Below are 57,671 nucleotides of genomic sequence, written 5' to 3'. Positions count from 1 at the left end.
TTTTGTGGCTGCCGGCATCGTAAAGGGCAACTATTTCAATCAACTCGGCAAGGAAGTTGTTACCGGATTTTGGTGGGAAAAGATGTTTATTATCACAAAAGATTATGGGGCAATTGCCGAACCGGAACACCTGATGTTTATCGAAGATACTATTCTGCTATCGCTTTCGGCCACCTCGATCGATGTATTAACTGCCAGATATAGCCAGGCAAGCCGTTTATCAAACAAACTTAACGCGATGGAGCGAAGAAGATTAAGACAGCGTGCAGAAATCCTGTTACTTCCTGCCGCGGAAGCTTACAAAGCATTTCAGCAGTCGTATCCCTCGACCAGGATAAAATTACAGGACATTGCCCATTTCCTGGGAATAAGGCCTTTCACGCTCAGCCGGATCAGGGCTTCCCGCTAACAGGCATGGAAAGCGGTTCTCTGATTACCAATTTACCCGCGGACCATTATGACGATGGCAGGGCAGTGTTTTCCAGGCCCCACAGAACCTGATTGAGACTGGCTACAACCTGCTGGACTTCCATGCCGCGATCTTTGGCAATTAACCTAATGAATTGACTTTGCTCCTCAGAAACAATTTCGCCAGACAATATTTTGACAAGCCGCTCATGTAGGGCCCGGTTGTCCTGAGCAATCAGCGCCATTTCCCGCCCCAGGACAATCGCGCCAATATCGGTTAACTCCCACTGCTGATTTGAATCTATCTGATCATGATCAGCAAACAGGTCCAGATGGTTCTCATAAATCATTTCGGTATGCATATCAAAATAATGCAAGAGGATATTTCCGATGTCTTTTGCATCCTTTTGCCTTGCTTCCGGACGATCGTCGTATGCGATCAGTTTCAGTAATGCAATGCCGGCAATCGTGGCAGCTTTGAAAGTGTTGCCGGTTTGAAACTCGACCCTTTCTGTTCCGCGTTCATAAACCTCCTGCATTCCCGCGACGCTTATTTTTATCATACCCTGCCCTTCCAATAATATGCTGCCCGATGAAGCAATTTCTCCGAACGGTAGTAAATCGATCTGGTATTTTTCCGGCGAGATCAAAACGTAAGCGTTTCCCCGGAGCGGAACGTAATTTTTGTTTTCTATTAAGTGGTTTTTTACCGCCTCATACTCCTGCTCACTTCCCACCAGGACTGCAAAATCCACATCCCTGGTTGCTCTTGAGTTGATTTGCGAGCGCTGGTACCAAATGTCCCTGGCCAGCGCGCCAATCAGGTAATAGTCTACGCCTAGCGTACCCATTGCCTGCTCAATGGTATCCAAAACCGGTTTTAGTGCGCTGTAGTCCATCAGACATCAAAGGTGTTGCTTAGCTTCTGCTGATAAATTAGGGTTGCTGTTTCTATACACCTTTGATCACCTGTTAGCAATAGGTCCGCATAGGTGATCAGATCAGGGGTTGTGATGTGCTGCGTATTACTTGCTGCATCCGTCCAGAATTTTTTAAACAGTCTTAGATTGCCCCCCTGCTTCGGGATCAAATGCAAAGCCTTTGCGACCTCGCTTTTACCAACACCGACATAAATAGTCCATTGCTCGGGGGACAAATGGCCCGTTACCAGATCTCCCGCAGGTTCACCGCCCCACAGGGCTCCCTGGGGAAGGCTCGCGCGTTTCCAGTTGATTGTATCCCGCATTTGGTAGTCACCCACCAGCAGAGTTGGTTTAAGCACGTTGCCATATCCGACCAGCCAATGCTCCAGAAGCTGCTTTTTATTATCGAGCATCAAACGGTTTTTATTCACCCGTAGCAGATAGCCTGCCTCTTTGAGCGCAGTCATGGCTTCATTGATAGTCCCCAAGGCAACACCGGCAAGCGAAGCTAAGTCCCGGTAAGAATAGTTAATAGCATCCGGGTTTTGAAGTAACGCAAAGACTACCTTCAAACCTGCTTTTGTGAACGCGCGGTTTGTCCTGACTGCCCCTATCCCATTGTAGACGCCTTTCTGCCCCTCTATCCATAGCAAGATGTCTCCATGGCTGAGGTAGGTGTTACCGGCTGCGTCCAGATAGGATATTCGATGCTCACGTAGTCCCGCCTTCTGAGCGGGGTACAACTTGTCAGCTATCAGCAAGAGAGGGCTATAACGAGCGGCCTGCTCCACCAAGCTATTCATCTGGTATTCACGGAATTCGCGCTTGATCTCTACTTTGAATCTTAGCTGGTTACCATTGAGGTGAAGCAGAACTTCCCCGTCAATACCCGTGTCAAATTGAAAGTCCTCTTTAAGCCACTTACCTTCAATGCCGGTATGCGCCTTCAAATTCGCCAGGGCCTGTTCTGCAATTTCTTGTTCACGCAGCATGATGTTCATTTTTTATTGCTGTTCACGATCAGTGAACAATCAAAAATAATGAACAAAAATTAAATTTACAAATGTACCGGCACCTGATTCATTCTGGCTAGGCAGACATAGCTTCATTCTCTACAACACTGCTCAATTTATCCAGTTACTCAGTTTGGACTCTTTTCCATACCCCAAGTCATCTTTTCCTAAGACAAGCCCCCATTGTCATTTAAAGCACTATCGCTCCCGCGACGATCCAACCGGCAAGTGCGATTTCAACTACCTCAACCAGCCCTTTCAACCTAACAACTGCAAACTTGCCATCCACCGGTCAAATCAATACGCGGTTCGGGAACTATGTAAAAGCCTACCTACCCTGTAACAAAGCACTTGCATCTTCTCAAAGCCTCTCGCCAAAACAGAACACCTATCCTCAGATGATTATTCTGCTCCCCAGTCCAATCACTTCTTGCCTTTTGTGCAGTAATCTCAGAGCCAGCCAATCCTAATTTAGCCAAGTAACTCACTGACAACGATATTCAATTTGGCCAAATGAATCAGGAGAAAGCCGAACCCTGCAAAAAGTAGGCACATCATTTCATACTTAATTCTTATACCAATGAAAATGAAGCGCATTTTTTTGTCGATCGTCGCCGCTGTCGCGATTTTTGGAGCATCTTTTGCTATCAATTCACCCAAGCCTGTATTGGCCGACTTCACTGTGACTGGTGAAGCGGGTGCTTCTAATGAGTATTACACTGTTTCGACCACACCGGATCCGGATTGTCAGGAAACCGGTGCTCAGGTATGTAAAATCAGCACTTCGGCCACTCCTGACGCCCAGGGACGCATCCTGAAATCGCAGGCAACGGTGACTGGGCGCAAACCTTAATGCCTAAAATACGGGAGTAAGCGTGCAACGGCGCATGATCCCGACAGACAATGAAGGAGAGGGATTCCATACGGAACCCCTCTTTTCCTTATTAACGGGTGCTCACTTTATTCAAAATACTGATCAGGTTGGCACTGTCTAAGAGGTGCAAATCCTGCGAATCAAAATCTGCTATTCTACCGTCTTTGTCGACGATAATCAACGTGGGAAAAACAGCAATTCCATACAAGCTTGAAATTTCATGCTTGAACCCCGCCCCGGCTGTGTACAAATTTGTGGCCAGTTCAGAGGTGTACTGATTGCTTCTGATACTCTTCATCCATCGCTCCCGACCGCGATCCATCGATATTGCGATGAACTCGATGCCCTTTCCATGCAACTGCTTTTCAACTTTGGAAAGTACCTTGCTGTAATACTGCTCGCAGCCTCCGCATCCAGTGTACCATAAATCGATGAGGACGGTTTTGCCTTTGAAGTCCGAAAGTTTGACAAGCTTACCGGTTGTATCCGGCAATTCAAAATCAAACATTGGTTTTCCCTTCGCCCTGACATCCATTGAATGTACGACCTGCCGGCAATCTTTATCACGAATCTTGCTTAACACCTGCGGCAGATAATAGGCATGGTTTTTAACCCTACCCAGCACTAATGTATAGGTTATTCTCCGGTCATTGAGAAGGCTGGATGGTGCTGACAGCAATGTATCGAGCAACGCGTCAGCGTCGAACTTTTTGCCAACAGGCGGCACGCTCATTTTTTGCCGTTCAAACCAGTAGTAAATGTATGACCAGCTATTGGCAAGAATATCCTGATCAAATCCCCAGTCGAAATAATTGTCTATTTTCCGGAGCGCATCATTCTTTTTTTCGGGCGTCATCTCAGCCATTTTTTCCTTCAAACCACGAAACTTCGTTGTCGGGTGCTGGTAAATAATCTCGGCCTTCAACTGTTGATACTCCGGATCTGTCAATACACTCTTTTGCGAATCAAGGACGGCAATCCCGGCTTGTATGCTTTGGCATTGTGGCTCAAGGTAGTTTGCCCTTTCCGCATCGGTTGAGCCGGTAAGGGTAAAGGCCGAATCTGACAATGCCTTTGCCCTGTGCTGAGCAGCCCTGTAACCTTGAAAATTGTAAGAAAAATCAAATGTTGGCTGGTTGTTCTGCGGAGCACTTCCAGGTCTTTTTGAAATATGAATCGTTAGTTGCCCGTCTCCGTGCCAGTAATATTGATACAGCATCGTGTCGAAGCTAAACGAGACGCCTTTCAGATAGGGATTGATGCTTTGGTCGAGTCGCTTGAGAATACTAAACCGCACCGGACCGTCGACCTGTACATCGAAATTGTAAGCCCCCTGCTCACTACGGGCTGCTGAAACCACTTTTGGCTTTACGGAGCTTGGAAAAAATGTAGTGTAGTATTCCAAAAACAAGGAATCGCCCGGCTTCGCTAAATCATAGGTCACGCTTATTTGCATTCTCGAAGCAAATACGCTCCCGTTCAGCCCAAGGAATAGGACTGATAAAAAAAGATATTTCATAATCATTGGTTTGGTTACTATCGCAGGTTTTGCTCGACGGAGCTCAGGTGTATTTCCTGATCCGGAAATGGGAATACCCAACGGGGATCGCCGGATTTTAATTCGTAGCGGACACCTTGATAAAGGCGCGTCAAGGGCCGATCAAGTGGAAGACGTCTTAAATCCTCCCAGCGTAACTGTCCGGTAAAGGCGAGTTCTTTACGCCGTTCGGTCATAATAAAATCAAGGGAAGACTGTTCGCTCTGATGAATGTAGGGCTTAAAGCTGCCCGACTTAAACCTGTTTGACAGAAGTCTATTAGTTAGCTCTACACCTTCCGATGCACTGCCTGTTCTGGCCAGCGCTTCGGCTTGAATAAGTAGTATCTCGTTTGTTGCGATACCTCCGAAATTGTAATAAGTGCCGCTGTAAGATCCTGTGAAGGTTGGCTTGCCCGTCGGATCGAGACGAAAAAATAGTGTTTTCCTCAAATCGCCCTCCGAATACGAGTCATACAGTGTACTGTCAACATTGGCAACCCCGTACACCGGCCATACTGATGCCCAGGACTGGGAGGTTGCATAAAAAATAATCTCAGGATTGGAATGTGGATTCGAATAGGCCGGAAAAACGAAGGACTCTGTGGGCTTGATCAACTTACTATTAAAATCGAGCAGCTCGATTTTTCCCGTGAGCGCATCCTTTGCGTACTGTTTTGCATTTGCATAATCACCCATGGCCAGATAAACTTTCGCCAACATCCCGCGGCACGCACGTTTGCCAGGCCTGCTTGGATAGGCCGGGTTTTCAGGGAGTAACACCAGAGCCTGTTTCAGATCAGTGAGAATAAATTCGTAGGTCTGAGCAACGGTTGACCGCTTAACGACGATATTAGGGTCTGGCAAAGTCCTCAATTGAAGTCCCGGATCTTTTGGGGCAGTTTGCCGGTGAAAGGGTTTACAAAATAACTGAGCGAGCGAATAGTAAGCATAAGCCCGGTAAAAACGCGCCTGCCCCTGGATTTGATCCGCTACCGTTTGCTTATCATCGGTAACAGTCAATTTACCAAGACCTTCAAGGACTATGTTGACGGCCGAAATCTTGTTATAGGGAGAAGAGAAATCGCTGGAAGGCGCCGTCTGAAATAGGTCTATGGCCCACAAATACGCATTCCGTTCGATTTGCCGTGCGGCAGACAAGTTCTTGTCTGAGAAATACAGATTGTCCGTCCCTAAGAGCCCAAGCATCGGGTAATTGGCATTGAACGAGTTGGCATTGTCCAGGATTGCCTGCATGTCTGCCAATGAGCTGGGAGCGACATCCGATAGGCTACGTTTGACATCCAACCATTCATTCTGCTTCTGGCAGGAAACTGAAAATGCTGCCGTACAGGCAATGACTATCACAGATAAGGTATTTTTCATTTGCAGAAATGATTAGAAACTTGTCCGAAAACCGATTGATATTGAGGAAGGAGCAACCAATGCATGCCTTGTTGTCACGCTGACATAATCTGGGTCGAGACCTTGATGGTTTGCACGCCATAAGATGCCCAGATTATTGGCATACAAATAGACCTGGGCGTATGATAAGCGTTTGGAAACTGATGCGATATCGAAGGACAAGCGTATGTCCTGAAAACGAAAATGGTCTCCTTTCTCGACTAACGCTGATGCGTATTGGTAGAAAGTGTTTCGCGTGTCATTGGAAGGGTAAACCAGTGCCGGAACGTTTGTGATCTTCTCGTCACCCGGAGATTTCCAGCGGTCGTTATAATCCTTGTGCGCTTTACCCGCGAGAACATCGGCGTAGTTTAGACTGGTCGAAGTCCGCCGGAAAGAGTAGCCCATCTTATAGGTGATGTTAACAGAAAGCGACCAGGGGCCGAGACTAAAATCGTTGCGCACCGAGCCAAACCAGGTAGGTACTACTGAGCCATGAAATACAAGGCTATCGGGTTGGAAATTAGAAATAATCCTAGAATACTCCCTACTGGATTCCCCGCCATATCTGCCAAGTGGTTCTCCGTTGATATCTATCCCGTTCCAGGCATAGCTGTAGAGGGAATAAAGTGGCTTTCCTTTGACTGCGATTCTCGTGTCGCCTTGCGATTGAATACTATTCGTCGTCAATGTTGCATCATACCGGTCAACGCGGTCGGCAAGGTGGCTTAACAGCCAGACCGTTTGCCAGCGGAGCCTACCGCGCATGTTATCACTACGAAGAGTCAGATCAAATCCCTTCGTTGTCGTTGCCGCTGAATTGCCGTACATCGAGCTGAAGCCGGCCGATGGTGCCAGCGTCAGCCTTTGGATCATATCAGTGCCTTTTTTGACATAGAATTCAAAACTTCCGGATATCCTTTCGGACCTGGTCCCAAATTCGATCGCGATATTGGTTGTTTTGACAGTTTCCCATCGAAGGTTGGGGTTGGGCGCCAGCAGTTCCGTTATTCCCGGCAGGCCTGTCAGGCTATTCGTAAAATATGTACCCGTAGCATAAACCGACCCTTGATAGACATTTCCGGCAGAACCGTAAGAGCCTCTCAATTTCAGATACGGCAGCCACGGCACGTCGTAGAACCGCTCATTGGAAACAGACCACGCCCCTCCTACCGACCATAGTGGCGTGACTTTATCATTCGTCTTTGCGCCAAAGATATTAGCCCCGTCCCTGCGTGCACTGGCGGAAATGACATATCGCTTCGCATAAGCGTAAGAGCCGTTCGCGTAATAGGAGATGAACCGGTTCAGATATCCCTGCATGCTGCCTTCCGGCGCTGCGATGAGCGACATCCCCGAAGGCTGGGTAGCCAATGCTTTTGAAAAATCAAGATTGTTCGCACTCACGCCTGTTTCGGGATTGTACCCGTAGGAAACCCTGTCAAATCCGGTGGTTCGAAGCTGACGGACTTCTGCTCCGGCCAGGACGTTGATACTGTGGTCCCCGTAGGTCTTGTCAGCATTCAGTTGTAGACGTGCGTTATGAGCGTAGTATTCGGCCTGGTTCAATTGCAAAACCCCGCCGGTTGGCACCTGGCGCGTGAGAGTGCTATCTGGATTGATCAGAGTAAACCTGTTGATAAGGTCGCGGCTATAGTAGCTGTCAGCCGTGTTCAGGATTTGCGCTGCGATCGACTGTCTTTCAAAAGCGTATTGTGCCTGGGCACGAAGCCAACTTGCGAACGAATACGAAATTGCAGATTTTACCAGCAAATCGGTTGTTTTGCTCTTCTTGCTTCCCAGCGCGGCCTCCTGAAGCGGGCGGTACTCCCAGTCTAAAAAGCCTGCTTCCGTTGCTGATGCTTTGTAAGCCTGATCAAAATCCTTCGCGATTGGTAGCGGGTTACCATTTTCGTCGGCTAACTGCGCATAGGGATAAAGATCGCCATACTTGCCCCCTGGTGTGATTGACCCGTACTGATTGCGATGGTTCCGCTCACTATTCAGAAAAGAGCTGTAATGAAGGCCAAAGCTTACGTCCAGGCCCTTGATAGGTGTCAGCGTGTTTTCCGAAGTCAGGGTCAACCTGTTGTCAAGGTTCCCGACGATCGTATGCCGGTTATAGTCGTAGCCACCAGAGATACGGTAAGTAGATTTGGATGCTCCTCCACTAAGCGCAATGGCGTATTGCTGGCGAGCTGCACTCTGATATACGTAGCGGTCAAAATCTCGTCTCACGTCAAGTGTGGCAAGCCTATCTAACCGCTCTTGCGCCTGCTCGGGCGATAGCGTTCCACTTCGCTGCGCCGCCAATATGGCTACGGCCGGGGAAATAATCGGCTTATTCCCACCACCAGAGATATCAGAATTGAAATAGCCACGGTTGAAAAGCTCTGTTTCAACTTGAATATATCCTGGTGCTTTCAGGTAGTTGGGATCTTTATAAACGTCGGGCTTTGACACAAAACTGAGGTTGGCGGAAAGTTCGGTCTTCAGGGGCTGGATTCTATTTCCTTTTTTCGTAACAATCACTATGACTCCGTTACCAGCACGCGCGCCCCAGATCGATGCTGCCGCAGCATCTCTCAAAATTGTCATCGATTCGACATCATTGGGATTGATATTGGCAAGACTGCCTTCAAAAGGGAAGTTATCAACCACGATCAGCGGATCCCTGCTCACAAACGTCGAACTGGCTAGCGTGCTTTCACCGCGAATGCGGATTCCCAGGCTCCGTGAAAGCGGATTTGCCCCGGTAGGATTGACGCCCTGTCCCTGCACGGCCAGGCCCGAGACATTTCCGACCAGCCGTTCCAGCAAGTTCGTAGACACGGACCGGTTGATCAAAGCGTTGTCAACGTGTACAAACGATCCGGTAGCGCGTTCTTTGGGGATTGTCTGGTAGCCCGTAACAGCAACCTCATTGAGCATGGCGGCGTCGGCAATCATGTCGATAACAAGAGCTGATCGTTGAGGCAGATAGATCAGCGTATCAACCGAACGATATCCTATATACGAAACAACAATTCTGGCGGTATCTGTCAGAACCTGCAATTTAAACCTGCCCTGCTCGTCCGTAGTTGTTCCAATGGCGGCTGCCTTAATTTGAACATTGGCACCAGGAAGCGGCGCCCCGGAAGCGGTAAGCTGCCCGGAAATCGTATGGGTCTGCTGCGCGAGCAGGCAAGCAGTTGAATAATAGATACAAAAAGGTGTCAGAAGAAGGACGTAGCAAAAGCGTAGTCCTCCCCTTCGGCAATAAAGATGTTTCATTGCTTAGTCGATAAGGAGTGATGGTAAATCCAGAAACGTTAGGCGGCACTTAGGCCCGTAAACCTACTGAGGCTTGCGAATAATAAGTTGGAAAATCAGGGAGCAGAACATAGGCAAGAAATTGGTTTTGCCGCGCTATGGCGGAATGGAACAAACTACTATGTCACTCGATTAGTTTGATTCCTAACCCATTTCCGGAAAAGGGCGTGGAGTCAAACCTAAAAGTAATCGTGGCCCTAGGAAAGCCTTTGCACAGATAAGTTTGCCCACGCCCGGGTCGTGAGCTAATCTACTTATCATCCCGTGCATATCAAAATTTCCTAGGTTTCGATTACGAGACTCAAAGCGATGCCTTCGGATAATTTGAAGTGTCGCAAGCTGCATACCGGTTAACGACAACCGGTTACAAAAAACAAATATAACAAATTTTCAATTTGATATATAATCATACGTCAATTTTTTCTTGAAACAAAATGACTTTCCGGCCATGGAAAGTAAGGAGACAATTTTAGCTAAGCTGGGAGAGGCTGTTTTGATGGAGGCAAAGCACAAAAAATTAAGTGTCAGAAAACTAGCTGATGCTTCTGGACTTGAATATTCGCAAGTTCAGCGAATATGTAAGGGGAAAGTCAATTTGGCCCTAACTACGCTTCTAGCTCTTTCAGAAGGCCTTGACTTAAAGCCATCTGAGTTACTAAAAAGAATTGAATAGCAAGAATCAGTTATTTAGTTCGTGTTATCACAGGCAGGAGCATTGTTAAATCAACGCAACTATTGTTTTTCGATAGTTTCCTCCTAAAATGCGGAACAATCTAGTCCCCATCGACAAACTAGTTCCACGGCTGTTTTTTTGAGTGCCAGCGAAATGGGGGGTAATGCTGTTATCCCTTCTACATCGACAGCTCCTATTGCTTTTCTGTGCAAAACAAGGGAGATCTCCATTTTAGGGCGAAAATTGCGGTAGAACTCCGCGAATGAGATGCCGATTTTTCCTACCTCAAGTTTATTTATTAGTGCAGAATCTTGAAAGTGGATGCTCTCGTTGTAGCAAGCTACTGATTCATCCAAATACCCCAGGCGCAGGAGAACTGTACCAAGAGTAAGGAAAGATCCAGCAAATACTGACTCGTATTTTTCCACCTTATTCAAGGAGGTCACTAATAATGCGCACGAGCTCTACCAGCTCATTTTGCGCATTTTCCAATCTACCGGCGAGACTACGCACCTATATTCCCTACAGAGAACTGTTGTTGTAAATAAAATTAATATTCCTAGTTGGAAGTGAACAGCACACAGCCTACGACATTAACCGCTAGCACGTGAAAATATCACTGTTATTTGATCGGGTCAAGAACATCCTTTTGATCGCGCAATTCCCTATGCATGGTCCCGACACTTCTATTGATCGTGGTCGATCGTCATTGCTATCCAAGTATAAAGCAGAAAGGTTGCAAAAGGGTTGCAATAAAAGTTGTACTTTTTTGCAACCCCAAATCGCCGGTTACTTTGTAGCACAACATCGGCAGAACGGCGTGGGCAAAGCTTCCGATGGCAAGTATCATCATCACAAAAAACTGTCGTCATGATCATTGAGCATCCCTGGAAATCCTATGCGACTGTCGCCGGGTTATCAACGGCCATCTATTACGCCGTTATCGGCTGGCAATACTACCTGCCTGAAATTAAATCCTGGTTGGGGCAGAGACACAAGCCTGTCCAGCTTCCAGAAATCAACAGTCCATCGAGCGACACTGTGGCAGAATCATTCCCGCTAGAGACCGACGAAAGTGAACTGGTGGATGATCTGAGCGAAGCTCCGGCGTGGCAAAGCGAGGAAATGTTCGAAACTGCCGAAAAACTGTCCACTCACCTGGTCTCGGAAATTGAAGAGGCGCACAGGAAGGAATACAGCAAACCTGATCTGATCCTGATGATGCAGATGATTCTCAAAAATTATTCAGTGCTCAAAGGCACACCATTCCAGAAGGTGATCAACAACCGGATCGAAGCGGAATGCGCAAAATACGGCTCCATACACCTCAGCGAGGGTGAAATGATTGAGGTTTGGAGGATGGTGGTGTGATGGAAGCCCGCCCCTGAATTTGGCCCTTCCGCGTCTGCGGAAGGTGCCGTCCAGGGGGTCTTGAGTGGAATGTTCAACTAAAACGGATAGAGGGGTATGAAAAAGTGGAGAAAGAATCCAGGGCCGAGGTATGCCCTGGCGTTGACAGTATTCGGTATGGCTGCTTCCATCAAGGCATTTGCACAGGACGGTGCTGCCGGGATCCAGGAAGCAGATTCACAGGTTAGGTCCTACTTTGAGCCGGGCACAAATCTGATGTACGCGATCGGTGCAGTACTTGGTCTGGTGGGTGCAGTCAAGGTATTTCAAAAATGGAACGCCGGGGATCAAGACACTGGGAAAGTTGCGGCAGCCTGGTTTGGAAGCTGCATTTTCCTGGTCGTTGTAGCAACAGTTTTACAATCGTTTTTCGGCCTGTAACGCTTCACGTATAGCAGGTCACGTTACAAAAATTTGATTGATTATGTCCAGAACAAGCTATCCCATCAACAAGGGAATAAATCGCAGCATCGTGTTTAAGGGCCTGAAAGGACAATACATCTGGTACATGGGCGGTGCGATGTTCGCAGTAATGGTTTTATACGCGGTCATGTACATCTTTGGAGTAAATACCTATCTAAGCCTTTTAATTGCTTTGGCGGCGGCAGGTGCAGCAATCACAACGGTATACCACCTGAGTGAAACCTATGGTGAGCACGGCCTAACCAAGGCCTTAGCCACACGTCGCCTGCCGATTGCGATTAAATCCAGAACCAGAATACGCTTCATTAAACCGCGAAATGCACATGGAAAGATTGTTGGATGAGATATTGCCTGTTCTGGACATTGAACATGATTTAATACTTTCGAAAGAAGGGGATGTGACGATTGTTTTTAATGTCGAACTACCTGAAATATTCACGCTTTCGGACGCTCAGTATGAAGCCTTCCACCAGACTTGGGTGAAAGCGATCAAGGTGTTACCATTTAAAACGGTGCTGCAAAAGCAAGACTGGTTTTTATCTAAGACCACCCGGTTTGCCGCCAAAGAAGACAACAGCTTTCTAAGTCAAAGCAGCGACATTTTCTTTTCCGGAAGGCCTTACCTTGCCCATCAATGTTTTCTGATGTTGACCAAGTCAGCAGACGAACGCAGACTCTCAAGCTCGCTGGTTTCAAACTTGGTCAAGCCGACGATCGTGCCTAAACAAACCATTTCAAAAATTGCTATTGAGGAGTTTCTTGACAGCTGCGGCCAGTTTAGCCGGATCCTCGAAGACAGCGGATTTGCCAGGCTAAGGCAGCTCACTGACTTGGAACTGCTCAGCCAGAGGCGAAAAGTCGGACTGGTAGAACAGTACGCATACCTGGTTACCGAGCCTGGACATCGGGTTCTTCGCGATTACCTTTTCAAGAACAGCGTCCAGGTTGGAGACCGGCATTGTAGCCTGTACACGTTGGCCGACGCTGCTGATCTCCCCTCTCAATGTGCTTCGCAGACCATTTTTGAAAAATACTCCACAGACCGGACCAAGTTCAGTATCGGCTTTGCGAGCCTGTTGGGTGAATTACTGCACTGCAATCATATTTACAATCAATACGTGTTCATTGGCGACACTGAGAAAACACTCAAAAGGCTCGAAAGCAAACGCCTCAGGTTACAGTCCTTGTCTTTGTACGCCCGAGAGAACAGCCTGGCGCTGGGGGCCACCAACGAATTTTTAAACGAAGCGATCCGAGAGCAGCGCCTGCCGGTTAAGGCCCATTTCAATGTGCTTGCCTGGACGGAGGACATCGCTGCCGTAAAAGAATTGAAGAGCATGGTCTCATCGGCACTTGCCCAACTGGATACATCAGCAAAACTGGAGACCGCCGGAGCCCCCCAGATATTCTGGGCGGGCATACCGGGAAATGCCGCGGATTTTCCCATGAACGATACCTTCGATACGTTCGCAGAGCAGGCAGCATGCTTTTTCAACATGGAAGCTCCTTACCGGTCGTCTAAGGGCACATTCGGTATCCGCCTGGGAGACCGGCTTACCGGAAAACCGGTCTTGGTCGATATTTCGGACGAGCCGATTCAAAAGGGGATCTGTACGAACCGAAATAAGTTTATTCTCGGCCCTTCCGGCAGTGGAAAAAGCTTTTTCACCAATCACATGGTCAGAAGCTATTACGAGTCAGGTGCACATATCGTACTGGTTGACGTCGGGCATAGCTACAAAGGCTTATGCGACATGGTCTCGGGTTACTATTTCACCTACGACGAAAAAAATCCTATCAGGTTCAACCCCTTTTACATCTCAGGCAGTGATGTCCTTGATACCGAAAAAAAGGAAAGCATTAAAACGCTTCTATTAGCATTATGGAAAAAGGATGATGAAACCTTCAAAAGGTCAGAGTATGTCGCGCTATCTAATGCTTTGACGCTGTATTATCAGAAGCTATCAACCACGGGCGTTTTCCCTTGCTTTGACACTTTCTATGAATTTTTAGTGAGCGACTTCAGGCTGGTCCTCAAAACTGAGCAGGTTAAAGAACAGGATTTCGACATCGGAAATTTTCTTTATGTGCTCAGGCCCTATTATCGGGGCGGCGAGTTTGACTACCTTTTGAATGCGCGGGAAAACCTGGATCTTCTCGCTGAACGCTTCATCGTATTTGAGCTCGACAATATCAAAGAGCACCCAATCCTTTTTCCAATCGTGACGATCATTATTATGGAGGTGTTCATTTCCAAAATGCGAAAGTTAAGCGGGGTCCGGAAAGTAATCCTGATCGAAGAGGCCTGGAAAGCAATCGCGAAAGAAGGAATGGCTGAATACATCAAATACCTTTTTAAAACGGTACGTAAATTTTTTGGAGAAGCGATCGTGGTCACTCAAGAGGTTGAGGATATCATTTCCTCCCCGATCGTCAAACAGGCGATCATCAATAATTCAGACTGCAAGATCCTGCTTGATCAATCAAAATACCAGAACAAATTCGATCAGATACAGGAGCTGCTCGGGCTAACCGAGAAAGAGAAATCCCTCGTGTTGTCGGTCAACAAAGCGAACGATCCGCTGCGAAGATACAAAGAGGTGTTCATAAGCCTTGGCGGGACGCTATCAAAGGTGTACCGTACCGAGGTGAGCCTGGAAGAGTACCTGACCTATACCACCGAACAGACCGAAAAGATTAAGGTCGCAGAATATTCCGCGCGTCTTGGAAGTATTCAGGCGGGTATCCAGCAGCTGGCAAATGAAATGCGATCAAAATCATAACCAGACCCAAAGAAGCTATGGCAAAAAAAATCATGTTTGTCCTGCTATTGGTATTTGCAAGCGCAACACCGGTCAAACAGGCGGAAGCTGCAATTCCATGGGCCGAGATCATCAAGCAAGCCATCAAACGGGTCGTGCGAGCGATGGACCTGTTAGTGCAACGGCGCCAGAACCGTCAAATCCGGCTCCAGAACGCGCAGAAGGCGCTGGAAAACACGATGGCAAAATTGAAGCTTGATGAAATCGAGGACTGGGTTAAAAAACAGCGGGACCTTTACAAGGAATATTATCAGGAGCTCAAAAAAGTCAAAGCTGTCATTTCCTACTACTTCCGAATCAAAGCGATTGCCGACAAACAGACCGCTATCTTAAAGCAGTATCAGACCGCCTGGTCGCTGTTTCGAAATGACAAACATTTTACTGCACAGGAACTTGGGCACATGCGGAACATCTACGACGGAATCCTGGCTGAAACCGGGCGCTGCGTTGAACTATTAGAGCTTGTTGTCAGATCGTTTACGCTGCAAATGACTGATGTGAAGCGACTTGAAATCATCGAGCGCTCGGCAGACGCCACCGATCAAATTCTTGACGAGCTTAATAGTTTCAATCAGGAAAACAAACTGCTTAGCCTTTCCAGGGCTAAGAATGAATTCGATGCAAAAGTTGTCAAATCACTTTATGGCCTGCAATAACATCAAGCATACCAAAACGTTAGTCACCGCGCTGGCCTTGTTGCTTTTGTGCCGTGAATCGTCCGGCCAACTTTTCAAAGAATGGTTTCGTCAGAACAGCACACAGCGCGAGTACCTGAAAGAGCAGATCGCACAGCTTAAGATTTACCTGGAGCTGACAAAAAAGGGTTATAAGATCGCCAAAGAAGGTTTGGGCGCAATCCATCAGATCAAAAGCGATGAGTTTAAACTTCATAAAAACAGGTTTGACAGCCTGTTGATTGTGAAACCGGAGATTACATCCCTGACCCGTTTGCAGCACATTTCGGACCTGCATGGGGCGATCAACGAAACCTGCGAAAAGCTCCCCGAAGAGATCCGCGCATGTCATGGTCTGGGCCAGCCACAGAAAAAACAATTTGAAGCCGCGCTCGAACATCTCTACGATGATAGTCAGGTACTGGTTTATGGCTTTTTCGCGGTGATCCGTGACAAGCAGCTTACAATGACTGATGACCAGCGTGTCAACAGGATTGAATTCTATTTCTCGGAATTTGAGAAGAACTACCTGTTTGCAACTGATCTGCGGCGACAAATCGGTTTAGTCTGCCGGCAGGTAAAAAATGAATTAGACGATATTGAAAACCGCCGCGCGTTGCACGGAACCAACTGAAAACAAATGAAACAGATCTTGATAATGCTGCTGTTGCTTGTTACAGCACCGTCGGTTTCGCATGCCCAAACACAGGAAGTCACCCAGCTCATATTGAATCTGGAGAAACTCAGGGAGCTGCGAAAAATCCTGCAAGAACTAAAAAAGGGATATGATATCCTTTTTGAAGGCTATACCAAAATCCGGGACATCGCGCGTGGCAACTTTAAACTTCATGACGCGTTTCTGGATGCGCTGCTTCAAGTCAGCCCGGGCGTCAAAAGCTACGGACGTATAAAGGATATCGTTCAGACCCAGCTTGCGATTCTGAAAGAAAGTAAGCAAGCGCTAGACATGCTGTCCTCCTCGGGCCAATTCAGTGCTCAGGAGCTTAGCTACCTTGGAAAAGTGTATGAGCAGCTACTGTCGGGAAGTATTAAAAACCTGGACGCACTTACAGATGTGGTAACGGCGAAAAAACTGCGCGCTTCTGACGACGAGAGGCTTTCTATGATTGATAACATTCATCATCAAATGCTTGAGAAGCTGATTTTTTTAAGGCACTTCAACAGCAACAACAGCCTGCTGGTAGCACAGCGTAAAGACGAGTCGGCATCCAATAAAACTGTGCAGGAAGTTTACGGTATTACCCCATAAGAAAACTGTCATGCGAGCGAAAATAGGGTTTTTGATTCTGGCACTAGTTACGGTGTTACTGGGCAACGATGCCCAAGCGCAAGGTTATGAGGCACAAATTAGAGGTCTTAACGGGGTGCTCGATGAGCTTTATACCGAGATGCTTCCGCTTTGCGAAAAGCTCATCAGTGTTGGGCGGGGAATTGCGGCGTTTGCCGCGATCTTTTACATCGGTCACAGGGTTTGGCGCCACATTTCCAACGCAGAACCAATCGATTTCTATCCACTACTCCGGCCTTTCGCCCTAGGTTTTGCCATTCTCATGTTCCCGACTGTGGTCAGCCTGATAAATGGCGTGTTGTCCCCTGCGGTGAGGGGCACATCAGGTATGGTGAAAGATTCCGATGCAGCGATCAGTTTATTGCTCAAGAAGAAGGAAGATGCTATCAAAAGCTCCCAGTTCTGGGAAATGTATGTCGGCGATGACAGCAAGGGAAGCCGTGAAAAGTGGCTCAAGTACATGTATGGCGACAGCTATTCGGAGGGCTTCACCGACGGGATTGCCAATGATATCAAGTTTTATATGGCCAAACAATCGTATAACTTCCGGAACTCGATCAAAGCAGCACTGAGCGAAATATTGCGCGTTATATTTGAATCCGCTGCCCTGTGCATCAATACGATCCGCACATTTCATTTGATCGTGCTGGCTATTGTAGGACCTCTCGCCTTCGGAATTGCTGTCTTCGACGGCCTGCAGCATACACTGACTGCATGGATTGCCAGGTACATTAATATTTACCTCTGGCTCCCTGTTGCCAATATTTTCGGAGCGATCATTGGGAAAATCCAGGAAAAAATGATCGCGATGGATATTCGTCAGATCGAGGGCTCGGGGGATACTTTTTTTAACGCCCATGATATGGCCTATCTGATTTTTCTGATCATCGGGATCGTGGGCTATTTCGCAGTGCCATCCGTGGCAGGTTATATCATCCATGCAGGTGGGCCCAACGGACTGCTTCATAAGACGACCAGCATTTTTGGAAGCGTTGCCAGCTCGATTGGAAATATGGCTACTCCCTCCTACCCCGTTTTCGGAAACCGTCAAAGTCATCGATCAAAATCCTAGCAACTATGTTTAGCAAAACAAAAGACATCGACCGGTCTTTCCGGCACATCCGGCTGTTCTCTTTCACAATGGTATTGGCTTGCGCTGTGATCTCGACAGCCGCCATTTATCTGGGCCTTGACGCAGCTTCCCGCTCCGGTCAGAAAGTATATTTGTTGGCTTCGGGCAAAGTGCTTGAAGCTTACGCATCGGATCGGAAGGATAACATACCCGTTGAGGCCAAGGATCACGTTGCGACCTTTCACCGGCTATTCTTCACGCTCGCCCCGGATGACAAGGTCATAACAGCCAATATATCAAAGGCCTTGTACCTGGCCGATGGGTCGGCAAAAAAGCAGTACGAGGACTTGCGCGAGTCGGGCTTTTTTACAGGGGTAATTTCAGGTAACATCTCGCAAGATATCCAGATTGACAGCATCCATATCGACATCACTGCCCATCCGTACCAGTTTCAGTGCAGGGCCGTGCAGCGCATTGTCCGCCCGACCAGCGTGGTTTCCCGCAGCCTGGTGACCGAAGGCTATTTACGCTCCGTCACCCGGAGTGATAACAACCCTCACGGGTTTCTGATCGAAAGATGGCATACCACCGAAAACAAAGACATCCAAATTCAAACCAGATAACTGCTATGTTCTATCCATTTAAACCAAGCAAATTCGCCGCACGGGCAGGGGAACAACCGGTCAACAAAACCGGCCGGTTTCGAAACATTGGCTCACGGCTCCGACGTACTTTTCGAGGGGCGATTAACCGGCATCCCAACTTACCCCATTTGCTATTCATTGTACTTCTAGGACTGGTTGGTTCACTGATCGCAGGTACATTGTTCTACCAGGGACTATCTTCAAGGGGCCCCACAGTGTTCAAATTTAACCTGGGCGAACGGCTTTTCTCAGACCGGATCCTCATTCCTGAAGGACTTTCTAAACAACAAATATTGGACGAGTATTTGGATAGCCTAGACAAGGCTATTACCGCAGACAGCATCAACAATTTACAACTACCAAAACTAAACGACTATGCAAACGATGAATTATAGCGAGCAATATTCAAAACGCAGAAAATTCTACCTGTTTCTTCCTTTGCTCGCCTTACCGTTTTTGACTTTTATCTATTGGGTTCTCGTCGTCAAAAACTTGGATAGTTCCCAAATCCCATCGGAAAGCGGCGGTCTGCAATTGGCTCTGCCTGGGGCATCAATCAAAGACGAAAGCAGGATGGACAAGTGGCAGTACTACCGCAAAGCCGACCAGGATTCGGCGTTACGTCTACAGCAGATCAAACGGGATCCTTACCGAAGCGATGGTTCATATGCGGCCACAGATACCATTGCATCACGATTACTTGGCCTTGAAGGGCCAAATGCGAAAAATACGGGCCGCAACAGTAGCGTATTGGAAGACGTAACATCCAGGCGTCTGAACACCGAATCCCAGGTGCAAATGAAGTTGCAAAACCTGGAAATGGTGTTAGCAGCTGCTCAATCGCCATCATTTGACGAAAAGAAGCGCTATGCTATTAAAGACGTGGACGAAGAAACGGCGGAAGCCAACAAGCAGGCGATGCTCAATTCGCCGGATTCGCCCGAAAATCGGCATGAAGTTGACCCCGAGCTCGCCCAGCTCGACGGTATGCTTGACAAAATTCTTGAAATACAAAAGCCTGCGACGTTTGGGACGGATCAGCAGGCAAACCAAATCCCAGAAAATGCAGGGGCGCTGCAAGTGAGCGCAGCTTCCAGCGGTGACTTTATTTCGAGCTTTACCGGAATGCAATCCAACGATTCGGTCAAATCTGCCACATTCATCTCCACAACAGGATTTTATGGACTTGACGAGCCGGAACCTACTACTGCGCCATCCGGATTGACAGCAGTCATCGAAGGAAACCAGCAGGTACTGTCGGGTTCTACGGTCCAATTACGACTAGCACAAACAATAACAATCAAGGGACTGATCGTGCCAACCAACGCCTTGGTTTATGGTCTTGCGTCGCTTTCCGGCGAACGTCTAAAAATCAAAATCAGCTCCATCCGTTCAGGTGAGCATATCCTGCCCGTTAATCTTCAAGTTTTCGATCTGGATGGTGTGGAAGGTATTTACATAGCAGGCTCAATTTCCCGTAACGTGACAAAACAGGCCCTGGGGAGCCAGGTTCAAGGCTTAGACATGGATTTAGGGGGAATTTCACTTGGGGCTCAGGCAGCCAATGCAGGTATGCAGATCGGCAGAACAATTTTCGGCCGGAAGACCCGGCTCACCCAGGTAACCTTGCAGACCGGGTACAAAGTCATACTGCGCGACACCAGCAATTCAAACCAAAAAAATGACCAAGATTATGAGCAATAGCATCTTTCAAGGCCTGACGCGGCTTTTACTGCTGGCTTGGATTCTGCTGCCGTCGCTCTCTACGGCACAAAATGGCGAGCTGTTCGCCAATGAAACGCTTCCGATTGAGATTAGTGCGGAGCGCACCGTGTCGATAGCGTTTCCATCGACGATCAAAAGCGTTGACCGCGGTAGCTCCGACCTGTTGGTTCAGAAAGCTCGGGGGACCGAGAACGTCCTGCTGGTAAAATGGGCTCGAAAAGGTGCACAACCCACCAGTTTGATCGTTGTCACAGGCGACGGCGCGGTGCATAGTTTCGAAACTATTTACCAGGATTCTCCCGGCTCAATCAGCTTACGAATGGTAAGGCCATCTGGCCAATTAATGCCCAACTACATTGCGCAGATTGACGCAACGCTGGATGAAAGGATGGTTGAAGAAACCATGCATCTGGCTGAAATGGCCCAGCCTAATTTGGACAAGCGCGACTCAAATGGCGATTTTTTGCTGGACCTGCAAGGCCTATTTGTTCAGGGCCCGGCTATGCTCATTAAGTTAAGCCTTTCAAATCAGTCGCCGATCGACTATGATATCGAAAGTCTCAGGCTATTTATTTCGGACAAGAAGCAAGTAAAACGTACCGCTTCGCAGCGTGAGGAGATTGTTCTGATTAGGGCAGCGCCTGCTATTTCGAAGGTAAGTGCCTCAGAAGAGAAAACATTGATTGTTGCATTTCCAAAACTGACATTGCCCAACTCAAAGCGCCTCCATGTTGAGCTCACCGAGAAGGGCGGGGCCAGGCATGTACAAATCCGGCTCAAATCACGCCACCTGTACAAGGTTCATTCACTTTAATTCATTAGCAATAAACAGAAAACGTCATGAACGAGAAAAACCACGATTATCTAAAAGACCAGATCAAATATACCGGCTTTGGTGAAGAAGCTCAGGCTCAACTGCGCGAACAGCTCATGAAAGCCCAAAATGAGTTCAGCATTAAACAGGTCACTTCATACGGCAAGGACGAGCTGGCCGTGTCGCTGAATTTCAAAAAATCAACCAATTCAGATATGTATTTTTTTAACAGCTACCGAGCCGAACTTCAAAAGCCCGGCTCGGAGACTAGCGTCGGCCAGACGTTTTACATTAACAATGAAGGAAGGAACATCACTCAAAAGGAGGCGTATAACCTGCTGGATGGCAGATCTGTCAATAAAGACCTAGCAAATAAAGACGGGCAGCTGCACAACGCATGGCTAAAGCTCGACTTTAAGGAAACAACCTCCAACGGCAATTTCAAAGTTCGCCAATTCAGCCCCCAGTATGGATTTGAACTTGAAAAAGCGATAGAAAAACACCCGATTAAGGAGCTTGCAGATCCACAGGAAAGGGTCAGGCTGTTGGAATCCTTGGAACGCGGGAATCGCCAGGCTGTAACTTTCGTCGGCGACGGTGACCAAAAACGGTTCATCGAAGCAAATCCCCAGTTCAAATCCATTACCGTCTACGACGAGAATCAAAAAAGAATCCGTCAGTCAGGTGCTGACGAGACGCACAAAAGTATAGGGCAGACTGAGAAAAAGAACCATCAGCAGGGCAATAAGGAATTGCCGGGTGAGGAAGAGAAAAGTGAAGGTAACAGCAAGAAACGCAGCGTGAAGGTATGATCAATTCCGATTCACAAAATTCTGCACTCGAATTCCTAACTTCTTTCTTTAGGCGGATACAAAAAGACCCTAAAATCGGCCCGTCGCACATCGCGCTTTACCTGACGATATGGAAGGAAGCGATTTCATCGAAAACCCCCGGTCACCTTGCGATTTATAGCCGGCCACTGATGAAAGGAGCAAAAATTAACAGTAGCTCGACATATTCCAGGATTCTCAGGGACCTGTGTAACGGCGGCTACATTCGTTTTGAACCTTCGTACTTTCACAACCAACCTAGTAAGTACCGATTAGTCCCGCCATAACAGGGTCGAATTTGATCTGACAAACATGGCGTGCAAATGTTCGTTTGGGAGAGCTCTCGACTATTTTATATAGTCACCTCGAGAAGATTTTTCCATTTATTTCATCAAGGCTCAATGCTCAAAAAAACCGCCAGTCATAGGATACACTAAGGTATTTCAGGGCAATACCGATTATTGTATAACTTTTCTTATGGACTGTATTAAAAGTCAAGGATAAGCGCGAAAAACTGGTTTGTAGTTTGGGTCAAAATTCTGATCAAATTTGACTACCGCAAATGCCTGCCTGAGCAGCTTGTTGACGACAGCAATCAAGGCAACTTTCGATGCTTTACCAGCCGCTTTTAATCGATGGTAGAGTTCTCGACAAGATTTATTGTGTTGAATTGCGGACCATGAAGCGACATTCAACATGCTCCTTAACTGGGCATCACCGGTCTTACAAATGCCTTTAACAGAATTCAGCTTTCCAGATTGATAAATGATTGGCGCTACCCCAATAAACTTTGACAAGGCCTTCGCAGAATGGAAGTGCCGGAAGCCACCACTCACTTCGATCAGCGCAGTTGCAATAGCTGTCGAAATACCCACGACAGAATTCAAACGTACGAATTCCTGATTGAAATCAGCCTTGGTCAATTCCTCTATTTCTACCATCAAATTCTTGATGGCAGCTTCCAGTTCATTCAAAATATGTCTTAGGCTAGTCTGGGCTGATTTATCCTTTACTGGCAATGAAGAAAATGAGTGTTCCACATTTCGCATTGCCTGATACTGCTTTTTGTATTGCCTGAGCAACGTACGCTTTTGCCGAAGTCTAAGTAATGCGTCGCTAACTATATGATAGATGGCAGGTTGAGTCATTTGGCCATATCTAGCCAGGAGGACGGCATCGCTCTCATCAGTCTTGGTCACAGACAACCGCATTTTGGCAAAGTGGTGGCTTTGTTTTGGATTAATAACAGAAAGAGTGATCTCGGCCTGAGACAGCATGTATGCCACCAACATCGAATAAGACCCCGTTGCCTCCACCACGCAATGGGCCTCTGAGGGCAGAAAGCTGATGAGCGATCGAATTCCTACCGGCGAATTCGGAAAGCTTGCTGCCTTCCATGAACTGTCCGATTTTGGAAACGCTACGGCAAGCGAATCCTTTGCAACATCGATACCGACATATGTTTTCATGAACAAAAGGGAAGTGAGGTTTTAAACTGCGATGGAATAGCCTTCAACTTTGCCACTCAGCATAGTATACGCGGGGTTTGCCAATTGAACTGTCCAAGGTTACAAAATTGATCGGTGTGGATCGTACCATAAGATTCGGGATTAAACCCAGACTTGTTCACACCGAAGGCCTTCGTCTACATCAAATTACTCAACATTGAATTCCGATTCAAACGTACTATGTTAAATATAAGCTGTTGGGTGAGGATTGAATTTCTAATCTTACAGGCCTGCACGGATGAATTATCTATCCGCTACGCCCATAATAGAGATCGTTATAAGCAATATTGTTAGCTTCCTGATCAGCTTACTAACTTCACGTTTTCTGAGATTTCGTCAAAGGCGGCTTACCTTCACATGAAATGGGATCTGTGGTTGATGTTTAGGAACGACGTTAAGGATTGCCTGCACGGCACCGAGCGGGGTTGTAAATCTGACTACGACAGAAGTTGTCTTACAGAACATGAAAATAACCTCTCGGCATCGCCAGAAAGCTATTTGTGATACGCAACGTTAATAATGCAAAGGTACGATGTCCCGGCGCGTTGACTTATAAAAGTTGAGCCAAAAGTTTGTAGATATGTATCGATTATCCGCGATAACCAATAAGAATAGTTTGAAGCCCTCGTGATTTACAAAACCAATATTTATAGAATAATTTCTACATTTGGTACCGTATCTACAAAGCACCCTTCATACAGTAATGAAATTATTACTTCTTTTTATTGTCCTTTTTACCTTTTCACGAGTATCCTTGGGCCGGCAGGTGGAAAGTGTTCAAGTAGACAACTTTCGAATCGAGCATTTTACAGATGAAAATGGTCTTCCACAAAACAGCGTGTACACAATTGTTAAGGATGAGCTTGGCTTCGTTTGGCTTTCAACAGAAGGTGGCTTGGTGCGCTTTGACGGGCAGGAATTTACAATATTTCGGAATTTTGGAAGTACACATTTGTCTGTTAGCATCGGCAACATCGGCATTGATCCGCGGCCAAAGAAGCGGGGCTTGTACGCAATCAATAACGAAAATGAGTTTATCCGTATAGACAAAGGGGTTGCTTCTGTGGATAAGAGATTCCAGAATCGAAGCGGCCAGTCACCGTTCCCATTTGTTCAACGTGGCAAAGGGCATTTATATGAACGGCTGCCAACGTTAAGTCACGACAGGCCTGCGCTGACCCCCTTTGTGATCCCGGCCAGTGAAAATCGCTTTTTTGTATACGATCGGAAAGATCTTTCTTGTTATGTAAACAACAGACTGGTAGGAAAGACGCATTTCGGTAATAAGTATCCGTGGGCTTTTTTCCGCCTAGGCAATAGTCTTTACTATCTACAAAAGGGAATATTCACACGCTATAATTGCGTTGAAGGCAAACTCAAAGCTCAGTCGGCAAAGTTATATGGTGATCTGCGGCTAAACAAGCTTTCTGTTCATCCCGATGCGATCGAACTGTTTTGGAACAATGCTAGCGAACAGGCATTGGTACGCTTGGACAAGGCATTGTACATATTGCTTAAAGACAAAAATGGCGACTTAAATTCAAAACTTATCCTGGAAGGATTTGATTTTGCAACGGACATCGTCAAGTCGGCGTACTATGATCAGAAGACTGACAAGATATTTTTAGGAAGTCAGTTAAATGGGCTTTTTGTCCTTACAAAAAAGAAATTCCAAGTCCAAACCAGTGATTTTCCAGGAACTGACCAGGTTTACTACGGTCAGGCCGCATTCGGTGATCGTCAAGTACTTTCTGCTCAAGGCATCCTTTTTCAAGCCGACCCTTCCATAGAAAAACCAGTAGCCAGGCAGCTCCCTTTGGTAACAGAAAGTGTAACCTGGGATAAGACGAGTATTGCTGTTGATGCTTACGGGGATATTTGGTGTAAAAAACAGAACAGATTAATGGTAATAAGTGCCGATGGCTCTACGATGAAGGCGTCTTGGGAGCTGGCATCGGAAATTTCCCAGCTCTACCAGGCTCCTGATTCGACAATTTGGATCGGTACTCAGACATCGGGCATTTACTACGTTAAACCGTCGTGGAAATTAGGAACTTGGCCTAGGCATTTCTTGAATTTGCCCACTGAGGTTTCTTTCATCACTCAATCGTCGCGTTTCCTCTGGGTTGGCACCGCGCACGGTCTATTCCGTATTAACAAAACCAATCGGCAAATGGTTAGGATCAACGGGCTTGACGGCATGTATATCAGAAGCATTCATCTGACTGATGACGGACGCCAAGTCTGGATCACCAGCTCGCAACATGGCTTTTTCCTGTTGCGGGACAAGAGATTAACCCGTTTTCCTCTCGATCGGAAGGGTTATCTGGCCAACTCTCATTGCATTCTCGAAGACCGAAACGGCTATTTCTGGATTACAACAAACCATGGGCTATTTCAAGTGCTCAAATCAGACCTGCTTGAGTACGCAAGGCATGGCGGCATGATCTATTACCATATCTATTCAAAGTCCGACGGATTTAACACCAATGAGTTCAATGGCAGATGTGAGCCTTGTGCACTGCGGCTGTCGTCAGGGCTGGTATCGCTACCTTCCATGAAAGGCTTGGTATGGTTCACGCCAGAGCGCATAACGCCTGAACAGCCAGACAAAGCAATCATCATCCATAGTCTGGAAATTGATCGGAAAACTCTGCCGGTTTCATTCGAAAATCAACAGGTGAACTTCTCTCAACAAGCAAAGGAACTCCGGATCGAAATGTTAACGCCATTTTTTGGCAATCCCCAAAACCTGAGGTTCTACTACTCTCTCCAGCCTAAGGGCTTACACCCGGCAGAATCAGATTGGCTGCCCATTGACGCCATTTTTGGTAATAGGGCGCTAATCACTATTTCTACACTAAGCAAGGGCGACTACACGCTATTCGTACGAAAGATGGATGGTTTTCTTCAAAAGAACATCTCCTACAAAACGGTTCAGATCACCGTTCCCCCATTCTGGTACCAGACCTGGTGGTTTTACTCACTTGCCGCCGCCCTACTGATCTTGGCCGGCGCGTGGTACATCAGATACAGGATCAACAGAGTTAAACGAGCCAGTATGGCGCTTGAACAGCAGGTAAATGCACGAACCGCGCAGCTTCGTGGTGCTCTAAAGGATTTGGAAAAGTCCCAGCAGGACACAATCTATCAAATGCAACTGCAATCCCGTCTGATGGCCTCCATCGCCCACGATGTACGTTCACCGCTTGGTGCAGCGATTACCGTTTCGGAAGAAATGCAAAAAATGATTGCCAGGGGACAGTATGAGATGGCAACGATGGTAGGAAAGAACATCGAGGACTCTATGCGACAGGTAAAAGCCTCATTGGAAGAAATGCTTTCCTACGTGAAAATTCGCATTTACAAAAAACAGGCGACGACCGAATTAGTCGATTTAAGCGCATTGATTGAAGAAAATATGCAGCTGTATGGTAAAAACACACGGATCAATGCCAACACCTTTCTCAATGAAATACCATTAAATACGTGTATCGAAACGAATGCACCGCTTCTAAAGATAATCGTCCACAATCTGATCGATAATGCCAATAAATTTACAAAAAATGGTGTCGTCCGCGCCTATGTTTCTGTGGAAGAAAAGCAGCTGCGCCTGTTTATCGAAGATTCGGGTCGTGGAATCCCAAGCGAGCTGCGCGATTGGTTCCAAGCAAACGGCAAAAATCAAAGCGAACCGGCACACACCGGTATCGGACTTGTCATGGTTAAAGAGTTGGCTCCTAGCGTGGCCGAACGCATTGTTTTAGAAGAACTGTCACCAGGGACACGAATAATAATTACTTTTAAACGGCAGATATTTAATCATCCGTCAGTGCTCACCAGTGATGTTATCGCGCCTTAATTTTCTCTGCCAATTCAATGATATTATCGACGCCAAGTTTCTCAAAAATCCGCGCTTTGTAGGTACTAACGGTGTTAGACTGGATATCCAGCAAGGATGCGATTTCTTTTACCCATTTACCGGTAATCAACAGCTCGGCAATCTCTCTTTCCCTTACGGAAAGACTTTTAATTCCAGTCGGACGTTTTCGCGCCTGTTTTTGGAATACTACCGCGTTTAGAAGCCGCTCTTGGACTGCTTCGCTCACATACCGGTTCTTTCTCATGACCGTTTGGATAGCCCGCACTGTTTCTGATTTTTCCGCAGTCTTGGGTAAATACCCATTTGCACCGGCTGACACATACTCAAGCGCGTTGAATTGCTCATCAGCCGCGGAGCATACCAGGATTGGCACCAGCTGTTGATGCTCCCGGATACGGGCGATCATGCTCGTACCTACCCCACCAGGAATGTCAATGTCCAGCAAAATTAAATCATATTGATGATTTTGTAGGTGCGACATGGCATGTTCAAAGTCTTCTGCTTCATGGACAATAGAGTGAGGGTAAAGGTCTTCGAGCACCAATCTCATGCTCATCCGTACCAAAAAATGGTCATCAACAATAAGGTAAATCATATTACAAGGCGAACTGGGTGCAATGCTAGCAAGAATAATTATGGCGGGCAACAAAAAAGATTATCGCTTAGCTTCCTTACCTAATTGCCTTGTCAATTTCATGGCTAGTTCCTCATTATTGTCCACCCTGAGCTTTCCAAAGATAGCTTGCCGATACTCAGAGACTTTTTCAATATTAATCTTTGCAGCCCCCGCAATTTGTCGGTAAGAGACATTTGCGGCCAACAAGTCAGCTATTAGCCTTTCCCTTCGGGTTAGCCCACGGTTTGCCGGATCGGCTGCAATGTGAGAAAGCAACACCTGCTGAACATCAAAACCGATAAACCGGGCTTTGCGCTGAGCTACCTGGATCGCTTCGAGAATTTCAACAGCGTCGGACTTTTTGGAAATCAGTGCGTGGATACCCGTCCGGATAAAAGCATAGATATACTGGAAATCATCTCCCAAATGCACTACAACAGCTACATCGGGATGGGACTGCCTGAACGCATCGAGCAGCGACGCATCTTTTCCGTCTACCACACCAGCATCAAGAACCAGCGTCTTAACTTGCCCTGTCTGGTAGGCAGAAAGGCTGCTTTGTAAACTATCCGATTCAAGAATGAGGGTGTCATCGAATTCACTGATGATAATTGAACGGAGGCCGATATTTAAGGCGGGATTATCTGTAACGATCAAAATCGCCATTGGATGACGGTGGATTATTGTTTTTCAGGGTTTTACGAATTAAGGGCCTTGCCTTGGAAAAAGAAAGGGTTCCAGGGCTTTAAAATACTTTGCCCTGAAACCCTTAACCAGTGATTACCTTGATACGGCGATCTTTTGTGTGCTAATAGTGCCGTCAAACAGGGTCATAGAAAGCGTATACACGCCCGGTGCAAGACTGCGTACATCCACGCCATCAGAAGGAATGCTGCGGCTGCTGAACACCTGTATACCGGCGATGCTGGTCAGTGTTATCTGTTTCACCTGACCGTGGTCGGCGATCAGAAGCTTATCTGAAACCGGGTTTGGATAAGCAATCGCCATCACACCTTTCAGCTTCACTTCACGAATGCTGCTCAATGCATAAGTGCCGTCTGCATCCACCATTTTCAGGCGGTACAGGTTGCTGCCCATGGCCGGTCTTAAATCGTTATATGAATAATCGAGCAGTGCATTGCTCTCGCCGCGAGACGCTACGCTACCGATCATTACCCACGACTTTCCATCTACACTGCGCTCGATCTCAAAGCGGTCGCTGCCTTTCTCTTCGGTTGTAGACCATGCCAGCAGTACGGTGCCAGTTTCGGCCGTTGCCGTAAAACGCGCCAAAGTAACGGGAAGCGGCTTTTCAAATGCGATGAAATAATCCTCCACTTCACCGTCTGCGGCTGCGCCATTCACGCTGCTGGTCGCAAGCGGATCGGTGGTAAGTCGGAAACGTGCGAACACACCGGTAGAGCCTGTTGCCCCGCCCAAGGTCGCGCTGGGCCAAATAAGCGTTGCGCTCGAAGCGCCGGGGGCGACTGTCGTGCAAATGCCTTCGCTGGCGTCAAATGTTCCGTTGTTATTCCAGTCGATCCAGCCGCAAAGATTCGCCGTCGATGTGGTCAGGTTAACAGTGGCAACATTGACTGTGTAGTTGACGATCGAGGTGGTAGACCCTCCGGCAATCGCAGGGAACGCCGTCACACCGTCTTCATCATTCAAGCCGGTGTTGTTATCACCATTAGCCTGCTGGCCCGGGGCTCCATCCGTTTCCGCGTCTATTGTGCTGCCCATGGTAAGGAAGCTTGTCACGCGGTGCGAGGGGCCGTTTCCGGTCGTGAGCGTACTGTACGAATCCGGTGCGTCGCCATAGTCGCAGCCAATTCCGATGGTTATGTCGTCAATGGCGAAATCGTTGCCGTTGATCCCTGGGACCTGCTGATTGTTGCGGATAATGAAATCAACAGTCCCGGAGGCGTCAGCGACAAATGTCATCGAATACTGGCGCCAGTCGGTTTCGGACGTAAACGGTATATCACCCGTCGATTGCGAGGAAATCAGACCACCTTGCAAGTTTCTTGCTTCCAGTACCAGGTTTGGAAGCACATAGCCCGGCGCGGTTGTTAAGTTAGTGGCCCAAAGTGAAAGTGAATACGATGCACCAGGGAGCAGTCCGCTAAACCGGCGACGAAAAACCTCGTCCTGGCCGAAACCTCCGTTCACATTTAGAAAGTAACCTCCTACATCGCCGGCCGTGTGGTCAGGGGCAACTGTCCCGTAGTATAGCGCCTGAAAGTTATTTACTACCGTATGGGTTTCAGCACCGTATTCATTGAAGTGGTACGGCGAGTAAATCGAAGGAAGTGACGAAACTGTTTCAGAACCAGACGCGCCGAATGTCTCAACAAAAGGGGTACCGCACGAATTTGAAATCGGTGAAGTCTGGATATTGTAATTGACGAATTCCAAATGTGCCGTCTGACCGGCGGTTACTGTTACAGTCGCTGTCCGGTTAGCAATGTCGGTGCTTACTGATCCGCCGGCAGTGTTGATTTTGATCAGTTCCCATGATCCAGGCGCTGCGTTTTCGGAAATCGTGTATGTACCTGGCGCAACGTTATAAATGATGCTATTCCCGGCACCCGCAGTCCTGACAGTATGGTCATTGAGCCATCCCCCATCTTCCCTACGCTGTATAAGTCTTCCGCGCATCGTCGTTGGAGCATCCGCCTTGGCATTGTAGGTCAGCACTGGTGTGTCCCCATCGGCGCCGGCGGAGATACCGCCATTGTTGCTTCCGGAAAGCACCCCTCCACTGTTGGGGTCTACCACCCAATTGTTTCCGGAAAGACGGTACGCTTGCGCACTGTTGACGGCCCAAACGCTGCCATCAGCAGCAACCGTGATATCTGCGAACCCCTGGGACGGATATGTTTCAGCAATCGTCGCAACATCACCGGCGACTGTGACACGGTAAACCTGTCCAGCCGTTTCACTAAGAACATATACCGACCCATCCGGCGCTACGTCCACCCGGGAACCGCAAACGTTTGGAAAACCAGTATAGCTGTTGCCGCCATTCCACCTGAAAAGATTGTAGCAACCGGCTGTGTTGAAAGCAAGCAAATATGCCGCTTGCGTAGCACCGGCCGACATCCCAATATCAAAAGCGTTGATAGTTGTCGGCGTTGTGGGAATAAAAGCGCTCCCATCCCATGTGTACATAAAACCCTCGGCGTTGAGCAGGATAGGCGTACCATTTTGATCTACATCTACGCGCGTACCCAAGCCAGGCGCAGTCGTCCAGCTGGATGAGCCGGGGGCACGGTAGTACACCCCACCATTGCCCGTTCCAGACGCCGGAGCGCCAATGGCCCAAATCGTATTGTTATTTGCCATCCCTACGTCCTGCAACGAGACGAATGCCGGATCGTCATTCAGCGTAAATGAGCTGCCGGAAGGCAGATTGGAGGTGAAACCAAAATCAACACCCGGGCTCACTTCCGATTGCGCTTTCTTAGCGATCACAATCGTGGAAAGTGGCGCCAGCTCGCGCGACGCAAAGGTGTAGGCAATATAGGAGTCCGGTGAAAGAGAACCTGTCGTGGTAATCGAGCCTGCATTGAGATCACTGCTCCCACCGAGCACCGACGTAGGGTCAATATATGAAGGGATGGCTACCCATTGAGTCCCATCCCAACCAGCAATGGTCAGATTAGCCAGCTGGCTGGCTGTCAGGCCTGCTATGCCGCTGGACGCGTCCCAGGTAAGGGTGAGCGGTGTTGCGCTCGCGCCGTCGATGTCCCAGTATTCTATCGTGCTGATGGCTGTCACGCCTGCACCCCTGCTGCTGGTAGCAAACGGACCACCGGTTGGAAGCGCCGGGTAATCTGTGCCCGTAAACAGGTTGCTGGTCGCGGCGGCATTGGGATCAGCGCGGAAGTAAGCGCCCATCGTGCCGTCGCCAGATGCGGCAAACGGGCCTAGCGAGCCGTTGTCGCCCACCGGGAAAACGAACTGACCTGAGCCGTATTTGCGCACATAGCCGTCCACATACCCGGCATCGGATGCGCCATTAGATGTGAGATTGTTACCGACAAAATTAAGAATGCCGAAATTACCAGACGCGCGCTCGGTCAAGATCACACCCGGCTGCACGCCCGCACCGCCTGCTACGAAATCATGGTTGGCAAAAAAGCTCATCTGGGCGCCACCGAAGATCGTGGTATTGCCCTGGCTGCCTTCCTGCGCCCAGCCAAAATGTGCATGGCCCATCAGGGCGGCACAAACCGCGATGCTGGCACATGCCCTTCTAGGTAATTTTATTTGTTTTAGTTTCATATAAAGTATGCTTAGTACTTTGATGTCATAAGGTTTGATCGGTTTGACTGGCAAATGCAAGTCGGCGTATGCTATCAGAATGGCCCCACGGCGTAGGTTTCTACGAACTGCAGCTCTCCGGAAAAGGAACCTGTCCAAAACCAGAAGTGAAGAGTCTGGCCTTCGGTTACAGTTACCCGAAACGCTGGCGTTGTATGGTGTGCCGTTGGCGCAACCAGCACCCATTCAGCGGTAAGACCAGCTAGTTCAAAGGTGGAAGAACTGCTGGACAATGCGGTATTTATAAAAACTTGATTACCCACCGGGTAGCTAGTGGCGCCAGTTGGCATTACCCAACGGGTTGTCACCATATATGTACCTGCTCTCGGGAAAGTAATACTAGCCCCAGAGTAAAATTGCCCATCACCCGGCACGGTTACCAGGTTTCCTAGCGTGCCGTTTACCATTCCCGGGGCCGATGGGGTTTGCCAGGTGGCACCACCGGCCGCGTCTGAGGTTAAAACCCTTCCCGCCCCTTGCGAACCGTCTGCAATCGTTACTTTGCCCGTGTTCTTGTTGATGCTGACCTTTTTGGCCGGATCGGTACTTTCCACTTCGAGATTGTTGCTTGGATCAATCGTTGTTGGGTTGGAGCCGATTTTTACCTGTGCGGAAACAGCAGTGGCCGCCGCGAGCATCAGACCGATGGTCAATGTTGGAATAAGTCGAATTGTCTTCATAGAAATTTGTAATTGATGCAAAAGAATTGCGATTCAAGAATATGCTGTTGAATTTCCGTGGGTGTTATGGAGCCAAGTTGGCGGTAAACAAACTACTCTATTTTGGTGATCGTCATATAAGCCCGGCCACATGTCCCAGTCCAGATAGGGTTAATGGGCGGGTTCCCGTCGGTTTGCATCGTATACCCTTCCAGTGAAATTGCGTCGCCCGCCGATAACCTTCCTGTATATACGACAGACTGCCAGTCACCTGCAGTGCCTCCCAACGGAGATGTGCCTTTGAAAAGCGGGCCCCCGTTTTCCGAGACAACCCAGATCCTGGTCCAAAGAACTACCCCTGCACCCGTAGTACTGTTACACGACAAACCCACCTGCACGGAGTACGATCCATTAGCAGGAATTGTGTACCGTTTTTCGGCCGGCAGCCAATTCTCACCGCCGACACTTGGGACCAGGGGCAGACGCTGTGCGGGATCGTCGTGTACCGTAAACGTAGGTACAGTCGTAGGCGCCGTAATCGCTCCATTGAATACCGTCTGAGGTATTTTTGCCGTTGAAAGTGGCAGCCATGTGGCGACTCCATTCGCATCAGATGTAAGCACAAAGCCGTTTCCCTGTGAACCGTCGGCAATAGTGACCTTACCAGTATTTTTATTTATACTGACTCTTTTGGCCGGGTCAGTGCTTTCCACTTCCAGGTTGTTGCTCGGGTCGATCGTTGTAGGGTTCGATCCGATTTTTACTTGCGCAGATGCAATGGTAGCCGCAGCCAGCATGAAACCAATGGCGAATGTTAGAACAAGTCGAGTTGTCTTCATAAGTATTAAATCGGTTGATATTTGGATAATTGAAATGCTCTACCTGAAAAGCGGTAGCGCTACTACTTCGAAGTTTTAATGATGCACTCACTACACCGGGCGTCCCTGGTTAAGCATGGCACAAACATAAGTCCGATATCAAATTATTTTTGTCGACATGAAAAATTAGCAGTCGTAGATAGCGCCCTACATTGTAGAATTTATTCTATAAAATCTACGTATCGCAATCACTTGACGATGTATAATGCCAAGGCCCAGAATGTTGACTACTACTCTGAGAGATACGGTGATCACCGCAATGCCCTGCTATCGCGCACCATTTTTGGTCAAAACCCTGGCGGTCACATAGCTTTATGGCGTTTGAAAGGCAAGAACAATTGTTCATTTACGATTGACCAGTATTACTCATTAAAATTGCCATCGTCACCTTCTGGCACGACTCGGTAGACAAGACCAAACAAAATATACCATTCTGTTGTTTGGCGAACAGCGCGTATGGCCCGGAAGCATCCACATGTGAGCTCCATGCATCACGTTGCTCAAGGCTTCTAGCGCTCAAGGGATCAAGCATTTTCAAATGGATTGCATTATCACCGAAAGAGCTATAATTGGTAAACAAAAAGCCAGCAGATTTTTGTCTGCTGGCTTCAACAATACATCCTCTATCAGTGAAAACACTGGTTTTACAACGAAGCTACAGCTACATCGAAATACCAATCTCTCTTCGGACAAGTAAAAGGTGGTTGTTCTAAAAGATTAAGGTGACGATCTGTACGAGGCCTCCCTTTGGATAGCAGCAAGTATATTTTGAGCATTAAATGAGATTCGGTTGTCATCAGCTTTCCTAAATCTCCGCAGATTAGCGTCGTTATATATTTGGCGGTAAAATTGATCGTCATAGGAATGACACGTGTCAAAGTGAAGAACAACCGTAACAATTAGTATTACTACCTTTACAATAATTCACTCTTTGATCTGTTGAATGAGTAAGCATTTAAACACTGTAAGACCGGCCATAGTTGACAAGATTATTGAAGCAATACTGGAAAGCAGTGCTTACTCTGACTGTTTGATTTATACCTTTTTTACATCAAAAACGCCTGCTTCTATCATCAAGATGGTGGTTGCTGAGCTTTCCCACAAAGGTATCCTTGTAGAAGTTGACGAGTTTGCACTGGAAACCCAGCCAGTCGAACCGATGATCAATCTTTACATATATAGAGTAGATAACGACAGACGATTAGCCTGCTGAACTTCCGTTACGAAGCTCTGCTCAAATAATAGTCATGAACAAAGTAGAATCATTGTATAACACCTGGTTAGTACACATGTAATACTCCCCAGAATTGAGGCCATCGGTTAAGTTTAGTAACTTGACATTAAACCGATGAAGACAATGAAACAAAGCCGGAGGAAATTCACAGCAAAATTTAAGGCAATGGTCGCTGTGGAGGCCTTGAAAGAACGAGAGTCTCTGAGTGAATTGGCGACCAGATTTGAGATTCACCCAACCCAGGTATCGGCATGGAAGCGGGAGTTTTTAGAGCGGGCAGGAAAAGCTTTCGGAGAAGAGCCGTCCAAAGAGGAGGAATCTGTTGACGTTGACAACCTCTTTAAGCAGATCGGCCAGTTGCAGGTGGAGAACGACTTCTTAAAAAAAAGCTGTCGCATACGGATCGACCAACTTTAATATTCAGATTGCAAGACCATGGGTGTACGAAAAGATTTTAATTATATCCTGAGTCCAAAACCTATCCTTAAAGTGCCGAAGCGTTTTGGGCTGTCTGGTGAATCACTAGGTAAGTTTCGTCCCATAGCTCCAAAAATGTCGACATACACACGCTTAAAGATGGATTGCTGATACCCTAGTGAAAGTCCTGGCCCAAAGTGTTGTTTGGATTGGTAATGTCCCCACTTTGTTGTAGTATATCTAAGAAATTCAACATGTGGCGCAAAATATATTCCTGATAAATTGTTCCCCCCGGTACCTTTCCGGATGTTCCGCTTTTGCAAGGCATAGAACCGAAATTGAATAATTGGTTGCAGTTGATAAGTGTAATCAGATACCTCATTGCCGTCAGATTTGTAGCTTCTACGAAACTCCTTACGAAAATCTGAAAAAACCTGGGCGTTGACGGAAAAGGGGCTTTGCCCGAATTTTCGCTCATAAGCGAATGCCGTCGTCAATTGAATTTTCCTCAATGACAATTCCAGGCTTGGGAGGGATACCTTCCATTGATCCTGGACAAACTGTTCACAGTTCAATATTTCACACAAAGGGGAACGGCTGGTGCGCTTCCAATCACCGATGGCCAACCCGATGTTGGTACGAGTGGATATGGCCAATTCCGTTGTTTGATCACCCGCTAACCATTCATCAGCCTGATAGTAACCATTCTGGTATGTCTGGCGAAACAGGCCAACTGCAAATTCAAATCTCCCCTGACTTAAAAACCTGCGTTGTAGTCCGAACTCGATCCCCATCCTGGATAATTCAAAACGCCTCCAGTCATATCGGGTCCGATGCTCATAGACTGCCGATAGAAAATTGCCAGTGAAATTGTTGGCACTTTTCTCCTGCCTGATTCTTTTGTCCATATCGAAATACCATTTCCCTTGAATGTTTGCCACGAAAGTACCAGCAAATTTAGGCGTGTAGTTATAGGGGTTGGTAACCCCAATATTGACACCAATTGAGACCGCAGGTAATATTTTATACTCATAGCCGATCTCATAAGTTACGTTCCTGATTTCCGAGCTATAAAATCTTCTAAGATTGTCAGGGTAAAACCCCAACCCAAACTTCAACATATGTCGGGTGGGCACTTTTGTCATGAAGACGTTTTCGTATTTGTCAATGAATCGTTGCTTGGTAAGTGTGTCGGTTTCTTGGCTAAAAGTCACTTTGATTGTATCCTGGGAATACACTAATTGTGTTGCCAAGGTAAAACAAAGTAAGACTATATGGTTTCTCATTGACAGCTAGTGTTTTACACGCAAGAGGTAATGTTGTAATACTACTCGTTGTTACAAGGTGGATAAAAACCACCTGAATGGTTGTATAGGATGTTTAAATTTTTAAAATATCTGATCTTTAAGCGCTATTGAAAATAGTCTTAGATAAATTCAGCATTAAATAGACGCGAAGTGCAATACAAAGTGTGGAATGTCAGCTGCTTGCTTCAAATAATCAGAGTACAGTTTAACGTCACCGATAGTGGTTTTATCGTAAAATTTGCCTCGATCACGGTGAGCAACAGTGAGTTTATGCAAATCGCGTATTTTACAGAAATACGACCGATAAAATTTACCCCTGATTCTTATAGATAAAATTTATTGCTGACTAGACATTAGAAAAACGAACACTTTTGGCCGTAAAGGCTACCCGAAGGTGAAATCCGAGATATTGACTCACTAATGCTCAGCTACGTTAAGATACATTACTTTGACTGCCTACAAAGCCGTCGCGCCACCATCGATCACAAACTCTGCCCCTGTCGTGAAAGTTGATTCGTCAGATGCCAGATAAAGCACAGCATAAGCGATTTCATTCAAGCTTCCGCCGCGTCCGAGCGGCGTAGCGCCGATGGCCATTTTTGCAAAATCGCCGGCCCCTTTCATGTGGGTCGTCATGGGCGTTTCCACGTAACCCGGGTGAACCGAGTTAACACGTATATTGTCTTTCGCAGCTCTGCTGCGGCCCCTTTTGTGAACGCACGCGATCCACCTTTTAAAGCCGTGTAGGCCGTTGCACCGGCTGAGCCGATGATGCCACCGATCGAGGAAATATTTATGATCGAACCGCCGCCATTACTTCTTAGGTACGGCAAAACCGCCTTTGTTCCCAGGAACTGACTGACCAGGTTCACAGATAGAACCTTGTTAAATTTTTCCAGCGTGCGCTCCTCGAACGGGGCCAGCAAATTTCCGGTCACCCCGGCGTTGTTTACCAATACATCAATTTTACCAAAAAGCTCAATCGCCCGGGCTGTAACCTGTGCCCAACCGCTTTCGGAAGATACATCCTGGACCAAATATGCCGCCGTCTGCCCCTGTGAGGTGATCTGCTCTACAACGCCCTCAAAGCATAACCATCGATGTCTGTAAGCAACACCTTTGCGCCTTCCGCAGCGAATAACCTTGCTTCTGCTTCTCCCATTCCACCGGCAGCCCCGGTGATGATCGCTACTTTGTTTTCTAATCTTGCCATGACTTTTTTGGTTAGTTCGAGGGCAAATTTAGATTGGCCTATTCCGCTAAAAATTGATGCAGATCAATGAATTCACTTGTCTTAAATCAAACTGACGATTGGCTTACATGCCCGATTTCGAAGAAAGTACTAACTTCGGCTACCTAACAGACCAGATTCCGGCAGAACTCGCCGGTTTAACCAACATGTTCGACAAGCTGCGCAAGTATATCGACCGGGTCACATCGGCCGTGATCCCGGATGAAGAATTCGTTTTCATAGAAAAAGCATTCGAGGTCAAGCGCCTCAGGAAACGGCAATTCCTTTTACACCAGGAAACCGTTTGCCGGTATATGGCATTCGTGGCCTCGGGCGCGTTAAGACAATATAGTATCGACAGCAATGGCTTTGAGCATATCACAAACTTTGCCATCGAAGATTGGTGGATCAGCGACCGCGGCAGCCTTATCAGCCAGACACCGTCCAGGTATAACATCGATGCGGTTGAAGATTCAGTGCTGCTGGTGACGACCCTTGACAAGCTGAATGTCCTTAAAGAACAGTCGCTTTCCTTTCTTAAAATGGCGCACATCCTGGATCAAAACCATTCGGTCGCCTCTCAAAAACGCATCGAGGCAAGCATTACGATGACAGCGGAAGAGAAATACCGGTACCTGATGACGGCCAACCCCGAGTTTATACAGCGGTTTCCCCAAAACATGCTCGCTTCCTACCTCGGCCTTACCCCTGAAACGATGAGCAGGGTCCGAAAACAGGTACTGGCCAAGTAGTTACCAAAACCAATAAAGACCGCCTCACCACCATGTGGGGCGGTCTTTTGTCTGTTGCCTTGCACCCTCCATTAGTCAAAAAAGCGGTATTTGAATTGATCTATATCAACCGCATTTCTTAATCCAGGTCAAAAATTCCGGAGCCACCATGCCCCAACTTTGCATTATCGAAAGCGGCTAACGAAAAACAACAGCCAGCATTCGTCAACGATCAAATTCTTAACGATTAAACAAAAACATCATGGAGACTACCGCCACATTGAACCCAAAAGCAGGACTTGGAGCACTTTTGACCCCGGATAACTGTGCATTGATACTGATCGATCACCAGCCATTCCAGTTTGCCGGCCTGAGAAGCCACGACACCCAAACCATCATCAACAATGTGGTAGGGCTCACCAAATCGGCCAAAGCGTTTGGCGTGCCTACCCTGTTTACGACGGTCGTCGAGCACCGGGGTGGATTTCTAATCAAACAGCTTCAAGACATCTTTCCGGACCAAAAGCCGATCGATCGCACCTTCATCAACACCTGGGAAGACACCAGGGTGACCGACTGGGTAAAAGCGACCGGTAAGAAGAAAATCGTCATGGCCGCCTTATGGACTGAAATATGCCTTGCAATGCCGGTCATCCAGGCATTGGGTGAAGGTTATGAAGTGTATATCGTCACTGACGCATCGGGCGGCGTAAGCCTTGAAGCGCACGAAATGGCCGTGATGCGCATGGTCCAGGCTGGCGCTGTGCCACTGACCTGGACGGTTTTTGCCTCCGAGCTGCAACGTGACTGGGCCCGCACCGAAACCGTGCCGGCGCTGGCGGAAATGCTCATAGAACACATGGGCAACGTGGGCACAAGCCTGAGCTGGGAACTACAACTACTCGCAACGCCTTCTGCCGCTTCGTTGGCCGCTCCGGAAGGTATTTAAGTCCCCTGACATCAATACAATCATTTCTAGCACAGCCGGCGACTTCGTGGGGCCGGCCAAACCAAATTAAAATCATGCAGCAAACAATCGGAATTATCGGCGCCGGCCACATCGGCCAGACCGTCGCCCGTCACCTGGTAAAGGCAGGGCATAAAGTTATACTTAGTAACCAGCGTGGGGCGGATGCGCTTCAAAGCCTGGTAGCCGAGCTCGGCCAGAACGCGCGGGCCGGATCGGTCCAGGATGCTGCCCAGGCAGAGATCGTTTTACTTTCATTGCCGTGGTCGCAAATACCATCCATTACTGGTATTGCCGACTGGAATGGGAAGGTCGTGATCGACGCGACAAACCATTTCATCTCCTATGCACCCGACTTTAAAGTGGAAGACCTGGGAACAAAAGCATCCAGCGAAGTAGTAGCAGCGCTTCTTCCCGGAGCAAAAGTGGTGAAGGCATTTAACACCATCTTTTACAAAACGCTTGCCGAAGATCCCCGGGTCGCCGGCGGTAACCGGGTACTTTTCGTTTCCGCCAACGATGCAGCAGCCAAAACGCAGGTAAGCCGGCTCATCGAATCGATCGGCTTTTCGCCGGTAGACCTGGGTGATCTGGCAACGGGCAGCAAGCTGCAACAGGCGAAAGGGCCGCTGGCGACCCTTAACCTGGTCAAATTGTAATACAAAAAAAGCCGTAGCCCTCTCAGGACTACGGCTTTTTGCCGGCTGGCCGGGATTACCATCCCTGCTCGGTAGGCAATACGAATACTTCCGAGACGTTCACGTGGGCGGGTTGCGAGACCGCGTACAGGATGCTGTTACCGATGTCTTCACCTGTCAGGAAGGTCATCTGTTTGGCCAGCTGCTCCATATCGTCACGGTATTTAGGATCGGAGATATGGTCGTACAGTTCTGTGGCGACCGCACCGGGCTGGATATTGGTGACACGGATCTTGAATTTGGGAGCGAGCTCCATTCTCAGGCCATCGGAAAAGGCGGCGATGGCGAATTTGGTGGCACAATAAATCGAAAGCCCTTTGAAAACCTTGCGGCCGGCGATAGACGACATATTGATGATGTGTCCCGAGTTCTGCTCTTTCAGGTAGGGCAGCACTGCCGCCGTCGAATTGAGCACGCCTTTGATGTTGACATCGATCATCCGGTTCCACTCGTCTACTTTCAGGCTCTCGATGTCCGAAAGCGGCATCAGTCCCGCATTATTGACCAGAATATCAATAGTACCATAAGCTGCAACAAGTTCTTCAACGCCGCGCTTAACGGATTCAGGATCTGTAACGTCCATTTGAATGGCAAAGGCTTCTCCGCCGGATAAAGTGATCTCATTTTTCAGCTCGTTTAATTTGTCTATTCTACGGGCGGCAATGCCGACTTTGAATCCGTTTGCCGCCAACACTTTGGCAGTACCAGCGCCAATCCCACTTGAGGCGCCGGTTATTAGGGCTATTTTTGATTGCGTTTCCATTGCTTAAATCGTTTAAATCTGTGATTGCTAATTGATTGTTTGTTCAGATCTGACATTACAAAGGTATACTGTGAACCTGGCCTGGCAGATGCAAGCTTCAAACCGATAATTGCGAAAAACAAACAATCTAACGTTCCCTTCGGATACAAAGGAAAAAGGCCGGGTTTCACATCCACCTGGGAGGTAAAATCCGGCCTTTGGCCTGATATGGAAAGTGTATGCCTACAAGTTTTCGGGCCTGAACCGCTCAGGAAATGAGATGTGCTCACCCGAAACCATAAATGTGCCCCCGCCCCGGTAATGCACGGTTCGAGGGAATTCGGGTCTAGTAGCTACATGTGCTTTCACTACTTCCAGGATAAAGAAACTATACTTGTCCAAAAGGCTCGCATCTTTCACCTTGCACTCGAAGCTGGCGTAACATTCGTTGATCAGCGGAGCGCGTACAAATTGCCCTTTGCCTTTTGTCAGCCCAAATTCGGCGAATTTGTCGATCTGCCGGCCCGTACTGTTGCCGATGCCGATCACCGTATCGATCATATGCAGCTCCGGGATATTGATTACGCATTCCCCGCTTTTCCGGATCATATCGAAACTGTGATTGTAGCCAACAATGTAACAGCCAATCAGGGACGGGCTAAAATCCATCACGGTATACCACCCCATTGTCATGATATTGTCCTCTCCGTCGCAGCTCGAACTTACCAGCACGATCGGGCCTGGTTCCAGATACCGACGAATACCGTCGACTGGAAAATCGCTTTTTTTATAGCTCGTTTTCATGATTTTTAATTTTTGGTTGTACTAGCAAAGTTCGTACTAACCAGCAATGCAGCCATTGCAATAAACGATCAGATCCTTACAAATATCAAACAACAAAAGAGGCACCTTGCAGCGCCTCTTCTTCTATTGGTAAAAATGCCTTTACAAAGACCTGAATGCGGACGGAGATACCTCGGTATGTTTCCGGAAAAAGTTGTTGAAATGTGCAGGCTCTTCAAAGCCGAGCGAATAACCGATTTCGGCGATGCTCCAATTGGTATGTTTGAGCAGCGCCTTTGCTTCGCTGACCAACCTGGTGGCGATCAGGGCAGATGTGGTTTTGCCGGTTGTTTCTTTAATGGCTCGGTTCAGATGGTTGATATGCACGTAAAGCTGGTCGGCAAAATCCTTCGGAGAGCGCATCGTAAACCGCTGATCGGTCGAATCGATCGGGAACTGCCTTTCCAGCAGCTCCGAGAAAATCGAGGTGATCCTCGCATTGGCATTGACCTGGTGGTGAAGCGTCTCAGTAGCGTCCATTTTCAATGCATAATGGATCAGCTCGGTGACGTAGCTGACCAGCAGGTCCTGTTTAAAACGGTAATCCGAGCCTATTTCGTCGATCATCTTTTGGAAGATCCCGCTGACAAAATCCTTCTGATGCTCGTCCAGGATATAAGAAGGTTTGCCGCCAATGGCAAACATAGGCAGCTCTCCGAGGTTGCTTCGGAGCTTTTCCATGAAAAACGCTTCCTTGAAAATACAGAAGTAGCCTGTATTCCCCTCGGCAAGCGTCTCCCACCGGTAAGGCACATTCGGGTTAAAGAATATCAGCGACGTACCCTTTACATGCAAGGTTTTGTCGGCATAATGGAACAGATTGTCGCCGGTGATCAGGCTGATTTTATAAAAATCCCTTCGCGCGTAGGGCACAGTGACCTGCCCTTGCGGGTTGACACTGTCTTCCACCACAAAAACATTGAAATCACCGATCTCGCGTTGAATGTTTGCCGGCGTTCCTGAAAATTTGTGCTGGTAAAACTCTTCAAGTGTTTCTGTACTAGCCATAGTGTTTGGATACCTTTGAGAATATGTAAAGATACACAATGCGGCCGACCGCTCAGGCGCGTCCACCTGCGTTTTTTAGCCCAAAATGGATCATCTGGACCACATAATTGCGCATCAGGTCCAGCTTGTGGGCATATCCGGAAGTCAGTTCGGCAACAAGCAGTTCGAAGATCCGGCTTACCGCAGCTTCCTGCTCCCTACTCAGCTCGACTACCCATTTGGGCTTAGCCGTAAATATGGAAAGCCGCTCGATGCGGCGGGCCAGCTTATCGGGCATGAATAGCGGCACGAACGCGCAGTAAAATCCCTGCCGCCCGGCGAGCGGCCAGTTGCCGGCCAGCAGGGATTGCCCGCTGGTAAACAGCAGCTGACCGGAGTCTTCCAGGTGCAGGATCACCCAGCAGCCAGGCAATTGCCCCGCCGCCAAAGGGCCTTTGGCAGCGAGGCAATCGATCCGCCCGGCGTGGATATTGGTGGCGGTAGCTTCCATAGCGATGGGCCGGTCTTATTTCTGTTTGTAAAGCACCATGCCGGCATGGTACAAAATACCATCCCGAAATTCCCCGTCGGCGGTAAAGCCGGTGTCGTCCTTGTAGTCAATATGATTGCCTGTGACTTTGTAAGAACCCTGGTAGGCGCTTTCACGTTTGCCCCTGGCTTCGTCGTAACGGTTCCCGGGCAACAGGTTGTGGCGTATGTAGCCGTCGGCTGTCATCCACATGCCGATATATTCTTTACTTTCCTGCATTGCTTGCTTGGTTTCCATAGCGTTTGGTTGGTTGGATTTACATTGAATGAATAGGATCGCCAGGGCGGCCAGTATGCCTGCCCTGACAAGTTGCTTGATTTCCATAGCGCCGCTACAAATTACATTGCCTGCGCTGCACCTACTTTCTCCGGGGCCAGTTGGCGGAGCAGCCCATAAAAATCAAAGTAGGAATCCGCGCGCTCGATCTTGCCCTGGCGCAGTTTGTAGACATCGCAGAAATTGACCTGCATGCTTACACCGGAAGGTTGTAAGGTTCCTGCCGGTGAATGGAACACGCCTTTGTGGGTACCCCGGCCGATCCCCTGGGCAATCACGTAATCACCAAATGCCACCAGGCTTCTGACCTCACAGGTTGCATCCGGAAAAATGCCGAACCAGCTCACCCAGGGATCGATAATCGCATCCTTTCCGGTGGTAGTGTAGTCGAATGGCACGTCTAGCCATTCACTGAAATCCGCTCCAAGGCTCCGGATGTATTCCAGGTCCTTGGCGTTGACAGCCTGATAGAGCTTTTCGATGACCTGCTTGTTGTCAAAAGGCTCCACTTTTTGCAGCATTGTGGCCTGCATGGGGCTAGATAGCCAATCATTGATGTCAGCAGTGAATGCTTTCAGGTGAGGGGTATTCAAATGCGCCTCAAAGGCCTCACTATCGCTCCAAGACTCTCTGACGTGGAACTGGTTTTCGTCCGATTCGGCGGTGAACACCTCGTAAGCCACTTTACCAGGCTCCGAGCCTGACAGTGTAAGCAGGTTCAGAAGGGAATCCTTCAAGTTTTGTGCGGATTCGGAATCTTTTGTGTTTAGAGTAATCCATGCAGTTTTCATCTTTGCTATTCGTTTAAGTGGTTAAATTTTCGATATAGCAAAGGTATATTGGCCCGGCAGGGCCGGGTTAGCAGCAAAGAAACAGCTTCTTGCGTAAATCAAACATTGATCTGATTGGCCAGCATAATCAGCAATTTCCATCTCACATTCTACTGTATCGCGGTCTTACATTAGGCGACGCACAAAGCTAAATTACATTTTAACACCTACTTGACGTTATTTATCGAACCAGATATGCGGTCAGAATTCTTCGAAGCAAGAATATCGAAAATTCGCAGAAGTACACTTTAACGACCGAATAAATCTGACACCGAAAGATATAACTAATAGTTATGAACCGGACATTATTGATTTGACCTCGTTCCTCTCGATACGCCGGTAGTATAGCTTAAGCTGAATTGCTATGAAGAACTTTATGAACTGTCACGATATAGTGAGAATTACTAACCTCATTGACACCCGAGAATAAAATGTAGTTCTCATGATTACGGCTAAACTTATTCCCCGCGCAGGCTCTTCACGGGGTTCCTTAACGCTGCTCTGACACTTTCAACACTTACGGTTACCAAGGCAATTCCTATTGCAAGCACACCGGCAACCAGAAATGTCGATAACTCGATGTCAGTTTTATACGCGAAGTCCTGCAACCACCAGGTCATAGCGTACCAGGCAAGTGGCGAAGCAAATAGAATAGCCAGAGCCACCGGCCTGAGAAAATCCCTGGACAATAGCATGACGACGCTGCCAACGCTGGCTCCCAGCACTTTTCTTACACCAATTTCCTTTGTACGATTTTTAGTTGTAAACAGCGCCATACCCAAAAGACCTAAACAGGCGATACCAATTGCTATCAGAGCAAACCAACCCAACAGATCGGCCATCCGTTCATCCGATTCGTATTGCCTTTGAAAATGATCATCCAGGAAAAAAAATTCAAACGCATTTCCGGGAAATGCTTCCTGATAGTTTTTTTGAAGCATTGCTATTGATTGCGCCGGGTGATTGCTTCGTAATGCGATCGTCAAAAAGTTGCTGTTCCAGGGTATATGTTGAAAAACAATAGGACGATTTGACGTTTTGAGCGATTGCTGATGGAAGTCATTGACGACACCGACAATCTTCTTAGGTATCACGTTGCCAATTTCCTGATTAATCGCCTGTTCAGTGGATGCAAAGCCAAAAGCTTTCAATGCACTTTTGTTAATAATAACCGATTCGTTATCAACCATTAAGTCCTTACTGAAATTTCGTCCCGCCAGCAGCTTAATGTTATACGTGGGTATAAAATCTTCGTCGACAGCCAACATGTTGCACAGTTTAAAATCGGCGGCAGCCTGATGGAACCTTTGCCATTCGGCCGTCCAGAATATTTCCTGCCCTGGAACTTCGGAGGAAGCAGTTACCCGGCGGACACCTGTATGCGATAACAGCCGGTCCTTAAAAAAGCGAATGTCATTGGTAAAGCTGTCTGTTCGTAATATTTTGGGGGCTTTCACTACAAGCTGCTGATTGATATTCATCCCCAAATCCTGCTGCTGCATGAAAGTAAGCTGTTGATTAATGACCATAGTGGCAATAATCAGGAAAATCGATGCTGTAAACTGAACCACTACCAAGGATTTACGGAACGATTCGCCGCCGGTTTGCTTAGGCAAATACCCTTTTAAAATTGCAATCGGTTTAAACGAGGAAAGGACAAATGCAGGGTAAAATGCGGAAAGAAAAAACCCGAGAGAAATGACGGTTAAGGATATGGCCCAAAACAGGGGGTTCAGAAGCATGGAAAAGTCATTGGTAGTCCGAATCCAGTCAGGAAAGATCAACAGCGCGATCAGGAAAAGACCAATTCCGATGAACACAGATAACAAGTTAAAACCGATAGACTCGACAATGAATTGCAGGATCAATTGTCTTTTTTCGGAGCCCAGCGCTTTACGGAGACCTACCTCCTTGGCTCGTTCAATACCTCTGGCCGTAGATAGGTTTATATAATTTAGCCAGCCAATGACCAGAATCAGGAAAGCAACTACGATAAGCACGTAAACGATACCAATTCTTCCGTTTGGTTCGACTTCTGATGCTGTTTGAGAATGTAAGTGAATGGAACGAAGGGGTTGTAAAACGAACGTTTGCCTGACCTGATACCTCCTTAGTTGGTTACCAATATGCTTTTCGATTACACCGGACAGCCCTTTCTCCAATGCTTTCGGCAACGTGCCTGGTTTGAGCAGCAGATATGTATAGAAATTGGCCCAGTACCAGCCTCCCGTGGCAAACTGCTGATTTTTAAGCAGATTCTGTATCGCAAAAACAAAATCGAAATGGATATGACTGTTCATTGGAATATCGGCAAACACCCCTTCCACGATGTAGTCCCCCCCTGCCATTCTGAACTTAACGAAAGCGTTTTGCCAATCGGATTTTGCCCACCAAAATACTTCAGAGCCATTGTTTCTGAAATCACAACGGACTCAGGCCGACGCAGTACCTGATTGGCAGCACCTTCTAGCAACGAGAATGAAAAGACATCGAATAAAGAAGAGTCGGCATAAAATGCCCTTTTCTCGTGATAACTGACCAATTCTCCCGATGGTTTCCGGTAACTGATCATACCATCTGCCCGGTGCAGCCGAACAAAATTCCCAACCTCAGGAAAGGTTTCTTTGATGGCCGGAGCTTCGGCGTAATAGCTGACTGTACTGCTGTTGGTAAGAACACCCTGTTTATAATCATCAAGTCGAATACGATAGATGTTATCTGCATTGGTATGGAATTCATCATAGCTTAGCTCAGAGAACACATACTGCGTAATCAAAAGAAAAGTAGCTATACTAACAGCTAACCCAAATATCGTAATGAACGAAAAGGCTTTATTCTTCAACAGATTACGCCAGGCAACTGTGATGTAATTTTGTATCATAACCAGCGTGAGTTTAAATCGGACAATGAATCTTTTATCCTACCTTGATTATTACACGCTAAATATATAACTTATTTATTAGTTATAAAACTATTTGCTTAGTTTATAAGATAGAGCCATTTATTTTTACAGTGCCTTTATCTTGTCACAATCAGGTGCATATATAGTCAGACGTACATATGTGGACATCGCCGGTGGCAATAGTATACTTTATTCCGGCGAAACACGAGTTAATCAGACTATATCAAGCTGTTAGAGCATTGTGGCCGTGATTTCTACAACCAATGAGAGGTACACTTTAACGACCGGATAAATTTTGGCATCGCGCTCATAACTAATGGTTATACTCATGCGATTTAAAAAGTATCACATCGCAATATTACGATAAAATACCTTACATATGTGTTTGCAGCCTGGGAGCTACCAAGACTGAAGTATTCACCAAACAGCAAAACCGCGTTGCAGATTTGGCAAAAGCATTTTGGCCTCTTCGGAAGGTGTACTAACTATCATGGCCGAATTCACAAAGGCGTTAGAAACCCCTATTTTTTGAGTGGATATCCGTATCACACTTATAATCTCCCCTGAGAAACCTTATACTGCGCCTCCGTTGCACTGTTTACGTGCAGTTTCCTGTAAATGCTCTTGATGTGAACACGCACCGTTTCCACCGAAATCACCAGCTCCGAGCTGATCATTTTATAGCTATATCCCTTTACGAGCAGTTCGAGAATTTCGTTTTCGCGTTTGCTAAGCAATTCAAGGGCCGGGTCCTTTTTCGTTTCCAGCCGGGGGATGAAGCCAAGCACCTTGCGGGCGATCGGGCCGGACATCGGCGCGCCTCCGTTAAGCACTTCGTTCACCGAGGCCTGTAACGATTCCAGGTTCTTTTTGAGAATATACCCATTAGCTCCCGCGCAAATTGCGTTAAAGACATTGTCGTCATCTTCAAATACTGTAAATATGAGAACCGGCGTGTCCTTGTTGACGGTACGAAGGTCCCTGACCGCACTCACACCATTGCTATGCGGCATTTCAATATCCATAATAACAACATCGGGCCGATAACGGGCCACATCTTTTTTGACAAAACTTGCGTCTGTCATGGCCCCAACGACCTCACATGATTTGTCCCATTCGAGCATTGTCACCATGCTGTCGCGCAGGGCTTCGTTGTCCTCGTATATCAGTACTTTTAGCGTCATATTTCAAAAAGTAACACTGGTTTTGGGCCGGGACTTACTACATTCAGATTAGGGGGATTTGTATTGCAACCTGAGTCCCAAAGTCACCGGGGATAATCGACAGGCTCCCGCCCAACTGCATAGCCCTATCCATCATGCTTTTTGTTCCGGTGCCGGTCCCCTCCCCCTTCCATTGCCCATTGTCATTGATTTTCATTTCAAGCGTATGCCTGTTTTTGTTAATCGATATCGCCACTTTAGATGCGTTTGCATGTTTGGCAATGTTACTGATAGCTTCTTTGCAAATCAATAACAATTCCTTGCGCGTCTGAAGGGGTAAATCCTGATCATTCAATTCCTGGTCGAAAGAAATTTCAATATCGATATCCAACGCCTCAAGGGTCTGGGCTGCATACTCCCTGATGCGGGTTACCAGACTTTCCATTTTCTCATTCTCCGGACGGATGGCCCAGACGATGTCACTCATCTTCTCCTGAACCGTCTTACTTTGCCCGACAATCTTGCCCAGCATTTCCTGTGCCTGTTGCGGATTGGAGTAAAGCGCTTTCTGAGATACGTTGCTGAGAATGTTGATGCTCGTAAGCGTGCTGCCGATTTCATCATGCAGGTTTTTGCTGATACTATTCCTGATAGCCAGCAAATCCGCTTGCTGTTGTATTTTCTTTTGGAGTTTAAATCTGTTAAACCAGGTGAATCCTGCCAAAAGGAAAAAGGCAAACAGTGCAAGGAGCAGGTTTCTGATTCCCTTTTGGTTCTCCAACTGATTGTCGGTCAACTGACTTTCCTTTTGCGCGATCGCCAATTGCTGGGCTTTATTTTTGTTGATCAGGCTTTGCTTTTCTAGCTCCTCGTCCTGCAACTGTTTCTCGGCCGACAACAGTTCTATTTCCGCTTGCTTTCTTTGTGCTTCCAATAAATTGCCTGCTATTTCGGCCCGTTGCTTCTCGATCTGAAGTTGTTTTAATTGTTGAAGCGTATTAAGCCGCGTTATCTCAGAGTCCTTCTTTTCGGTTTCATATAAGGTGCGAATTTCAGTGATCTTGGCCAGATTGCTCTTTTCCAGAATGCTATCGCGATAAGCCACATATTTTTTGTGATTGAAATACGCATGCTCGAAATGCCTGCGCGCGGAATAGAAACTGCTGATCTTATCGTAGGCGTTGGCAATATTCTCCTTGTTATCCATCGAAGTTGCAAGCCGCAGGCCTTTTTGATAATAACCGATCGCCTCGGCGGAATCACCGTCAGCATTGGCCAGATTACCCGCCGAAACGTACATCCGCGATAGCATTTGTTTATCGTCGATTTCTTCGAAAACAGTAATCCCCTTTGTTTGCCACCTCAATGCTTCCTGGAAGTTTTTGGTCCTGGAATAATAAGCGGACAAAGCCGAAAACGCCGCGCCGATCATTCTCCCGTTCCGGGATTGCTCTGCACATTTTACTGCTTCTTGTAAATGACCCAGCGACAGCAGGAAATCTCCTTTTATCAGGTATAGTTGCCCAATGTTGATATTCGTATTGGCGAGCCCTCTCTTATCGTCCAGTTTCCGCCGGACTTCAATACTTTTCAACTGGTAGCGAATGGCCTCGTCTATCTTTCCCAGCAAATAATACAGCGAAGAAATGTTGCTGTACGTTTCTCCCATGCCCTTCTCAGAGCTATTGTTTTCGTATAACCTCAGGGCCCTGAGAAAATGCTCCAGCGCTTTGTCCTTTTCTCCTTTACCGAGATACATCGAGCCAAGATTACTGTAAACCTCTGCTGTTTTCACCGAACCTTCATTTTCCAGGCCGAGGGCAAGTGCCAGTCCCAGATAATTCTCCGCCTCTTTGTGTTTGCCCGTTTCGATAAACCGGATTCCCTGCCTGTTGTATACGTTGATTAAAAACGCCGTGTCCCTGAGTTGTTTCACCATGGGCAACGCAAGTGAATCGAACCGGTTCATTTCATTAATTTTTCCGACTAACTGACTTATTTCAGCCAGTTTGTCGTAGCACAAAACTACCCGACGCTTTGCGTTGGCATGAAGGGCAAGTTGCAACGCTTCTCTCAGTTTGGAGGATGCAGAATCGTATTCGGAACGCTTTGTATAATCCTCGGACGAAAGAATGAGGGATTCAAAAAGAGGACGGGAACCAGTACTTGTGGCCTGGCCCAAGGCCCGACCGTCGCTTATAAATATAAGCAGATGAAACAGGAGAACGATGAAGGCCGTGAGGTTCATATTCTGACTGAAACGGATCTAAACACAGTGCCATGAGGTGCAAATCCTTTTCAGTACTAAAATATTATTTTTAGGCTTGAAATAATAGCATTTCAAGAGGCGATTTAGCGTTCGGCATTACGCCTCCCACCGTTTTCCCGTTTGCTCGGTTACGCTAGTGGAACACGACTCGGTGTGCTGTTTTTTGCCCGCCGGTTTCAATCAGCAATTGATAGACCCCGGCGTTCAGCCTGCCGACAGGCTTTACCCATATCATGTTGTCCGGCTCGGTTGTTGTGGTAATCCGCATAGCTTGTCCTGAGACTTCTACAAGTGAGAGTTTTGCGTTCTTTGGGTCAGAAATCCGGACCCGGAAACCCCTCGCGTCCGCAGGGTTCGGAAACGGCGCGTTCGCAAGCAGATATTGCTCATCTTCCTCTACCAACTCCGACATCCTGGCTTTGCCTTTGGCGCCTGTTTGAAATAAGGAAAACCAAACGCCTCGCAAAGTCCTCTCAATGGATACCCCGGGTTGATAAACAGAGTATAGATAGCGCCCCTCTGAATACAGGCCCCAGGGCACGACGGGTGCACCCACGGGAACCCAGGCACCGGGGTCCCGCATCATCTGTACCGGCCTGCCGGGCACATAACTTGACGATTGCGCATTTGTGTTCCAACTCAGAATAATATCCCATACTCCCGGAGCGTCAATGATGTAGTTGATATTGATCCTTCCCGGAGCTGCTTCATCATCCTCAGCAGGAAACAAGCCAACGCTAGTAGCATAGGACGCGCCAGTTGGCTTTGCTCTCCGTGTGAGCGTAATGGGTGTGTAGGTAAATTCGTCGATGCCTACGAAATAGGTCCTGCTAATGGTCGAGTCGGTCCACACGGTCGAGAGTTGTGTGGTCCGGGCCATTACAAAAAACCTTTCGGCATTAGCCCCCTCGACCTTTGGAATAAAGACACGGCCAAACCCTCCCGAAATCTCTTTTAAACAAAAATGTCCCTTTACGAACCTGACGATAGACGTGCCGCGATTCTTGGTCGCAAGATCGACCCAGTATTTGGTCTCGATACCTGCAGGATTATCAATAATAAAAATACTCGGATAGATTCTATCAGGTGAACTATCATCAATTCTGATCATCTGACGTGACATTCCACCCATCCTGACTTGATAAGGATTAATCGTCCCATACGGACGTACTATTTCCATATTACCCAGAATATTCAGTGTAAATGGTCTTGATCCGGTCAGCAAGCCAAGCACTTGAAGATCATAACAAAATACATCAGAATTAATATGTACGATGCGACCAAAGTCACTAACTCTCACATTATCATATTTACGTGGCACAAAGCCCGTTGACCAGGTTAGTGGGTCTTCCCACATCATCCGAATGCTTGGCCTGCTAACAGATGTAACTAATGTGGGCACATAGGCAGTCAAAGGATATGCCACAGGGGTGCAAACCCAGCCTGTAAGTGGCGGAAAACGGTAAGTTACACCCGCTTCTGTCAGCATCCGACTGGGGAAACGGGAGGTGGCTACCAAATGCTCCGACATTATTCCCGCGACTTCTTTCAAAGAAAGTACCTCCCAGCGTCCTGTCGGGATGCTCCATTTGATCTTTTGAGGGCTTTTGAACGCGCCGTACTTCCGGTCGGCCCGAAATTCGACATATCTATCGGGGCTGGTTTCGTAGTAGGAATACCTTCCGTTGATCACGCTGTAAGGTGTGGGGTCGCCGTCCAGGGCGATATCCCCATCGAATATCCTGGCCAGCGCCGGCAAACCTGAAAGCACAAACAGAATTATCACTAGATTTTTCATAGCACATGTGATTTAGAGAATTTACCCGAAGAAAAACCGCACATCAAGGCTCTGGCTGGATGGGGATTTTAAATCCTTTCGTTCAAGTTGCTTGGTAGCTAACACATGATCAATCGGCATGATCACTATCGGAGCGATGAAAAGTCAAGCTTCCACTGACCTTCGCGGTTGTTTGCTTCATCCATTTCATTCACAAGGTCTGTTGCGTCCACAAAACACCTTAAATCTATAATTCTCGATGGCGGCAGGTCCCTTTCCAGAAGAAATATCGTTCCATAGAATTCAATGGTTGCCCCGGGAGCAATGTTTCTGTCAATGTCTCCACGCTCTTTGTTGACATCGCATAGGTAGGACCCGTCTGGTTGTAATTCGCTAGGTGCAAGCGTGGGAACTTCTCTCCTTTGAAAATAGCGCATAAAAATCTTTGATGACGGCGATGCGAAGGCGGTTTTTCTCCCTTGATTCGTGACATAAAACGTAAAACTGATAGCAACAGATCGGCCCCTAGGGTCGCCAACAGGAGGATAAAATGCCCTGGAGCGCTGAACTACCCCTGTTATACGTAAATCAGGGCCAATAGATACGACACGTTTGTTGGCATCCTGTTCAGAAGCGGTTACACTCTTTGAAACTTCGGGAACCACTGTTGCCTGTTCAGACTCGTCACAACTCAGTAACAGGTAACCCATGCTGATAAGAAATAGAAATTGCTTTTTCATTATGATGATATTACGGACTGGTTAAAAATACCTGTGTGCGAGATAATTGCGATGAACAAATCATTACAAATTTCTCCAGAACCAATAAGCCCCGCAATAACATATTAGGGTTAGAAGTTTACCCAACCGATCAGCGCCTCTAACTAATATGATCAACTGCCGGTTTTAGAAAACAGGAAGTATTTCAGACCGCTAGGACACGACAATCATGTGCTTCTACCCCCTGTTTGAGCTGTATGAATTGGGGAATAGAACAACGTCGTGACAAGATGATTATCGCAGTTTGGCGAGTGTCGGCTGAGTACAGAAAAACCACCGAATAAATCGAAAGGATAAGATTCTACAATAGCGGCAAAATTCATGTGGACGTCTAGGGGATGCCAGACAAGCTGCCTGAAAAGCTTTGGGGAAGACGATAGCGGGCTGATTTGCCGGAGTGTTACCCAGGACAGCCGTTCGGCTAGCGCGCATCTCGCCCGGATATGGTTAGAAAAGGATACGGCTAAAAATACCATGGAGCTGGCCAGGTATCGGCAGCAGCTGCAAAGGCATGCTTAGATACAGGAAAGGAGAAAGGAATGAGCTGGGATGGTAAAGACTTGTATTTTAACCCTACCTAGGAGTTCCGTCAGTTTTTATACTGGCGTCGAATGGATCATTAACCATTAGCGTAGCTTTATACAGCGTATCTAATCTGTTTTCTCTTTTAGGTAAAAGAAGCTCATCGAAGGTGACTTCATCATCAACCAATTTTTTCAAAAAGGCTTCGTCAAAATTTTTGTATTGGCCAGACCATCCACTTCCTTGATCTCCACATAGTGACAATAGCTTTCTGGTTGGGCTAAAATTTAATATAATCCCAGCTTTTTGCACTACTTCGTAATATTCCTTGTCTTTACTACTTTCATTATAAAAGCCGTATAGCTTTTTTATCGCATCTCTCTCTGTTTGCGCTTGTGGCATTTTACGATCAAAATATGCAGTGTCCACAGCGGGATCTAAATCGTCATTACAAGCAGCAAAAAATGCAATAAACATGACGGATAGCATAATTTTTATTACATTTTTCATGACATAGCTGAAATAACTTGTTCATGACAAAAGTATGTTATAAATGGTTACATTCAACGCATCTATGTTATCGTAATTTTATTTTCGTCCAATAGTTAGGTAGGAATACCCTTTTCTAAAAAGATCTTCCAATACAAAAAGCAAATTGGGGGAATAACACGTCTCCATTAGTGTCACCTTGCAGGCCGGTATGAAGACCAAACGAAATTTTTCTATTTGGGGAATAATTCATGAATAATCGAATTAATCCGCCAGGTGAATAGGTGCTTTGAGGCGTGGTATTTTCGGCAAGCATTACAGGGAAAGGCAAACCGGTTCCAGCGGGATAGTAAGTTGCCAAACTGTTAGGCATAGATGACGACTGGTAGCGAAAGAGAACACCAGCCTTGATACCAAGGCTTATGTATTCGGAGCGTACAAAACTATATCCCGCTATTCCCGCGAGTTGAATCCCTGCAACTGTGTACCTGTATGAAATGTCATGTTTTTTCTGATTTTGATCAACATAAGCCTCCGGATACTCTCCGTTGTGAATACTGCTTCCGGCTTCGAATGACCAAAGAAGCCTTTTCCTTATATACTTTTGAAACTCGAAGCCTTGAATTACCCCATTTAAATCTCCTGTGCCGTGGCCAGAAAATCCAAATGAAGCCCCCACTGTTCTATTTGGTAAATTGACTTCCTGAGCATTAGCAAGGCTGTTTAAACCACAAAAAATTAATAGAATTAGTCCTATTTTCATATGTTGAGCTTTGGCAGAACGTTGGGTCAATTCTAGCGATTCTCTATTGATATAAAAAGAGTTAAGTTATCGACGGGCAGATATTTTCGACCGGGTAGGCACACTTTCTTGACAAACGGTTACATATTGGATGATGAGTGTGGCCAATTTTGATTGACCGGCTCTAGCGGAAGTAACGTTGAAAAATCTAATCCTTTTCTTTACATCAGCGAGAAGCGATACAGCACGAAATTCAGAAAATGGGGAAACCGTTCAGATAACTCATTTTATGTCAAATGGGAAAACACAGAATAAGGGCTCGGCGGTCTCTGAAAGTTCTTCGATTAGTACAAGGATGTGAAGCTTTTGTGGGCAAGACAACGAAATTGCACTTGATTGTGTCATAATTGCAAAAAACTTGTTCTATGAGACTGATTTTCTTCTCAATTTTCTTTTTGACAACTACAATGGCTCGTGCACAGTGGAAAACGAGTTTAGGGGTTAATATTCCTCCGGTCATAGCCAAGTCCGTTGAAATTAGCTCAGAATTAAGCCGACATCCAGCATATTCGTTGAATTTTAATATTGGGCATACATTCAAAACGGGGCATACCGGCTTAATAGATCGTAAAGTCAATGACGGGATCAGAGAGAGAAGGACGTCTGGCACTTTCGTTAAGGCAGGGGTAAGGTTATATCCTACATCGACCTCGGGAAAGAAGAAAAGAAACCATTTTTTCGTAGGAGCAACCCTAATTTTGTCACAGTACAAGCAAACCGCTTTACGACAAAATTTATTGAATGATACCGGGGGTATAGATATCCGTACACCTGTTTCTGTAAAGGGAACAACCCTGTTTCCTGCTGCGACCATTGGGTTTCAGCATAACTTGACCAAATTTCTCATACTGGACTGGGGTGTTCAAAAATCGTTTGTTTTTCGGGAGAATAACTATTTGGGACTTAAGGACCGTAACTATCAACCAGGTGCAGGATCTGCACAATCAGATCCATTTATCGGATATTTCCAAGGTATTGTAGCTTTGAAATATCAATTCGCCCGCCGATAATCCCGTTCTTAGGGTGCTTTGGAATACAACGATAGTGAACAAGGAAATTAGCAGAGAGGCTGTTCCGTTTCACGACGATCGCATCTTTATCCGAATGACTTCAGGTAAAAAGCGGAGCATGTCGCTGGAGTGGTTTTCTACGCTTCAATTAGACGACCCAGCCAAGGCACGACCTGCAAGATAAAGAAGGCGCTCGCTGAAATCTTAAGGTAAAGACTTCGAGCTTCAATAGAAAGGGTCTGTGGCGCCTCATACCGGACGCTGAATGAGTACAGAAAAACGACCGTATTATTCAGAGAGGATTTGCCATAGACGATATCTATATTATCCTTTTACGCGGCGAGTTGGTTAGATTGTCGATGATATCTCCAGGTGAAGAATACGAGCAATACAACAATAGCCGCATACATTAGGCGTAGATGATCATTAGCCAGTAAAAAGCCACCTGCTAACGCGCCAAAGGCGGAGCCCGCATCCCTGAATGTAGCATTATCGGATACTGCGTGAGTCACATCGTCTTTGCCTGCTGACGCTGCCCCGGCCGCAAGAGAGGCATTAACGTTATAAAACGTAAACACAACGACTAACCCGGTAATTGACCCGCCATTTGTTGCCAGTAGTAAGCCTGAGCAAATCAACAGGATAGAGCCTGAATAAATATTAGAGAGTCCGTACCGATCGGCTGCCCAACCGGCAAACGGCGAAATCAAAAGGGAGCAAATCCGCCGAAAGCTCAGACACCCCGCAGCTGCGGCAGTAATTTCAACAGCTGACCAACTGGGCCGTGCACCCATCAACAGGGCACCGATCAAAACCACAAGCATGCCTTCGACTGCAAAAGCACCCAGGAAGGCCAAGCGGTTAAAAATTGAGGGGAAAGATACTTTGAAGCTGAACTGCCGACCTGGGGTGCGGTTCCTCTCTTTAAGTTTTATGGCAAAATAAATTCCGGGCGTTGAAAGGAGCGCAATTACGAAAAATATCAACTTCGGGCTGATCACATCAAAAAGCAATGGGCCGATTAAAAGCGCTAGCAGCGGCCCGGATTCAATAATACTTTGGCTCATTCCCAAGGCAAGGCCTGTTTGAGGATAATCCATCGCATAGGTGATTGCCCCGACGCGAAGAATAGAATACGATATACCCCAGATGATCCTGAGCAGCAATAGTGATGCGATTCCAAAACCAGCACCATAGCCCGCAGTGGCAAATACCGCGGCAATGGCCGCAAAGATCATTGGCAGACGAAAACCCTGGCGGCTGAAAACGCGCAAAATTAACGGGTTAAGCACGATCCTTGTGAAGCGGTTAATAGACAAAATAGTCCCGATCCAAATGATTGGCACATGGATACTGGGCGCGTTCACGGGCAAAAATGAATACAAAAACGCGTCGCCCATCAGTGC

The 57,671-nt window shown here is 47.2% G+C and carries 52 protein-coding genes and 1 pseudogene (2 of these 53 running past the window's edge); 23 read left to right on the top strand and 30 right to left on the bottom strand.

What is annotated here, in order from left to right; all coding sequences use genetic code 11:
• Positions 1–409: the 3' portion of a Crp/Fnr family transcriptional regulator gene (locus H144_RS33210; protein WP_019941337.1), read on the top strand. It extends 158 nt beyond the left edge of the window; only the last 409 of its 567 coding nucleotides appear in the window; its start codon lies beyond the left edge, outside the window; it ends in the stop codon at positions 407–409.
• Between the two features lie 46 nt (positions 410–455).
• Here H144_RS33210 and H144_RS0106980 read toward each other — a convergent pair whose 3' ends face one another.
• A complete protein-coding gene (locus tag H144_RS0106980) occupies positions 456–1,307 on the bottom strand; it encodes a nucleotidyl transferase AbiEii/AbiGii toxin family protein (RefSeq protein ID WP_019941336.1) in 852 nt (283 codons plus the stop codon).
• Entirely contained in the window at positions 1,307–2,332 is a 1,026-nt protein-coding gene (locus H144_RS0106975; RefSeq protein ID WP_019941335.1) for a type IV toxin-antitoxin system AbiEi family antitoxin, read from the bottom strand. The genes H144_RS0106980 and H144_RS0106975 overlap by 1 nt, the downstream gene beginning before the upstream one ends.
• Before the next feature lie 592 nt (positions 2,333–2,924).
• Here H144_RS0106975 and H144_RS34245 point away from each other — a divergent pair.
• Complete coding sequence (locus tag H144_RS34245) at positions 2,925–3,197, top strand: DUF6520 family protein (protein WP_157504493.1); 273 nt, start codon at positions 2,925–2,927, stop codon at positions 3,195–3,197.
• 91 nt (positions 3,198–3,288) lie between these two features.
• Here H144_RS34245 and H144_RS0106960 read toward each other — a convergent pair whose 3' ends face one another.
• Genes H144_RS0106960 through H144_RS0106950 form a run of 3 tightly spaced genes read right to left on the bottom strand, consistent with a single transcriptional unit; the run spans position 3,289 to position 9,431 of the window.
• Entirely contained in the window at positions 3,289–4,737 is a 1,449-nt protein-coding gene (locus H144_RS0106960; protein ID WP_169409373.1) for a peroxiredoxin family protein, read from the bottom strand.
• A gap of 17 nt (positions 4,738–4,754) precedes the next feature.
• Positions 4,755–6,140 (bottom strand): RagB/SusD family nutrient uptake outer membrane protein, encoded by a 1,386-nt coding sequence (locus H144_RS0106955; protein ID WP_019941331.1) that lies wholly within the window; start codon positions 6,138–6,140, stop codon positions 4,755–4,757.
• A 12-nt stretch (positions 6,141–6,152) separates the two neighbouring features.
• Complete coding sequence (locus H144_RS0106950) at positions 6,153–9,431, bottom strand: SusC/RagA family TonB-linked outer membrane protein (protein WP_019941330.1); 3,279 nt, start codon at positions 9,429–9,431, stop codon at positions 6,153–6,155.
• A gap of 487 nt (positions 9,432–9,918) precedes the next feature.
• Between H144_RS0106950 and H144_RS31555 the strand changes: the two genes are divergently transcribed.
• Positions 9,919–10,143, top strand: coding sequence for a helix-turn-helix domain-containing protein (locus H144_RS31555; RefSeq protein WP_157504490.1), 225 nt, complete (start codon positions 9,919–9,921; stop codon positions 10,141–10,143).
• Between the two features lie 83 nt (positions 10,144–10,226).
• Here H144_RS31555 and H144_RS0106940 read toward each other — a convergent pair whose 3' ends face one another.
• Positions 10,227–10,580 carry a hypothetical protein gene (locus H144_RS0106940; protein ID WP_019941328.1) on the bottom strand — a complete coding sequence of 118 codons (354 nt, stop codon included), beginning with the start codon at positions 10,578–10,580 and terminating at the stop codon, positions 10,227–10,229.
• A 433-nt stretch (positions 10,581–11,013) separates the two neighbouring features.
• Between H144_RS0106940 and H144_RS0106935 the strand changes: the two genes are divergently transcribed.
• The 13 genes from H144_RS0106935 to H144_RS0106875 all read left to right on the top strand — a co-directional run bounded on the left by H144_RS0106935 (position 11,014) and on the right by H144_RS0106875 (position 21,848).
• Positions 11,014–11,514: a hypothetical protein gene (locus tag H144_RS0106935; protein WP_019941327.1), complete on the top strand. Its 501-nt coding sequence runs from the start codon at positions 11,014–11,016 to the stop codon at positions 11,512–11,514.
• Between the two features lie 96 nt (positions 11,515–11,610).
• Complete coding sequence (locus H144_RS0106930; RefSeq protein WP_019941326.1) at positions 11,611–11,934, top strand: DUF4134 domain-containing protein; 324 nt, start codon at positions 11,611–11,613, stop codon at positions 11,932–11,934.
• Between the two features lie 43 nt (positions 11,935–11,977).
• Positions 11,978–12,319 (top strand): DUF4133 domain-containing protein, encoded by a 342-nt coding sequence (locus H144_RS0106925; RefSeq protein WP_019941325.1) that lies wholly within the window; start codon positions 11,978–11,980, stop codon positions 12,317–12,319.
• Positions 12,300–14,759: a TraG family conjugative transposon ATPase gene (locus H144_RS0106920; protein ID WP_019941324.1), complete on the top strand. Its 2,460-nt coding sequence runs from the start codon at positions 12,300–12,302 to the stop codon at positions 14,757–14,759. The genes H144_RS0106925 and H144_RS0106920 overlap by 20 nt, the downstream gene beginning before the upstream one ends.
• 17 nt (positions 14,760–14,776) lie before the next feature.
• Positions 14,777–15,454 (top strand): hypothetical protein, encoded by a 678-nt coding sequence (locus H144_RS0106915; protein WP_019941323.1) that lies wholly within the window; start codon positions 14,777–14,779, stop codon positions 15,452–15,454.
• The gene (locus H144_RS33205; protein ID WP_157504485.1) at positions 15,417–16,106 is read left to right on the top strand and encodes a hypothetical protein; all 690 of its coding nucleotides are present in this window, start codon (positions 15,417–15,419) and stop codon (positions 16,104–16,106) included. Before H144_RS0106915 ends, H144_RS33205 begins: the two co-directional genes overlap by 38 nt.
• Positions 16,107–16,112: 6 nt before the next feature.
• Positions 16,113–16,742 carry a hypothetical protein gene (locus H144_RS0106905; RefSeq protein ID WP_019941321.1) on the top strand — a complete coding sequence of 210 codons (630 nt, stop codon included), beginning with the start codon at positions 16,113–16,115 and terminating at the stop codon, positions 16,740–16,742.
• A gap of 10 nt (positions 16,743–16,752) precedes the next feature.
• Entirely contained in the window at positions 16,753–17,853 is a 1,101-nt protein-coding gene (traJ, locus tag H144_RS31545; protein ID WP_033402371.1) for a conjugative transposon protein TraJ, read from the top strand.
• A 5-nt stretch (positions 17,854–17,858) separates the two neighbouring features.
• Positions 17,859–18,476, top strand: a complete 618-nt coding sequence (gene traK / locus H144_RS0106895) for a conjugative transposon protein TraK (protein WP_019941319.1) — start codon at positions 17,859–17,861, stop codon at positions 18,474–18,476.
• A gap of 5 nt (positions 18,477–18,481) precedes the next feature.
• Positions 18,482–18,892 carry a hypothetical protein gene (locus H144_RS0106890; protein WP_019941318.1) on the top strand — a complete coding sequence of 137 codons (411 nt, stop codon included), beginning with the start codon at positions 18,482–18,484 and terminating at the stop codon, positions 18,890–18,892.
• Entirely contained in the window at positions 18,873–20,201 is a 1,329-nt protein-coding gene (gene traM, locus H144_RS0106885; RefSeq protein ID WP_033402370.1) for a conjugative transposon protein TraM, read from the top strand. Before H144_RS0106890 ends, traM begins: the two co-directional genes overlap by 20 nt.
• Positions 20,179–21,036, top strand: a complete 858-nt coding sequence (gene traN, locus H144_RS0106880) for a conjugative transposon protein TraN (RefSeq protein ID WP_019941316.1) — start codon at positions 20,179–20,181, stop codon at positions 21,034–21,036. Before traM ends, traN begins: the two co-directional genes overlap by 23 nt.
• Positions 21,037–21,062: 26 nt before the next feature.
• Positions 21,063–21,848: a hypothetical protein gene (locus H144_RS0106875; protein ID WP_019941315.1), complete on the top strand. Its 786-nt coding sequence runs from the start codon at positions 21,063–21,065 to the stop codon at positions 21,846–21,848.
• Between the two features lie 512 nt (positions 21,849–22,360).
• Here the strand turns inward: H144_RS0106875 and H144_RS0106870 are convergent.
• The gene (locus tag H144_RS0106870; protein ID WP_019941314.1) at positions 22,361–23,335 is read right to left on the bottom strand and encodes an IS110 family RNA-guided transposase; all 975 of its coding nucleotides are present in this window, start codon (positions 23,333–23,335) and stop codon (positions 22,361–22,363) included.
• Between the two features lie 742 nt (positions 23,336–24,077).
• Between H144_RS0106870 and H144_RS0106865 the strand changes: the two genes are divergently transcribed.
• Positions 24,078–27,236 carry a ligand-binding sensor domain-containing protein gene (locus H144_RS0106865; RefSeq protein WP_019941313.1) on the top strand — a complete coding sequence of 1,053 codons (3,159 nt, stop codon included), beginning with the start codon at positions 24,078–24,080 and terminating at the stop codon, positions 27,234–27,236.
• Here the strand turns inward: H144_RS0106865 and H144_RS0106860 are convergent.
• The 5 genes from H144_RS0106860 to H144_RS0106840 form a co-directional block, all read right to left on the bottom strand.
• Positions 27,223–27,852 carry a response regulator gene (locus H144_RS0106860; protein ID WP_019941312.1) on the bottom strand — a complete coding sequence of 210 codons (630 nt, stop codon included), beginning with the start codon at positions 27,850–27,852 and terminating at the stop codon, positions 27,223–27,225. The two genes, H144_RS0106865 and H144_RS0106860, sit on opposite strands and share 14 nt — an antisense overlap.
• Positions 27,853–27,912: 60 nt before the next feature.
• Positions 27,913–28,539, bottom strand: coding sequence for a LuxR C-terminal-related transcriptional regulator (locus tag H144_RS0106855; RefSeq protein ID WP_019941311.1), 627 nt, complete (start codon positions 28,537–28,539; stop codon positions 27,913–27,915).
• 114 nt (positions 28,540–28,653) lie between these two features.
• Positions 28,654–32,163 carry a GEVED domain-containing protein gene (locus H144_RS0106850; RefSeq protein ID WP_229207849.1) on the bottom strand — a complete coding sequence of 1,170 codons (3,510 nt, stop codon included), beginning with the start codon at positions 32,161–32,163 and terminating at the stop codon, positions 28,654–28,656.
• A gap of 74 nt (positions 32,164–32,237) precedes the next feature.
• Entirely contained in the window at positions 32,238–32,882 is a 645-nt protein-coding gene (locus H144_RS0106845) for a hypothetical protein (RefSeq protein ID WP_019941309.1), read from the bottom strand.
• A gap of 92 nt (positions 32,883–32,974) precedes the next feature.
• The gene (locus H144_RS0106840) at positions 32,975–33,700 is read right to left on the bottom strand and encodes a hypothetical protein (protein ID WP_019941308.1); all 726 of its coding nucleotides are present in this window, start codon (positions 33,698–33,700) and stop codon (positions 32,975–32,977) included.
• A 982-nt stretch (positions 33,701–34,682) separates the two neighbouring features.
• On the opposite strand from H144_RS0106840, the gene H144_RS0106835 reads away from it, so the two are divergent.
• Both H144_RS0106835 and H144_RS0106830 read left to right on the top strand, forming a co-directional pair.
• Positions 34,683–34,952, top strand: coding sequence for a hypothetical protein (locus H144_RS0106835; protein WP_019941307.1), 270 nt, complete (start codon positions 34,683–34,685; stop codon positions 34,950–34,952).
• A gap of 144 nt (positions 34,953–35,096) precedes the next feature.
• Positions 35,097–35,390: a transposase gene (locus H144_RS0106830; protein ID WP_026350476.1), complete on the top strand. Its 294-nt coding sequence runs from the start codon at positions 35,097–35,099 to the stop codon at positions 35,388–35,390.
• Positions 35,391–35,431: 41 nt separating this feature from the next.
• Here the strand turns inward: H144_RS0106830 and H144_RS0106825 are convergent, their stop codons facing one another.
• The 3 genes and pseudogenes from H144_RS0106825 to H144_RS34950 all read right to left on the bottom strand — a co-directional run bounded on the left by H144_RS0106825 (position 35,432) and on the right by H144_RS34950 (position 37,910).
• Positions 35,432–36,676 carry a hypothetical protein gene (locus H144_RS0106825; protein ID WP_019941305.1) on the bottom strand — a complete coding sequence of 415 codons (1,245 nt, stop codon included), beginning with the start codon at positions 36,674–36,676 and terminating at the stop codon, positions 35,432–35,434.
• Between the two features lie 477 nt (positions 36,677–37,153).
• Positions 37,154–37,734, bottom strand: a pseudogene (locus H144_RS34815) (SDR family NAD(P)-dependent oxidoreductase).
• Between the two features lie 35 nt (positions 37,735–37,769).
• The gene (locus H144_RS34950) at positions 37,770–37,910 is read right to left on the bottom strand and encodes an SDR family NAD(P)-dependent oxidoreductase (protein ID WP_019941303.1); all 141 of its coding nucleotides are present in this window, start codon (positions 37,908–37,910) and stop codon (positions 37,770–37,772) included.
• Positions 37,911–38,017: 107 nt separating this feature from the next.
• Here H144_RS34950 and H144_RS0106815 point away from each other — a divergent pair, with 107 nt between their 5' ends.
• From H144_RS0106815 to H144_RS0106805, 3 genes are all read left to right on the top strand, one after another.
• On the top strand, positions 38,018–38,680 hold the full coding sequence (locus H144_RS0106815) for a Crp/Fnr family transcriptional regulator (RefSeq protein WP_019941302.1): 663 nt from the start codon (positions 38,018–38,020) through the stop codon (positions 38,678–38,680).
• Between the two features lie 241 nt (positions 38,681–38,921).
• Positions 38,922–39,608 (top strand): hydrolase, encoded by a 687-nt coding sequence (locus H144_RS0106810; protein WP_026350474.1) that lies wholly within the window; start codon positions 38,922–38,924, stop codon positions 39,606–39,608.
• Positions 39,545–40,285, top strand: coding sequence for an NADPH-dependent F420 reductase (locus tag H144_RS0106805; RefSeq protein WP_308425746.1), 741 nt, complete (start codon positions 39,545–39,547; stop codon positions 40,283–40,285). Before H144_RS0106810 ends, H144_RS0106805 begins: the two co-directional genes overlap by 64 nt.
• Positions 40,286–40,340: 55 nt before the next feature.
• Here the strand turns inward: H144_RS0106805 and H144_RS0106800 are convergent, their stop codons facing one another.
• The 14 genes from H144_RS0106800 to H144_RS0106735 form a co-directional block, all read right to left on the bottom strand.
• A complete protein-coding gene (locus tag H144_RS0106800) occupies positions 40,341–41,087 on the bottom strand; it encodes an SDR family oxidoreductase (protein WP_026350473.1) in 747 nt (248 codons plus the stop codon).
• Between the two features lie 222 nt (positions 41,088–41,309).
• The gene (locus H144_RS0106795) at positions 41,310–41,870 is read right to left on the bottom strand and encodes a flavin reductase family protein (RefSeq protein WP_019941298.1); all 561 of its coding nucleotides are present in this window, start codon (positions 41,868–41,870) and stop codon (positions 41,310–41,312) included.
• A 141-nt stretch (positions 41,871–42,011) separates the two neighbouring features.
• A complete protein-coding gene (locus H144_RS0106790) occupies positions 42,012–42,917 on the bottom strand; it encodes a helix-turn-helix domain-containing protein (protein WP_019941297.1) in 906 nt (301 codons plus the stop codon).
• Positions 42,918–42,969: 52 nt separating this feature from the next.
• Positions 42,970–43,407: a hypothetical protein gene (locus H144_RS0106785; protein WP_019941296.1), complete on the bottom strand. Its 438-nt coding sequence runs from the start codon at positions 43,405–43,407 to the stop codon at positions 42,970–42,972.
• Positions 43,408–43,422: 15 nt separating this feature from the next.
• Complete coding sequence (locus tag H144_RS0106780) at positions 43,423–43,683, bottom strand: Atu4866 domain-containing protein (protein ID WP_026350472.1); 261 nt, start codon at positions 43,681–43,683, stop codon at positions 43,423–43,425.
• 101 nt (positions 43,684–43,784) lie between these two features.
• Positions 43,785–44,513: an ester cyclase gene (locus tag H144_RS33795; protein ID WP_019941294.1), complete on the bottom strand. Its 729-nt coding sequence runs from the start codon at positions 44,511–44,513 to the stop codon at positions 43,785–43,787.
• Positions 44,514–45,010: 497 nt separating this feature from the next.
• Entirely contained in the window at positions 45,011–46,900 is a 1,890-nt protein-coding gene (locus tag H144_RS32965) for an ABC transporter permease (RefSeq protein ID WP_084599915.1), read from the bottom strand.
• On the bottom strand, positions 46,849–47,433 hold the full coding sequence (locus H144_RS33790; protein WP_051100047.1) for an ABC transporter permease: 585 nt from the start codon (positions 47,431–47,433) through the stop codon (positions 46,849–46,851). Before H144_RS33790 ends, H144_RS32965 begins: the two co-directional genes overlap by 52 nt.
• Before the next feature lie 572 nt (positions 47,434–48,005).
• Positions 48,006–48,638: a response regulator gene (locus tag H144_RS0106760; protein ID WP_019941293.1), complete on the bottom strand. Its 633-nt coding sequence runs from the start codon at positions 48,636–48,638 to the stop codon at positions 48,006–48,008.
• Positions 48,639–48,681: 43 nt separating this feature from the next.
• Entirely contained in the window at positions 48,682–50,865 is a 2,184-nt protein-coding gene (locus tag H144_RS0106755; protein WP_019941292.1) for an ATP-binding protein, read from the bottom strand.
• Between the two features lie 154 nt (positions 50,866–51,019).
• Positions 51,020–52,684 (bottom strand): T9SS type A sorting domain-containing protein, encoded by a 1,665-nt coding sequence (locus H144_RS0106750; protein WP_019941291.1) that lies wholly within the window; start codon positions 52,682–52,684, stop codon positions 51,020–51,022.
• Positions 52,685–52,809: 125 nt separating this feature from the next.
• Positions 52,810–53,403: a hypothetical protein gene (locus H144_RS0106745; protein ID WP_019941290.1), complete on the bottom strand. Its 594-nt coding sequence runs from the start codon at positions 53,401–53,403 to the stop codon at positions 52,810–52,812.
• Positions 53,404–54,015: 612 nt separating this feature from the next.
• On the bottom strand, positions 54,016–54,474 hold the full coding sequence (locus H144_RS0106740; protein WP_019941289.1) for a hypothetical protein: 459 nt from the start codon (positions 54,472–54,474) through the stop codon (positions 54,016–54,018).
• A gap of 115 nt (positions 54,475–54,589) precedes the next feature.
• A complete protein-coding gene (locus H144_RS0106735) occupies positions 54,590–55,216 on the bottom strand; it encodes a hypothetical protein (RefSeq protein WP_019941288.1) in 627 nt (208 codons plus the stop codon).
• Between the two features lie 404 nt (positions 55,217–55,620).
• Between H144_RS0106735 and H144_RS0106730 the strand changes: the two genes are divergently transcribed.
• Complete coding sequence (locus tag H144_RS0106730) at positions 55,621–56,265, top strand: hypothetical protein (protein ID WP_157504481.1); 645 nt, start codon at positions 55,621–55,623, stop codon at positions 56,263–56,265.
• Between the two features lie 332 nt (positions 56,266–56,597).
• Here the strand turns inward: H144_RS0106730 and H144_RS0106725 are convergent, their stop codons facing one another.
• Positions 56,598–57,671, bottom strand: the 3' portion of a protein-coding gene (locus H144_RS0106725; protein ID WP_019941286.1) for an MFS transporter. 60 nt of this gene lie beyond the right edge of the window; the window shows 1,074 of its 1,134 coding nt (coding positions 61–1,134); its start codon lies beyond the right edge, outside the window; its stop codon occupies positions 56,598–56,600.

The organism is Dyadobacter beijingensis DSM 21582 (assembly GCF_000382205.1).
Lineage (GTDB): Bacteria > Bacteroidota > Bacteroidia > Cytophagales > Spirosomataceae > Dyadobacter > Dyadobacter beijingensis.
The sequence above is the reverse complement of the archived record's forward strand: the minus strand, read 5'-3'. Positions and strand labels throughout refer to the sequence as shown.

Coding starts and splice junctions, on each gene's coding strand:
- H144_RS0106980 (WP_019941336.1), bottom strand. CDS start 1,307: ATGGACTACAGCGCACTAAAACCGGTTTTGGATACCATTGAGCAGGCA.
- H144_RS0106975 (WP_019941335.1), bottom strand. CDS start 2,332: ATGAACATCATGCTGCGTGAACAAGAAATTGCAGAACAGGCCCTGGCG.
- H144_RS34245 (WP_157504493.1), top strand. CDS start 2,925: ATGAAAATGAAGCGCATTTTTTTGTCGATCGTCGCCGCTGTCGCGATT.
- H144_RS0106960 (WP_169409373.1), bottom strand. CDS start 4,737: ATGAAATATCTTTTTTTATCAGTCCTATTCCTTGGGCTGAACGGGAGC.
- H144_RS0106955 (WP_019941331.1), bottom strand. CDS start 6,140: ATGAAAAATACCTTATCTGTGATAGTCATTGCCTGTACGGCAGCATTT.
- H144_RS0106950 (WP_019941330.1), bottom strand. CDS start 9,431: ATGAAACATCTTTATTGCCGAAGGGGAGGACTACGCTTTTGCTACGTC.
- H144_RS31555 (WP_157504490.1), top strand. CDS start 9,919: ATGGAAAGTAAGGAGACAATTTTAGCTAAGCTGGGAGAGGCTGTTTTG.
- H144_RS0106935 (WP_019941327.1), top strand. CDS start 11,014: ATGATCATTGAGCATCCCTGGAAATCCTATGCGACTGTCGCCGGGTTA.
- H144_RS0106930 (WP_019941326.1), top strand. CDS start 11,611: ATGAAAAAGTGGAGAAAGAATCCAGGGCCGAGGTATGCCCTGGCGTTG.
- H144_RS0106925 (WP_019941325.1), top strand. CDS start 11,978: ATGTCCAGAACAAGCTATCCCATCAACAAGGGAATAAATCGCAGCATC.
- H144_RS0106920 (WP_019941324.1), top strand. CDS start 12,300: ATGGAAAGATTGTTGGATGAGATATTGCCTGTTCTGGACATTGAACAT.
- H144_RS0106915 (WP_019941323.1), top strand. CDS start 14,777: ATGGCAAAAAAAATCATGTTTGTCCTGCTATTGGTATTTGCAAGCGCA.
- H144_RS33205 (WP_157504485.1), top strand. CDS start 15,417: ATGCAAAAGTTGTCAAATCACTTTATGGCCTGCAATAACATCAAGCAT.
- H144_RS0106905 (WP_019941321.1), top strand. CDS start 16,113: ATGAAACAGATCTTGATAATGCTGCTGTTGCTTGTTACAGCACCGTCG.
- traJ (WP_033402371.1), top strand. CDS start 16,753: ATGCGAGCGAAAATAGGGTTTTTGATTCTGGCACTAGTTACGGTGTTA.
- traK (WP_019941319.1), top strand. CDS start 17,859: ATGTTTAGCAAAACAAAAGACATCGACCGGTCTTTCCGGCACATCCGG.
- H144_RS0106890 (WP_019941318.1), top strand. CDS start 18,482: ATGTTCTATCCATTTAAACCAAGCAAATTCGCCGCACGGGCAGGGGAA.
- traM (WP_033402370.1), top strand. CDS start 18,873: ATGCAAACGATGAATTATAGCGAGCAATATTCAAAACGCAGAAAATTC.
- traN (WP_019941316.1), top strand. CDS start 20,179: ATGACCAAGATTATGAGCAATAGCATCTTTCAAGGCCTGACGCGGCTT.
- H144_RS0106875 (WP_019941315.1), top strand. CDS start 21,063: ATGAACGAGAAAAACCACGATTATCTAAAAGACCAGATCAAATATACC.
- H144_RS0106870 (WP_019941314.1), bottom strand. CDS start 23,335: ATGAAAACATATGTCGGTATCGATGTTGCAAAGGATTCGCTTGCCGTA.
- H144_RS0106865 (WP_019941313.1), top strand. CDS start 24,078: ATGAAATTATTACTTCTTTTTATTGTCCTTTTTACCTTTTCACGAGTA.
- H144_RS0106860 (WP_019941312.1), bottom strand. CDS start 27,852: ATGATTTACCTTATTGTTGATGACCATTTTTTGGTACGGATGAGCATG.
- H144_RS0106855 (WP_019941311.1), bottom strand. CDS start 28,539: ATGGCGATTTTGATCGTTACAGATAATCCCGCCTTAAATATCGGCCTC.
- H144_RS0106850 (WP_229207849.1), bottom strand. CDS start 32,163: ATGAAACTAAAACAAATAAAATTACCTAGAAGGGCATGTGCCAGCATC.
- H144_RS0106845 (WP_019941309.1), bottom strand. CDS start 32,882: ATGAAGACAATTCGACTTATTCCAACATTGACCATCGGTCTGATGCTC.
- H144_RS0106840 (WP_019941308.1), bottom strand. CDS start 33,700: ATGAAGACAACTCGACTTGTTCTAACATTCGCCATTGGTTTCATGCTG.
- H144_RS0106835 (WP_019941307.1), top strand. CDS start 34,683: ATGAGTAAGCATTTAAACACTGTAAGACCGGCCATAGTTGACAAGATT.
- H144_RS0106830 (WP_026350476.1), top strand. CDS start 35,097: ATGAAACAAAGCCGGAGGAAATTCACAGCAAAATTTAAGGCAATGGTC.
- H144_RS0106825 (WP_019941305.1), bottom strand. CDS start 36,676: ATGAGAAACCATATAGTCTTACTTTGTTTTACCTTGGCAACACAATTA.
- H144_RS34950 (WP_019941303.1), bottom strand. CDS start 37,910: ATGGCAAGATTAGAAAACAAAGTAGCGATCATCACCGGGGCTGCCGGT.
- H144_RS0106815 (WP_019941302.1), top strand. CDS start 38,018: ATGCCCGATTTCGAAGAAAGTACTAACTTCGGCTACCTAACAGACCAG.
- H144_RS0106810 (WP_026350474.1), top strand. CDS start 38,922: ATGGAGACTACCGCCACATTGAACCCAAAAGCAGGACTTGGAGCACTT.
- H144_RS0106800 (WP_026350473.1), bottom strand. CDS start 41,087: ATGGAAACGCAATCAAAAATAGCCCTAATAACCGGCGCCTCAAGTGGG.
- H144_RS0106795 (WP_019941298.1), bottom strand. CDS start 41,870: ATGAAAACGAGCTATAAAAAAAGCGATTTTCCAGTCGACGGTATTCGT.
- H144_RS0106790 (WP_019941297.1), bottom strand. CDS start 42,917: ATGGCTAGTACAGAAACACTTGAAGAGTTTTACCAGCACAAATTTTCA.
- H144_RS0106785 (WP_019941296.1), bottom strand. CDS start 43,407: ATGGAAGCTACCGCCACCAATATCCACGCCGGGCGGATCGATTGCCTC.
- H144_RS0106780 (WP_026350472.1), bottom strand. CDS start 43,683: ATGGAAACCAAGCAAGCAATGCAGGAAAGTAAAGAATATATCGGCATG.
- H144_RS33795 (WP_019941294.1), bottom strand. CDS start 44,513: ATGAAAACTGCATGGATTACTCTAAACACAAAAGATTCCGAATCCGCA.
- H144_RS32965 (WP_084599915.1), bottom strand. CDS start 46,900: ATGGCAGGGGGGGACTACATCGTGGAAGGGGTGTTTGCCGATATTCCA.
- H144_RS33790 (WP_051100047.1), bottom strand. CDS start 47,433: ATGATACAAAATTACATCACAGTTGCCTGGCGTAATCTGTTGAAGAAT.
- H144_RS0106760 (WP_019941293.1), bottom strand. CDS start 48,638: ATGACGCTAAAAGTACTGATATACGAGGACAACGAAGCCCTGCGCGAC.
- H144_RS0106755 (WP_019941292.1), bottom strand. CDS start 50,865: ATGAACCTCACGGCCTTCATCGTTCTCCTGTTTCATCTGCTTATATTT.
- H144_RS0106750 (WP_019941291.1), bottom strand. CDS start 52,684: ATGAAAAATCTAGTGATAATTCTGTTTGTGCTTTCAGGTTTGCCGGCG.
- H144_RS0106745 (WP_019941290.1), bottom strand. CDS start 53,403: ATGAAAAAGCAATTTCTATTTCTTATCAGCATGGGTTACCTGTTACTG.
- H144_RS0106740 (WP_019941289.1), bottom strand. CDS start 54,474: ATGAAAAATGTAATAAAAATTATGCTATCCGTCATGTTTATTGCATTT.
- H144_RS0106735 (WP_019941288.1), bottom strand. CDS start 55,216: ATGAAAATAGGACTAATTCTATTAATTTTTTGTGGTTTAAACAGCCTT.
- H144_RS0106730 (WP_157504481.1), top strand. CDS start 55,621: ATGAGACTGATTTTCTTCTCAATTTTCTTTTTGACAACTACAATGGCT.